At 73.0% G+C, this 56240-nt stretch carries 49 protein-coding genes and 2 tRNA genes (1 of these 51 running past the window's edge); 20 read left to right on the top strand and 31 right to left on the bottom strand.

All coding sequences use genetic code 11. The annotated features are described in order from the left end of the window. The 3 genes from EDF20_RS13205 to EDF20_RS13195 all read left to right on the top strand — a co-directional run. Positions 1 to 332 carry the 3' portion of a hypothetical protein gene (locus EDF20_RS13205; RefSeq protein ID WP_133738981.1) on the top strand. 85 nt of this gene lie to the left of the window's left edge, so the window shows 332 of its 417 coding nt (coding positions 86-417); its start codon lies beyond the left edge, outside the window; the stop codon is at positions 330 to 332. Between the two features lie 144 nt (positions 333 to 476). Continuing rightward, complete coding sequence (locus tag EDF20_RS13200) at positions 477 to 1376, top strand: metallophosphoesterase (RefSeq protein WP_133738980.1); 900 nt, start codon at positions 477 to 479, stop codon at positions 1374 to 1376. 261 nt (positions 1377 to 1637) lie between these two features. Beyond that, positions 1638 to 2654 carry an NAD-dependent epimerase/dehydratase family protein gene (locus tag EDF20_RS13195; RefSeq protein WP_123547072.1) on the top strand — a complete coding sequence of 339 codons (1017 nt, stop codon included), beginning with the start codon at positions 1638 to 1640 and terminating at the stop codon, positions 2652 to 2654. A gap of 41 nt (positions 2655 to 2695) precedes the next feature. Here the strand turns inward: EDF20_RS13195 and EDF20_RS13190 are convergent, their stop codons facing one another. Further along, positions 2696 to 3364 (bottom strand): HAD-IA family hydrolase, encoded by a 669-nt coding sequence (locus EDF20_RS13190; RefSeq protein WP_133738979.1) that lies wholly within the window; start codon positions 3362 to 3364, stop codon positions 2696 to 2698. 571 nt (positions 3365 to 3935) lie between these two features. On the opposite strand from EDF20_RS13190, the gene EDF20_RS13185 reads away from it, so the two are divergent. Next, the gene (locus EDF20_RS13185) at positions 3936 to 4838 is read left to right on the top strand and encodes an aminodeoxychorismate lyase (protein WP_133738978.1); all 903 of its coding nucleotides are present in this window, start codon (positions 3936 to 3938) and stop codon (positions 4836 to 4838) included. 245 nt (positions 4839 to 5083) lie between these two features. Further along, positions 5084 to 5359: a hypothetical protein gene (locus EDF20_RS13180; RefSeq protein ID WP_133738977.1), complete on the top strand. Its 276-nt coding sequence runs from the start codon at positions 5084 to 5086 to the stop codon at positions 5357 to 5359. Positions 5360 to 5506: 147 nt separating this feature from the next. Here EDF20_RS13180 and glgX read toward each other — a convergent pair whose 3' ends face one another. Further along, complete coding sequence (gene glgX, locus EDF20_RS13175) at positions 5507 to 7594, bottom strand: glycogen debranching protein GlgX (protein ID WP_133738976.1); 2088 nt, start codon at positions 7592 to 7594, stop codon at positions 5507 to 5509. A 294-nt stretch (positions 7595 to 7888) separates the two neighbouring features. Here glgX and EDF20_RS13170 point away from each other — a divergent pair, with 294 nt between their 5' ends. Beyond that, positions 7889 to 8929 carry a hypothetical protein gene (locus EDF20_RS13170; RefSeq protein ID WP_133738975.1) on the top strand — a complete coding sequence of 347 codons (1041 nt, stop codon included), beginning with the start codon at positions 7889 to 7891 and terminating at the stop codon, positions 8927 to 8929. A gap of 149 nt (positions 8930 to 9078) precedes the next feature. Here the strand turns inward: EDF20_RS13170 and EDF20_RS13165 are convergent, their stop codons facing one another. From EDF20_RS13165 to EDF20_RS13120, 11 genes are all read right to left on the bottom strand, one after another. After that, positions 9079 to 11028, bottom strand: a complete 1950-nt coding sequence (locus tag EDF20_RS13165; protein WP_133739049.1) for an amino acid transporter — start codon at positions 11026 to 11028, stop codon at positions 9079 to 9081. 242 nt (positions 11029 to 11270) lie between these two features. Further along, entirely contained in the window at positions 11271 to 11966 is a 696-nt protein-coding gene (locus tag EDF20_RS13160; RefSeq protein ID WP_123547077.1) for a response regulator transcription factor, read from the bottom strand. Continuing rightward, positions 11963 to 14551 (bottom strand): ATP-binding protein, encoded by a 2589-nt coding sequence (locus EDF20_RS13155; RefSeq protein WP_123547078.1) that lies wholly within the window; start codon positions 14549 to 14551, stop codon positions 11963 to 11965. The genes EDF20_RS13160 and EDF20_RS13155 overlap by 4 nt, the downstream gene beginning before the upstream one ends. A gap of 133 nt (positions 14552 to 14684) precedes the next feature. Next, a complete protein-coding gene (gene kdpC / locus EDF20_RS13150) occupies positions 14685 to 15290 on the bottom strand; it encodes a K(+)-transporting ATPase subunit C (protein WP_133738974.1) in 606 nt (201 codons plus the stop codon). A 62-nt stretch (positions 15291 to 15352) separates the two neighbouring features. Then, entirely contained in the window at positions 15353 to 17593 is a 2241-nt protein-coding gene (gene kdpB, locus EDF20_RS13145) for a potassium-transporting ATPase subunit KdpB (protein ID WP_133738973.1), read from the bottom strand. Positions 17594 to 17595: 2 nt separating this feature from the next. After that, positions 17596 to 19272 (bottom strand): potassium-transporting ATPase subunit KdpA, encoded by a 1677-nt coding sequence (kdpA, locus tag EDF20_RS13140; RefSeq protein ID WP_133738972.1) that lies wholly within the window; start codon positions 19270 to 19272, stop codon positions 17596 to 17598. Positions 19273 to 19281: 9 nt separating this feature from the next. Next, complete coding sequence (locus tag EDF20_RS13135; protein ID WP_133738971.1) at positions 19282 to 19371, bottom strand: potassium-transporting ATPase subunit F; 90 nt, start codon at positions 19369 to 19371, stop codon at positions 19282 to 19284. After that, positions 19368 to 19526, bottom strand: a complete 159-nt coding sequence (locus EDF20_RS15760) for a hypothetical protein (protein ID WP_158614647.1) — start codon at positions 19524 to 19526, stop codon at positions 19368 to 19370. The genes EDF20_RS13135 and EDF20_RS15760 overlap by 4 nt, the downstream gene beginning before the upstream one ends. A gap of 266 nt (positions 19527 to 19792) precedes the next feature. After that, a tRNA-Ser gene (locus tag EDF20_RS13130) sits at positions 19793 to 19882 on the bottom strand. A 540-nt stretch (positions 19883 to 20422) separates the two neighbouring features. Continuing rightward, on the bottom strand, positions 20423 to 21829 hold the full coding sequence (locus EDF20_RS13125) for an LCP family protein (RefSeq protein WP_243833491.1): 1407 nt from the start codon (positions 21827 to 21829) through the stop codon (positions 20423 to 20425). 193 nt (positions 21830 to 22022) lie between these two features. After that, positions 22023 to 23216 carry a mannosyltransferase family protein gene (locus EDF20_RS13120; RefSeq protein WP_133738969.1) on the bottom strand — a complete coding sequence of 398 codons (1194 nt, stop codon included), beginning with the start codon at positions 23214 to 23216 and terminating at the stop codon, positions 22023 to 22025. A gap of 166 nt (positions 23217 to 23382) precedes the next feature. Here EDF20_RS13120 and EDF20_RS13115 point away from each other — a divergent pair, with 166 nt between their 5' ends. Together EDF20_RS13115 and EDF20_RS13110 are read left to right on the top strand one after the other, a co-directional pair. After that, positions 23383 to 24186 (top strand): sugar phosphate isomerase/epimerase, encoded by an 804-nt coding sequence (locus EDF20_RS13115; protein ID WP_123547085.1) that lies wholly within the window; start codon positions 23383 to 23385, stop codon positions 24184 to 24186. After that, positions 24183 to 25346 carry a Gfo/Idh/MocA family oxidoreductase gene (locus tag EDF20_RS13110; protein WP_133738968.1) on the top strand — a complete coding sequence of 388 codons (1164 nt, stop codon included), beginning with the start codon at positions 24183 to 24185 and terminating at the stop codon, positions 25344 to 25346. Before EDF20_RS13115 ends, EDF20_RS13110 begins: the two co-directional genes overlap by 4 nt. A 308-nt stretch (positions 25347 to 25654) precedes the next feature. Here the strand turns inward: EDF20_RS13110 and EDF20_RS13105 are convergent, their stop codons facing one another. Then, the gene (locus EDF20_RS13105) at positions 25655 to 26695 is read right to left on the bottom strand and encodes a glycoside hydrolase family 6 protein (protein WP_158614648.1); all 1041 of its coding nucleotides are present in this window, start codon (positions 26693 to 26695) and stop codon (positions 25655 to 25657) included. Between the two features lie 617 nt (positions 26696 to 27312). Then, positions 27313 to 28038, bottom strand: a complete 726-nt coding sequence (locus tag EDF20_RS13100; protein ID WP_133738966.1) for an MBL fold metallo-hydrolase — start codon at positions 28036 to 28038, stop codon at positions 27313 to 27315. A gap of 53 nt (positions 28039 to 28091) precedes the next feature. On the opposite strand from EDF20_RS13100, the gene EDF20_RS13095 reads away from it, so the two are divergent. Further along, positions 28092 to 28631: a TetR/AcrR family transcriptional regulator gene (locus EDF20_RS13095; RefSeq protein WP_133738965.1), complete on the top strand. Its 540-nt coding sequence runs from the start codon at positions 28092 to 28094 to the stop codon at positions 28629 to 28631. 101 nt (positions 28632 to 28732) lie between these two features. On the opposite strand, the gene EDF20_RS13090 is transcribed toward EDF20_RS13095, so the two are convergent. Further along, positions 28733 to 29113, bottom strand: coding sequence for an HIT family protein (locus EDF20_RS13090; protein WP_199732356.1), 381 nt, complete (start codon positions 29111 to 29113; stop codon positions 28733 to 28735). Positions 29114 to 29273: 160 nt separating this feature from the next. Between EDF20_RS13090 and EDF20_RS13085 the strand changes: the two genes are divergently transcribed. Next, a complete protein-coding gene (locus EDF20_RS13085; protein WP_123547091.1) occupies positions 29274 to 29726 on the top strand; it encodes a hypothetical protein in 453 nt (150 codons plus the stop codon). Between the two features lie 67 nt (positions 29727 to 29793). Next, the gene (arfB, locus tag EDF20_RS13080; RefSeq protein ID WP_123547092.1) at positions 29794 to 30216 is read left to right on the top strand and encodes an alternative ribosome rescue aminoacyl-tRNA hydrolase ArfB; all 423 of its coding nucleotides are present in this window, start codon (positions 29794 to 29796) and stop codon (positions 30214 to 30216) included. A 79-nt stretch (positions 30217 to 30295) separates the two neighbouring features. Here the strand turns inward: arfB and EDF20_RS13075 are convergent. The 3 genes from EDF20_RS13075 to serS form a co-directional block, all read right to left on the bottom strand. Then, a tRNA-Ser gene (locus EDF20_RS13075) sits at positions 30296 to 30383 on the bottom strand. Positions 30384 to 30527: 144 nt separating this feature from the next. Continuing rightward, positions 30528 to 31418 carry an HAD family hydrolase gene (locus tag EDF20_RS13070; protein WP_243833490.1) on the bottom strand — a complete coding sequence of 297 codons (891 nt, stop codon included), beginning with the start codon at positions 31416 to 31418 and terminating at the stop codon, positions 30528 to 30530. After that, positions 31415 to 32680, bottom strand: a complete 1266-nt coding sequence (serS, locus tag EDF20_RS13065) for a serine--tRNA ligase (RefSeq protein WP_133738964.1) — start codon at positions 32678 to 32680, stop codon at positions 31415 to 31417. The genes EDF20_RS13070 and serS overlap by 4 nt, the downstream gene beginning before the upstream one ends. A 126-nt stretch (positions 32681 to 32806) precedes the next feature. Between serS and EDF20_RS13060 the strand changes: the two genes are divergently transcribed. Further along, a complete protein-coding gene (locus EDF20_RS13060; protein ID WP_123547094.1) occupies positions 32807 to 33826 on the top strand; it encodes a diacylglycerol kinase family protein in 1020 nt (339 codons plus the stop codon). 71 nt (positions 33827 to 33897) lie between these two features. Here the strand turns inward: EDF20_RS13060 and pheA are convergent, their stop codons facing one another. Continuing rightward, positions 33898 to 34848 carry a prephenate dehydratase gene (gene pheA / locus EDF20_RS13055; RefSeq protein WP_133738963.1) on the bottom strand — a complete coding sequence of 317 codons (951 nt, stop codon included), beginning with the start codon at positions 34846 to 34848 and terminating at the stop codon, positions 33898 to 33900. A 123-nt stretch (positions 34849 to 34971) separates the two neighbouring features. Here pheA and pgm point away from each other — a divergent pair, with 123 nt between their 5' ends. After that, positions 34972 to 36591, top strand: a complete 1620-nt coding sequence (gene pgm, locus EDF20_RS13050; RefSeq protein WP_123547096.1) for a phosphoglucomutase (alpha-D-glucose-1,6-bisphosphate-dependent) — start codon at positions 34972 to 34974, stop codon at positions 36589 to 36591. A 129-nt stretch (positions 36592 to 36720) separates the two neighbouring features. On the opposite strand, the gene EDF20_RS13045 is transcribed toward pgm, so the two are convergent. Beyond that, positions 36721 to 37374 (bottom strand): M15 family metallopeptidase, encoded by a 654-nt coding sequence (locus EDF20_RS13045; protein WP_233569025.1) that lies wholly within the window; start codon positions 37372 to 37374, stop codon positions 36721 to 36723. Between the two features lie 524 nt (positions 37375 to 37898). Here EDF20_RS13045 and EDF20_RS13040 point away from each other — a divergent pair. Then, positions 37899 to 39710, top strand: coding sequence for an MDR family MFS transporter (locus tag EDF20_RS13040; RefSeq protein ID WP_133739047.1), 1812 nt, complete (start codon positions 37899 to 37901; stop codon positions 39708 to 39710). A gap of 87 nt (positions 39711 to 39797) precedes the next feature. Next, positions 39798 to 40403: a MarR family transcriptional regulator gene (locus tag EDF20_RS13035; RefSeq protein ID WP_123547099.1), complete on the top strand. Its 606-nt coding sequence runs from the start codon at positions 39798 to 39800 to the stop codon at positions 40401 to 40403. On the opposite strand, the gene EDF20_RS13030 is transcribed toward EDF20_RS13035, so the two are convergent. Beyond that, the gene (locus tag EDF20_RS13030; RefSeq protein ID WP_228506236.1) at positions 40400 to 41287 is read right to left on the bottom strand and encodes a site-specific DNA-methyltransferase; all 888 of its coding nucleotides are present in this window, start codon (positions 41285 to 41287) and stop codon (positions 40400 to 40402) included. The genes EDF20_RS13035 and EDF20_RS13030 overlap by 4 nt on opposite strands. Positions 41288 to 41346: 59 nt before the next feature. Between EDF20_RS13030 and EDF20_RS13025 the strand changes: the two genes are divergently transcribed. After that, entirely contained in the window at positions 41347 to 41631 is a 285-nt protein-coding gene (locus EDF20_RS13025) for a GNAT family N-acetyltransferase (RefSeq protein ID WP_123547101.1), read from the top strand. A 229-nt stretch (positions 41632 to 41860) separates the two neighbouring features. Here EDF20_RS13025 and EDF20_RS13020 read toward each other — a convergent pair whose 3' ends face one another. The 6 genes from EDF20_RS13020 to EDF20_RS12985 all read right to left on the bottom strand — a co-directional run bounded on the left by EDF20_RS13020 (position 41861) and on the right by EDF20_RS12985 (position 48760). Further along, positions 41861 to 42910 carry a biotin/lipoate A/B protein ligase family protein gene (locus EDF20_RS13020; RefSeq protein WP_133738961.1) on the bottom strand — a complete coding sequence of 350 codons (1050 nt, stop codon included), beginning with the start codon at positions 42908 to 42910 and terminating at the stop codon, positions 41861 to 41863. 151 nt (positions 42911 to 43061) lie between these two features. Beyond that, complete coding sequence (locus EDF20_RS13015; protein WP_133738960.1) at positions 43062 to 43934, bottom strand: alpha/beta hydrolase; 873 nt, start codon at positions 43932 to 43934, stop codon at positions 43062 to 43064. A gap of 329 nt (positions 43935 to 44263) precedes the next feature. After that, on the bottom strand, positions 44264 to 44947 hold the full coding sequence (locus EDF20_RS13005) for a PepSY domain-containing protein (protein WP_123547104.1): 684 nt from the start codon (positions 44945 to 44947) through the stop codon (positions 44264 to 44266). 263 nt (positions 44948 to 45210) lie between these two features. After that, a complete protein-coding gene (locus tag EDF20_RS13000) occupies positions 45211 to 46938 on the bottom strand; it encodes a HAMP domain-containing sensor histidine kinase (RefSeq protein WP_243833489.1) in 1728 nt (575 codons plus the stop codon). Continuing rightward, positions 46931 to 47608 carry a response regulator transcription factor gene (locus EDF20_RS12990; RefSeq protein ID WP_133738958.1) on the bottom strand — a complete coding sequence of 226 codons (678 nt, stop codon included), beginning with the start codon at positions 47606 to 47608 and terminating at the stop codon, positions 46931 to 46933. The genes EDF20_RS13000 and EDF20_RS12990 overlap by 8 nt, the downstream gene beginning before the upstream one ends. 399 nt (positions 47609 to 48007) lie before the next feature. Next, positions 48008 to 48760 carry an SDR family oxidoreductase gene (locus EDF20_RS12985; RefSeq protein ID WP_133738957.1) on the bottom strand — a complete coding sequence of 251 codons (753 nt, stop codon included), beginning with the start codon at positions 48758 to 48760 and terminating at the stop codon, positions 48008 to 48010. Between the two features lie 143 nt (positions 48761 to 48903). On the opposite strand from EDF20_RS12985, the gene EDF20_RS12980 reads away from it, so the two are divergent. From EDF20_RS12980 to EDF20_RS12965, 4 genes are all read left to right on the top strand, one after another. Beyond that, positions 48904 to 49371 (top strand): MarR family transcriptional regulator, encoded by a 468-nt coding sequence (locus EDF20_RS12980; protein ID WP_123547107.1) that lies wholly within the window; start codon positions 48904 to 48906, stop codon positions 49369 to 49371. After that, positions 49368 to 50756: an MFS transporter gene (locus tag EDF20_RS12975; RefSeq protein WP_123547108.1), complete on the top strand. Its 1389-nt coding sequence runs from the start codon at positions 49368 to 49370 to the stop codon at positions 50754 to 50756. Before EDF20_RS12980 ends, EDF20_RS12975 begins: the two co-directional genes overlap by 4 nt. Before the next feature lie 119 nt (positions 50757 to 50875). Beyond that, the gene (locus EDF20_RS12970) at positions 50876 to 51595 is read left to right on the top strand and encodes a hypothetical protein (protein WP_133738956.1); all 720 of its coding nucleotides are present in this window, start codon (positions 50876 to 50878) and stop codon (positions 51593 to 51595) included. Positions 51596 to 51713: 118 nt separating this feature from the next. Continuing rightward, a complete protein-coding gene (locus tag EDF20_RS12965; RefSeq protein WP_133738955.1) occupies positions 51714 to 52652 on the top strand; it encodes an endo alpha-1,4 polygalactosaminidase in 939 nt (312 codons plus the stop codon). A 5-nt stretch (positions 52653 to 52657) separates the two neighbouring features. Here EDF20_RS12965 and EDF20_RS12960 read toward each other — a convergent pair whose 3' ends face one another. Genes EDF20_RS12960 through EDF20_RS12950 form a run of 3 tightly spaced genes read right to left on the bottom strand, consistent with a single transcriptional unit; the run spans position 52658 to position 56120 of the window. Further along, positions 52658 to 53503 carry a transglutaminase family protein gene (locus EDF20_RS12960; RefSeq protein ID WP_123547111.1) on the bottom strand — a complete coding sequence of 282 codons (846 nt, stop codon included), beginning with the start codon at positions 53501 to 53503 and terminating at the stop codon, positions 52658 to 52660. Further along, on the bottom strand, positions 53500 to 54429 hold the full coding sequence (locus EDF20_RS12955) for an alpha-E domain-containing protein (protein ID WP_133738954.1): 930 nt from the start codon (positions 54427 to 54429) through the stop codon (positions 53500 to 53502). Before EDF20_RS12955 ends, EDF20_RS12960 begins: the two co-directional genes overlap by 4 nt. Then, entirely contained in the window at positions 54423 to 56120 is a 1698-nt protein-coding gene (locus tag EDF20_RS12950) for a circularly permuted type 2 ATP-grasp protein (protein ID WP_133738953.1), read from the bottom strand. Before EDF20_RS12950 ends, EDF20_RS12955 begins: the two co-directional genes overlap by 7 nt. Between the last annotated feature and the right edge of the window lie 120 nt (positions 56121 to 56240).

The following is a 56240-nucleotide window of genomic DNA, read 5'->3' as shown; positions in this document are numbered from 1 at the left end:
GCACCATCCACGGCGACCCGCGCGGCGGCCGGGAACGACTGCCGCGGCTCTCCCGGGCGGCGACCGCGAAGGCGCTGACGGCGGGCGGCTTCCGCACCCTGACCGGCCTGAACGTGTCGCCGTCCGACCTGAACAAGGACGGCACGCAGTTCCTCGACGACACCGAGACGGTGCTGCTCGAGACCCTCGCGCTCGGTCGCCGGTTCTACGGCCTCTACGTCGAGCCGCAGAACCCCTCGCACGAGCAGTGGGACGCGGTCACCGCGATGTTCGCCGAGCTCGGCGCCAAGCTCGACGCGCGCCTCGGGCCCGTCGAGCAGTTCCTGGCCTAGCCGCGCCGACCGGTCGCGTGCCCGCACGCCCGCACGCCCGCACGCCCGCACGCCGAGGGCGGGCATCCGGCGCCGAGGGCGGGTCCCGCGCGACCCGCCCTCCAGCACGATCACCCGCCGTCGGCCAGTGAGTAGGGTCGGCGCATGTTCGCCCTTCCGCCCGGAGCCCTGCGCGTCGTCCACCTGAGCGACTCCCACCTGAGCGGCGACGGGAGCCTGCACCAGGGGTCCGTCGACACGCTCGCCGCCCTCGACCGCGTCCTCGCCGAGGCGGCCCGGGTCGACGGCGTCCGGCTGCTCGTCGGCTCGGGCGACCTGTCGGACGACGGGAGCACCGCCTCCTACGCCCTGCTGCGCGACCGGCTCGAGGCCTGGGCCGCGAGCCGGGACGGGCAGGTCGACGTCGTCCTCGTGCCCGGCAACCACGACCTGCGCGCCGGCTTCACGGAGGTGCTCGGCGACGGCCACCTCGCGCACGGCGCCCAGCCCTGCGCCACGGAGTCCGTCGACGGCGTCTCGCTCGTCGACGGCTGGCGCGTCGTCACACTCGACACCTCGGTGCCGCGGGCCGGCTACGGCCTGCTGCGACCGGAGCAGCTCGACCGCCTCCGCGACCTGCTCGCCGAGCCGGCCCCGCGCGGCAGCGTGGTCGTGCTGCACCACCCGCCGCTCCCCGCGCCCACCACGCTTCACGAGTCGCTGGCGCTGCAGGCTCCGGAGGCGCTGGCGGAGGCACTCGAGGGAACGGACGTCCGCGTCGTCCTCGCCGGCCACTACCACCGCCCCGTGGTCGGCTCCCTGGCGGGGGTGCCCGTGCTCGTGGCCCCGGCGGTCGCGAACGAGACCGACGTCTGCGCGCCGCACGGCACGGAGCGGGCCGTGCGCGGGTCGGGGTTCCTCATCGTCGACCTGCTCCCCGACGGCTCGGCGCGCTCGACGCCGGTGCGGGTGCACGACGAGCACGACGGCGCCGAGGTGTTCGTCCTCGACGAGGAGGCGGTGCGCGCGATCGCCGTGGCCGCCGGCGCCCCGGCCCCCGCCTGATCCCTCCCTCACCTCCGCCTCCCCCGCGCGCTCCCGCTCCCTCACCTCCCCCTGACTGCGCGAGTTGCCCCGAACGGTCGCCTCCGAGACTGCCGGGCAGCCGTTCGGGGCAACTCGACGCTCCAGGCAGCAGCCTGCAGCACGTCGCCCCTCCCGGGCGGCGGCCCAGGCGCGCCGCGTAGGCTCGACGGGACGTCAGGTCCGCGACAGCAGCCCCAGGCGTCCACACCTGTCCGAGAGCTATGCGAGGGAGACCGCAGCATGCGCGTGGTCGTCGTCGGAGCCACCGGCAACCTGGGCACGGCCCTGTTGACGCGGCTCCAGTCCGAAGCCGACGTCACCGAGCTGGTCGGCATCGCCCGTCGTGCGCCCCGCACGGCCTCGCCGCCGTACGGCGACGTCCAGTGGTTCACCCTCGACGTCGGCGACGACGCCTCGCCCGACCGGCTGGCCCGCGCCTTCGTCGGCGCCGACGCCGTCGTGCACCTCGGCTGGGCGCTGCAGCCGAGCCACGACCGCGACGCGATGTGGCGCACCAACGTCGTCGGGACGCGCCACGTGCTCGACGCCGTCGCCCTGGCCGGGGTGCCGCACGTGCTCGTCGCGTCGTCCGTCGGCGCCTACAGCCGCGGCCCCAAGTCGCGTCGCGTCTCGGAGTCCTACAAGACCAAGGGCGTGCGCCGGTCGAGCTACTCGAAGCACAAGGCGGTCAACGAACGACTGATGGACGCGTGGGCCGTGAAACACCCCGACGTCGTCCTGACCCGGATGCGTCCCGGGCTGGTGTTCCAGCCTGCCGCCGCGAGCGAGATCATCGGCCTGTTCCTCGGCCGCTGGGTCCCGACCCGGTGGATGCAGCACCACCGCCTCCCCTTCCTCCCCCTCGCGCCGCGCTTCGTGTCGCAGGTCGTGCACGCCGAGGACGTCGCCGACGCCTTCTGGCGAGCGATCGACCGCCGGGTCGGTGGGGCCTTCAACCTCGCGGCCGAGCCGATCGTCGATCCGCAGATGGTGGCGGAGGCGTTCGGCACGCGGCTGCTTCCGGTGCCCTACCGCGTGATGCGCGCCGCGGCGCTCGTGACGTGGCTGCTGCGCCTGCAGCCGACGGAGCCCGGCTGGCTCGACATCGCCGCCAAGGTCCCCGTCATGTCGACGGACGCCGCGCGCGAGCAGCTCGGCTGGACGCCCCGGCACTCCTCCGGCGACACGCTGCGCGCCTTCGCCCGCGCGATCGGCCGACGCGACTCGCACGCCGGCTCGCACCCGCTCAGCGGCTGACGGCCGCCCGGGCGCTGCCGCCCAGGCTCTGCCGCCCAGGCTCAGAGCGTGATCGTGAGCAGCCCGTCGTCGCCGAGCTCGACCACGGCGCCGCGGTAGTCCGTGATGCGCGTCAGCCCCTCGGCGGCCGGCCCGTCGTGGTCGCCGACGACCACGACCTGGGCCCCGGAGGCGCGCGCGGCCTGCAGCCCCGCCTCCGCGTCCTCGAAGACGACGACGTCGCCCGGGTCGACGCCCAGCAGCTCGGCCGCCCGCAGGTACCCGTCGGGAGCGGGCTTGCCGACGGGCACGTCCTCTGAGGCGAGCACGACCGCGGGCAGCCCGACCCCCGCGACGGCGGTGCGGGTCCGCGCGATGTTCCCCGGGGCGCTCGTCACGAGCGCGACGAGCTGCCCGGGCAGCGCGGCGACGAACGCGGCCGCGCCGGGGATCTCCACCACGCCGTCGGGGGCCTCGCCCTCGACCGACAGCAGGGCGTCGACGTGCCGGAGCACCGCCTCCTCGTCCAGCTCGGGCAGGAACCGCCTGACCGTGTCCGCGGTCTGCCTGCCGTGCGCGAAGGCCAGCACCTCGCCGGGGTGCAGGCCGAGCGGGCCGCACCACTCGGTCCAGATGCGCTCGACCAGGGCGGTCGAGTCGACGAGCGTCCCGTCCATGTCGAAGACGACCGCCCGGGCGGTCAGGGTCGTGCGGGGCTGCTCGGAGCTCATGGCGCCAGTCTGTCGCACGACGGTGGGCAGGACGGCCGTGGACGGCAGGGTGGTGGCCGGCACGGTCTCGGGCAGGACGGGGGACCTCGCCGGGGTACGGGTCCGGCCGAGCTGCTCCGTGCAGCCTGTGCATGCCGTGCGCGTCCGCTGGCCCCCTTCCGGGGAACTCGACGGAACGCGTAGCCTTGTCGGGTCGGGACCTCACCGGTCCCACAGGGTGTCGCGCACCGCGAGCGCTCCCTGCCCGTGAAGCTCACGCTCGCGGAGCGGCATTCGGGTCGCGCTCCTCGCTCGAGGGGCGCGGCCCCTCCTCGGAGGGAACGGCAGGCCGGCAGCGGCAGGCCTGCCCCTCGTGACCCTCCGCAGCGATCGTCCCTGCGTGAAGCTCCGACGGTGCGGAGAGCCACGTGCCTGCTCGAGGCGGGCTCCGCCAGCCTACGGCTGCAGACGACGTCCCGGCAGGGGTTGACTCTGAAGGAAAAGCCTGGTCATCATCTACTTTCGCTAGACGTTCTGACTAGTCCGCCTAGCGACCGTCCTGGAGCCCTGGGGCGCTGCTAGCGTCGCCCTCATGACCGACGCCCCGCCTCCCGTCCTCGTGCTGATCGACCGAGCGGCCGCGGGCGGGCCGCCGCGGGCTCCCGGCGAGACGGGCTGGCGGGTCGTCGATCCGTCCGAGCACACGATCCACGTCACCGACCTCGGCGTCACCCGCGGCGACGGGATCTTCGAGGGCCTCGGCGTCTCGCACGGCTCGATCCAAGCGCTGGAGCCGCATCTCGCCCGGCTCGCCCGCTCGGCGGCCCTGCTCGACCTGCCCGAGCTCGACCTCGACGTGATCCGGGCCGCCTGCCTCGAGTCGGCGAGGCTGCACGAGCCCGCGCCGCTCCTCCTGCAGAAGCTCGTCGTGACCCGGGGCATCGAGGGAGGCGACGGGACGCCGACGGCGTGGGTGCGCACCGAGCTGATGCCCGACCACGACGCCGAGCGCGTGCACGGCATCCGCGTCGTGTCGCTCGACCGCGGCTACCGGCACGACGTCGCGCAGACCTCGCCGTGGCTGCTGCAGGGCGCCAAGACGCTGTCGTACGCCGTCAACAAGAGCGTGCTGCGCGAGGCCGCCCGCCGGGGAGCCGACGACGTGCTCTTCGTGAGCAGCGACGGCTACGCGCTCGAGGGGCCGTCGGCGTCGCTGATCGCGCGTCTCGACGGCGTGTTCGTCACGCCGCGCACCGACCAGGGGATCCTCGAGGGCACGACCCAGGCCGCCGCCTTCGAGGTGCTGCGCTCGCTCGGGCACGAGGTCGCCGAGGTGCTGCTGCCGATGGACGAGGTACGCCGGGCCGACGCGCTCTGGCTCGTCTCGAGCGGCCGGCTGGTCGCGCCCCTCTCGTCGCTGGACGGCGAGCCGGTGACGGTCGACGCCGAGGTCACCCGGCAGCTTGCCGACGCGCTCGTCGACCGGTGCGTCTGACCCGGCGGGGCCGACCCGGCGCGCCCGACGCGGCACCCGCGACGCGGCGCGCCCGACGCGGCGCGTCTGACAGGTCGTGCGCGCGGCCCATGTGGTGACGCGGGTATCCGCGACGCGAACAATAGTTAGGTGAGCTAGACACTTCCAGGGTCGACTGCGACAGTGGGGACGTGCCGATTCACGGCGGCACAGCCATCATCCGCAGTTCGATCAGGCGTTCGCAGGGCGCCAGGAATGAGCCGAACATGAACACTGACGCACCCCGTCCCCCCGCCCCCTCCGTGTCGGCCCGCGAGCTCGCGGCCCTCGACCCGGAACAGCTCGTCCAGCACGTCCGCTTCCGGGTCGACGTCACCAGCGGCAGCTTCTACCGACGCGAGTCCAGCGTCGCCCCGGTCCGCATCGCCGCCTACCCGAAGCGCCGCCGCACCTCTCGGACGCCCCGCGTGCCCGTCGTCGCAACAGGCCCGTCCTACGCCGACTTCTTCGTCGAGCACGCACGTCAGCTCGCGACGGCCTGACGCCGCCGACCCGACCACACGCCGGAGGGCGGGCACCCCTGGGTGCCCGCCCTCCGGCGTTCTCGTGCGGTCCCGTTCCGAGGACCGGCCCGACCTGACCCGAGGAGGCGACGCGCGCCTCCTCGGGTCAGCTCTCGCCTGGTGCTCCTAGGAGGCGCGGCTGCGGAGCAGCGTGAAGCTCGCGTCGCGCACGAGCAGCGTCGTCACCGGACCCTCGACCTGCTGGTCGGGATCACTCGAGCTCGCGAGCTCCCACTCGCCGTGGGGCGCCTCGGGCACCTGGAACTCGACCACGCTCGTCGAGCCGTTGGTCAGGTACGCGAAGGCGTCGGCGTCCTTGTGCGTGAGCACGAAGGTGATCGCCTTGTTCTCGCCCTGCTGCCAGTCGCCGCTCGAGAAGGAGTGGTCGTCGGCGCGGCGCACCTGGACGTGGTCGTCGCTCTCGACCTCGGGCGCGTAGCGGAACCAGTCGGGGCGCAGCGCCGGGTTCTCGCGACGCAGCGTGATCAGCTCGGTCGTGAAGGCGAGCAGGTCGCGGTCGGCGCGCTCCCAGTCGAACCACGAGATCTCGCTGTCCTGGCAGTAGGCGTTGTTGTTGCCGCCCTGGCTGCGCGCGATCTCGTCGCCGCCGAGGATCATCGGCACGCCCGCACTGATGAGCAGCGTCCCGAGGAAGTTGCGGCGCTGGCGGTCGCGGTACTCGTTGACGGCGCCGTCGTCGGTCGGGCCCTCGACGCCGCCGTTGAACGACTTGTTGTCGCTCTCGCCGTCCTGGTTGTCCTCGCCGTTGGCGTCGTTGTGCTTCTCGGCGTACATCGTCAGGTCGGCCAGCGTGAAGCCGTCGTGCGCCGTGACGAAGTTGACGCTCGAGAGCGGCGAGCGCCGTGAGTCCTCGTAGACGTCGGGGCTGCCGAGCACGCGGTCGGAGAAGGTCGACAGGACGCCGGGCTCGCCGTTCCAGAACTCGCGGACGTCGTCGCGGAACTTGCCGTTCCACTCCGACCAGTCGGCCGGGAAGCCGCCGACCTGGTAGCCGGCGGTGTCCCACGGCTCGGCGATCATCTTGACGCTCTGCAGCACCGGGTCCTGGTGGATCAGCGTGAGGAACGCGCTGTGCTCGCTGGCCTCGCCGCCCTGACGGGTCAGCGTCGTCGCCAGGTCGAAGCGGAAGCCGTCGACGTGCATCTCGGTGACCCAGTAGCGCAGGCTGTCCATGATCAGGCCGAGCGCCGCCGGGTGGCTGACGTTGAGGCTGTTGCCGGTGCCGGTGGTGTCGAAGTACGCCGACTCCTCGCCCTCGACCAGGCGGTAGTACGACGCGTTGTCGATGCCCTTGAACGAGATCGTCGGACCCATGTGGTTGCCCTCGGCCGTGTGGTTGTAGACGACGTCCATCCACACCTCGAGGCCGGCCTCGTGGAAGGCCTTGACCATGGCCTTGAACTCGGCGACCTGGCCGCCTCGCGTGCCCGCCGCCTCCGAGGCGTACTCGTCGTGCGGCGCGAAGAAGCCGATGGAGTTGTAGCCCCAGTAGTTGCGGAGGCCCTTCTCCTCGAGGTGGCTGTCCTGCACGAACTGGTGCGTGGGCAGCAGCTCGACGGCGGTGACGCCGAGGTCGGTGAAGTACTTGATCGCGGCCGGGTGCGCGAGGCCCGCGTAGGTGCCGCGGATCTCCTCGGGCACGTCGGGGTGCTGCTGCGTGAAGCCCTTCACGTGGACCTCGTACACGACCGTGTCCTCGAGGGCGGTCAGCGGGCGCTCGTCGGAGCCCCAGTCGAAGTCGCGGTCGGCGATCACGTTGCGCGGCATCGCCGACGCGGAGTCGGTCGTGTCCATCGTCTCGGGCTCGTCCATGTCGTGGCCGAACACGGCCTGGCCCCAGTCGAAGCGGCCGTCGAGGGCCGTGGCGTAAGGGTCGAGCAGCAGCTTGTTCTCGTTGTGGCGGAGGCCGGCGGCCGGGTCCCAGGGGCCTGCGACACGCAGGCCGTAGCGGGATCCGACGCGCGCCTCCTCGACGACGGTGTGGAACACGTGGCCGGTGCGCTCGGTGAGCTCGAAGCGGGTCTCGGTGCCCGCGGCACCCGCGGTGCCGTCAGTGCCGTCGGTGCCGTCGGCGTCGTCGAACAGGCAGAACCAGATCTTGTCGGCGGTCTCGGAGTACACGGCGACGTGGGCGCCGCCGCCCTCGAGGGGCGTGACGCCGAGGGGGTAGGGCATGGAGCGGGAAGCGGTCATGCACCAGACATACAGGCTGCGCGGCTGCAGGGGCCAAGCTGAGCGCCCGGCCCGCTGTACCCCGCCGCCCTGCGCCCGCTCCGCGCGCCTAGCCCGTGCCTCCGCCCGCCCATGCCCCGCCACGCCGGGAACCGCGTTCCGAACCATGAACCGCGTTTTATCGCGGTTCATGGTTCGGAACCCGGTTCATGGGGCTTGGTGGCTCCTCCTCCACAGTTGCCGTCCTCGCCCCAACGTCCCCATCGGGGAGGTGCGGCGCAGGCTCGCGACGCCGGTCTCCGTCAGCCTCGAGCCGTGGACGACACGACCGACCCCTCCCGCTGCGAGCTGCTCTTCGCCGCCACGCACGGAGACGGTGCCAGAGAGACGGCGGCCCTGCGGAGGAGCGTCCGACGGGGCCAGCTCGTGAGGATCCACCAGGGGACGTACCTCCGGGCAGACGACTTCCGTCGTCTCGATGAGCGCGGTCTACACGTCGTGCTCGCGAGAGCAGTCGCCCTGGGCCTGGCGGACGTCTGCGTCGTGTCGCACACGTCGGCAGCGGTCCTGCACGATCTGCCGGCCGTCTCCCCGGCGATGCCGGACGTCGTCACCGTGGTCGATCCGCGGCGGACGACGACCGCCCGCTCGACTCACCTGCTCCGGCGTCCGGGGCGGGCCCCCGCCAGCGAGACGTCGCTCGTGCACGGACTCTGCGTCACAGATCTCTCCAGGACGGCCGTCGACGTGTCGCGCACGTCTCCCTTCGCCGACGCCGTCCTCTGCGTCGACGCGGTGCTGCGTCGTCTCGTCCTCCCTCGCGGCCACGAGACGAGCCCCGGTGTCGTCGAACGTCTCGCCACGGTCCGGACGCAGCTCCTCCAGCGCATCGGCGACGGTTCACGGCCGGGCGACCGCGCCGCGCGCCGCGTCGTGCAGTTCGCGTCGCCCTGGGCCGAGAACGGCGGCGAGTCCCTGCTCCGTCTCCTCCTCTTCGAACTAGGGCTCTCCGACGTCCATCTGCAGCGGTCGTTCGAGAGCCGAGGTCGATTCGCCGGGCGCTGCGACATCTTCCTCGCGAAGCACGGCGTCGCCCTGGAGTTCAACGGGCTGGTCAAGCTGACCGACCCCACGATGCTCGCGGGACGCACCCCTGCAGAGGTCGTGCGCGACCGTGGGCGGCGCGACAGACGCCTCCTCGAGTCGGACGACATCGAGCACGTGGTCCACTGCGAGTACCTCGACATCGTCCAGCCTCGCCGACTGGCCGAACTGCTGCAGGGCGTGGGGGTGGGGCTCGACCCGCGACGGGTCGACTCCGCTGCCCGCATCGCCCTGAGGCGCTTCGTCGGCTGACCGCGATGAACCGCGTTCCGAACCATGAACCGCGTTTTTTCGCGGTTCATGGTTCGGAACGCGGTTCGGAAGGGGGAGGGAGGCGGTGGGCAGGCGAGCTGGGGCGCGGCGGCGGCGGCGCCCTCGGGCGGCGGCCGGCAGCGCGGCGGCTAGCTGACGTGCACGTCGGGGCGGCGCGAGCGGTGCGGCTCCGCCTGTCGCAGCACCTCGCGCGTCACGGGCGCCACCTCGCCGGCCCCGGTGACCAGGAACCGCCCCATGTTCGACAGCGGGCTGCCCTCGGTCCACTCGAAGTAGACGTCGGGCACGACCCCGGTCTCGTCGCGCACCGCGAGCAGCACCGACGCGATCGTGTTGGGCACGGCCCCGCTCGTGACGCGCAGCACGCGGTAGCCGTGCACGACGCACCCGGTGACCTCGAGGTCCTCCTCGAAGTCGGACGAGTCGCCCGGGTGCACCTCGAGGAAGATCACGGGAGAGCGCTGCGGGATGCCGCTGTACTTGCGCTCGGCGCTCAGCTTCTTCTTGTAGATCTCGGCGACCTCGCGGCCCGGCTCGTGCGCGATGATCCGGATCGAGCCGTACTCGTCGGCGTCCTCGCGGACGTAGCCGAGCGACGTGTCGTCGAACGAGATCGACGTCGCGCGCAGCTGGAACGACCGCCGCACGCGCGAGATCAGCGACACCGCCATGATGCCCACGATAAAGATCGCGGCGATCCGGACGCCGTCGGGACGCTCGACCACGTTGACGACGGTCGTGTAGACGAACACGACCGCGATGACGCCGAAGGCGACGGTCCGCTTGCGCTGACGCGCCCGGCGCGCGGACAGGGTCACGGCCACGGAGGCGCTGGTGATCAGCACGAGCACTCCCGTCGCGTACGCCCCGCCCTGGGCGTCCACGTCGGCGTCGAACACGATCGTGATGACGAAGGCGATCGCCGTGAAGACGAGCACGAGCGGCCGCACGGCCCGCGCCCACTGCGGCGCCATGCCGTAGCGCGGTAGGTAGCGGGGCACGATGTTGAGCAGCCCCGCCATCGCCGAGGCACCGGCGAACCAGAGGATGCAGATGGTGGCGACGTCGTAGAGGGTGCCGAAGCCGTTGCCGAGGTAGGCGTGCGCGAGGTAGGCGAGGGCACGGCCGTTCGCCTCGCCTCCCGACTGGAACTCCTCCTGCGGGATCAGCAGCGTGGTCACGAAGCTCGATAGGATGAGGAACGAGCTCATGATGATCGCGGCCGACGTGAGCAGGCGGCGTGCACCGCGGATCCGGCCGAGCGGCTGCTGCGGCGTGTCGCTCGCGTCGCCGGTGATCTGCGGCATGACGGCGACGCCGGTCTCGAAGCCCGACAGGCCGAGCGCGAGCTTCGGGAACACGATCAGCGCGATGCCCACCATGACGAGCGGGTTGCCGTGCTGCACGGTCAGCGCCTGCCACCAGTTGCCGATGACGACCGGGTTCTCGGCGACGTGGGCGAGCGCCACGGCGATCACGACGAGGTTCAGCGCCAGGAAGACGCCGACCAGGACGACGGCGATGCCGATCGCCTCCTTGAACCCCCGGAGGAACACCGCGGCCAGCAGCGCGACCAGGAACAGCGTGATCGGCACCTCGGCCCCGTGGAACCACGACGGCGCGAAGGGGTTCTCGACGGCGTGCGCAGTGGCGTCGGCGGCCGAGAGGGTGATGGTGATCATGAAGTCGGTGGCGGCGAAGCCGAGCAGCACGAGCACGAAGACCTTGCCGCCCCACCAGGGCAGCAGGCGCTCGAGCATCGCGATCGAGCCCTCGCCGCGGGGGCTCTCGCGGGCCACGCGGCGGTAGACGGGCAGCGCGCCGAAGAGGGTCAGCAGCACGAGCACGATCGTCGCCAGCGGCGAGAGCAGGCCGGCCGCGACGGCGGCGATCGCCGGCTGGTAGCCGAGGGTCGAGAAGTAGTCGACCCCGGTGAGGCACATGACGCGCCACCACGAGTGCGTCTTCTCGACGGTGGTGGCGTGCGGCCCCTGGTGGGCGCCGCTGTTCTCGGAGAGGCCGCCCAGCAGCCAGCCACGGAGGCGCGACCCCGACGTGCGGGAGAGCGCCGGTTCCAGCGCGTCGGCGTCGCGCTGCTCGGACGTCGTGGACACGGTGACCTCTCGTCGCTCGTCGCACCCGGGACGGCTCGACGGAGCAACGCTACGCCCGGCGCGAGGCGGCACGGGGCGGTGAGGCGTAAGGATGTCGTGAGGACTTCGGACGTCCGCAACGGGCTCCCAGCGTGCCCACGGCGGACATGCAGATCGCGTGCGCTGCGCGGCCCGACGGCGACCGCGGCGGTCGGGCTCCTCGGAGGTCAGGGCTTCTCGGCGCCTCCGTCCGGCACGAAGCGGTAGCCCATGCCCAGCTCGGTGACGAGGTAGCGCGGCTCGGCCGGCACCGGCTCGAGCTTCTTGCGCAGCTGCGCGAAGTAGAGGCGGAGGTAGCCCGTGTCCTTCGCGTGGAACGCCCCCCACACCTGCGTCAGCAGGGTCTCGCGGGTGACGAGCTTGCCCGGGCTCTGCAGCAGCAGCTCGAGCACGCGCCACTCGGTCGGCGTCAGCCGCACGAGCTCGCCGGCGCGCGTCACCGTCGTGGCCGACAGGTCGACCCGCACGTCGCCGAACTCGACCACGGGCGTGTCGTCGTCGCCGGGAGCGAGGCGACGGGTGAGCGCGCGGATGCGCGCGAGCAGCTCCTCCATCGCGAACGGCTTCGTCACGTAGTCGTCGGCGCCGGCGTCGAGCGCCTCGACCTTGTCGGCGGCGTCGGTGCGCCCGGAGACGACGAGCACGGGCGCGGTCGACCAGCCGCGCAGGCCAGCGATCACCTCGACGCCGTCGAGCCGCGGCATGCCGAGGTCGAGCATGACCAGGTCGGGGTGCTGCGTCATGGCGACGTCGAGCGCCTCGCGACCGTCGGACGCGGTGTGGATCTCGTAGCCGTGGGCGCCGAGGGTCACCTTGAGCGCCCGCAGGATCTGCGGGTCGTCGTCGGCGATCAGGATCTTCACGGGCCCTCCTCGACGACGGTACCGCCCGCAGGAGGCGCCGATCGCGTTCCCGACGTAGGGATCCCGTGAGGATCCGCGCCGGCTGCGGGGGTCGGGGCCTCGGGCAGGGAGACGACGGCGGTGAGGCCGCCGCCCGGGGTGTCGTCCATCGTGAGGGTGCCGCCCATCGCCTCCGTGAACCCCTTGCTCAGGGCGAGGCCGAGCCCGAGCCCGGTGGAGTTGTCGGTGTCGCCGAGCCGCTGGAACGCGACGGTGATCTCGTCGCGGCGCTCAGGCGGGACGCCGGGCCCGCGGTCGACGACCCGCACCTCCACCCGGCCGGCGAAGCCGCTGGTCGAGATGCGCACGAGGGTGCCGTCGGGCGAGTGGCGCAGCGCGTTGTCGAGCAGGTTGACGAGGACCCGCTGCAGCAGCACGGCGTCGGCGACGACGGCCGGCACCGAGGCGCGCAGAGCCAGCTCGACGTCGGCGGGCCCGAGCCCGAGCTCGTCGAGCGCCCCGAGCACGACGTCGTCGACGTCGACGACCGCGGTGCGGACGGCGAGCGCCCCGGCCTGCACCCGGCTGACGTCGAGCAGGTTCGTGACGAGGGTCGACAGCGACTCCAGGCTCTCCCACGCGGTGGCGAGCAGCTCGTCGCGGTCGGCGTCGCTCCACTCGACTCCGGGCTGGCGCAGGCCGCTGACGGAGGCGGTCGCCGCGGCGAGCGGTCGGCGCAGGTCGTGCCCGACGGCGGCCAGCAGCGCGCTGCGCATCCGGTCGACCTCGGCGAGCGGCGCGACCTGGCCGGCCGTGCGGGTGAGCGCCGAGTGCTCGAGCGCCGCCTCGACCTGCGCGGCGACCACGGCGAGGAGGCGTCGGTCGCCCGCCTGCAGCGGCTGGCCGGTCAGCTCGAGCACGCCGTGCTCCCCCGCGGGCAGCGTCGAGACGTCGGCCGATGCACCAGCACCAGCAGGCCCGTCGCCCGCCACCCCGCTGTCGCCGAGCACCTCGTCGCCCGACAGCACCCGCACCCGCCTCAGACCGAACGCCTCGCGGGTCCGCGCGACGAGCGCCTGCAGCGCGTCCTGCCCCCGCAGCACGCTGCCCGACACGGTCGCGAGCAGCTCGGTCTCGGCGAGGGCCCGGGCCGCCGACCGGCTGCGCCGGGCCGCCTGGTCGACGACCCAGCTGACGATGGCGGCGTTGAGCACGTACAGCACGAGAGCGAGCAGGTGCAGCGGCTCGGCGATCGTGACGCTGTAGATGGGCGCGATGAAGAAGAGGTCGAGCGTGACGCCCGACAACAGGGCGGCGAAGAGCGCCGGCCAGACGCCGCCGGTCACCGCCACGACGACGACGAGCAGCTGGAACAGCAGCACGGTGCCCGCGATGCCGTCTTCTGTGCGGTGCCCCGCGAGCAGCCAGGTGAGCAGCGGCCCGACGACGGCCGCGAGCACGAAGCCGGTGACGACCCGCGAGCGCGACAGCGCCCCGCCGAGCTTGGGCAGCGACCAGCCCCGGCCGGCCGCCGAGTGCGTCACGATGTGCACGTCGAGCTGGCCCGACTCGCGGATCACGGTCGCACCGATGCCCGGCCCGGTGACGAGCGACCCGAGCCGCCCGCGCCGGCTGACGCCGATCACGAGCTGGGAGGCGTCGGCCCCCTTGGCGAAGTCGACCAGCGCCCTCGGCACGTCCGAGCCGACGACCTGGTGGTAGCTGCCGCCGAGCTTCTCGACGAGGGCGCGCTGGGCCGCGAGCGCGCCGGGCGCGCCCTGCCGGAGGCCGTCGGGGGTGCTGACGTGCACGGCGATCAGCTCGCCCCCGGCGCTGCGGGCCGCGATGCGCGCGGCGCGACGGATCAGCGTCTCGCCCTCCGCGCCTCCGGTGAGGGCCACGACCACGCGCTCGCGCGCCTCCCACGCGGCGTCGATGCCGTGCTCGACGCGGTACGCGCGGAGGGCGCTGTCGACCTCGTCGGCGAGCCAGAGCAGGGCGAGCTCGCGCAACGCGGTGAGGTTGCCGAGCCGGAAGTAGTTCGAGAGCGCCGCGTCGACCCGGGCGGCGGGGTAGACGTCACCCGCCGCGAGCCGGTCGCGGAGCGCCTGCGGCGCCAGGTCGACGACCTCGATCTGGTCGGCCGCGCGCAGCACCGCGTCGGGCACGGTCTCGTGCTGCGCCGCGCCGGTGATCTGCTCGACGACGTCGGCCAGCGACTCGACGTGCTGCACGTTGACGGTCGACACCACCGAGATGCCGGCGTCGAGCAGGGCCTGCACGTCGCGCCAGCGCTTGTCGTGCCGGGAGCCCGGGGCGTTGCTGTGCGCGAGCTCGTCGACGAGCGCGACCTGCGGCGCCCGGGCGAGCACCGCCTCCAGGTCCATCTCGTCGAGCTCGACCCCGCGGTGCACGTGCCGCTCGCGCGGCACCACCTCGAGGTCGCCCAGCCGGGCGGCGGTCGCTGCCCGGCCGTGGGTCTCGACCACGGCCACCACGACGTCCTTGCCCTCGTCGCGCAGCCTCGCGCCCTCCTCGAGCATCGTGAAGGTCTTGCCGACGCCGGGAGCGGCGCCGAGCAGCACCCGCAGCCGACCTCGTGTCATGCGCCCAGCTTCGCACGCGCCGCCGACACGTCCGGGGCCGCGCACACTGCGACGTCAGCACGCGTGGCACCTGCCGCACGCGAGGCACCGGCCGCACGCGAGGCACCGGCCGAACGCCCGGCAGCCGCCGCCCTCACGACCCGAGCTCCGTCAGCGCGGCGTTCAGCTCGAGCACGTCGACCGTGGGCTCCCCCAGGTAGCCGAGCTCGCGGCCGTGCACGTGCTGCTCGACGAGCTCGCGCACCTCGTCGACGGGCAGCGACCGCGCGGCGGCGACGCGCTCGACCTGCTGGCGCGCCCACTCGGGCGAGATGTCCGGGTCGAGGCCCGAGGCCGAGGCCGTCAGCGCATCGACGGGCACCGACGCGGGGTCCACCCCGTCGAGGGAGGCGACGGCGGCGCGGCGCTCCTCGATCGCGGCGATCAGGTCGGCGTTCTCCGGGCCGAGGTTGCTGCCGCTCGAGGCGCCGGCGTCCCAGCCGTCGCCCGCCGCCGATGGACGCGACTGGAACCACTCGGGCAGGGCGGCCCCGTCGGCGTCGACGAACGACTGGCCGAGCAGCGACGAGCCGACGACCTCGCCGTCCACAGTGAGCCGGGAGCCGTCCGCCTGGCGCGGCAGCACGAGCTGTCCGACGCCGGTGACGAGCAGGGTGTAGCCGAGGCCGAGCACGACGGTCGCGACGACCATCGCGCGGAGTGCCGTGCCGTACTGGCGCAGCGTCGAGCGGGTGTCCATGGGGTTCCTTCTTCTGGTGGTGCGGGTGCGGTGCAGGAGGCGGTGCGTCAGGCAGCGCTCGTTCAGTAGCCGGGGACCAGCGCGACCACGAGGTCGATCAGCTTGATCCCGACGAAGGGCGCGACGACGCCGCCGACCCCGTAGACGAGCAGGTTGCGGCTGAGCACCTGGGAGGCCGACGCCGCGCGGTACGCGACGCCCCGCAGCGCCAGCGGGATGAGCACGACGATGACGAGCGCGTTGAAGACGATCGCCGAGAGGATCGCCGAGGCCGGCGAGCTCAGCTGCATCACGTTGAGCACCCCGAGCCCCGGGAACACCCCGGCGAACATGGCCGGGATGATCGCGAAGTACTTCGCCACGTCGTTCGCGATCGAGAACGTCGTCAGGGCACCGCGGGTGATGAGCAGCTGCTTGCCGATCCGGACGATGTCGATCAGCTTCGTCGGGTCGCTGTCGAGGTCGACCATGTTGCCGGCCTCCTTCGCGGCCGACGTGCCCGTGTTCATCGCGACGCCGACGTCGGCCTGCGCGAGCGCCGGGGCGTCGTTGGTGCCGTCGCCGGTCATGGCGACGAGCGCGCCGCCCTCCTGCTCGCGGCGGATCAGCGCGAGCTTGTCCTCCGGCGTCGCCTCGGCGAGGTAGTCGTCGACGCCGGCCTCGGCCGCGATGGCCTTGGCGGTGAGCGGGTTGTCGCCCGTGATCATCACGGTGCGGATCCCCATCGTGCGCAGCTCGGCGAAGCGCTCGCGCAGGCCGTCCTTGACGACGTCCTTGAGGTGGACGACGCCCAGCACCCGGCGCTCGCCCGTGGCGTCCGCGACGGCGACGACCAGCGGCGTGCCGCCCGCCTCCGACACGGCGTCGACCAGGCCCCGCAGCTGCTCGCGCCGGTCTGCGGGCAGGGCGCGCGCCTCCTCGGCCCAGGCCGTGACGGAGGCGGCGGCCCCCTTCCGCACGACGCTCCCGTCGGGCAGGTCGAGGCCGCTCATGCGGGTCTGGGCGGTGAACGGCACGACGACGCTCCCGTCGCCCGCGGAGCCCGACGCGCCTCCCTCGTGCCAGCCCGTCGTCAGGGCGAGGTCGACGATCGAGCGCCCCTCGGGGGTCGGATCGCTGAGCGACGCGGTCGCTGCGGCGTCGACGAGCTCGCCCGGGGCGACGGCGTCCAGCGGCACGAACTCCGACGCGCGCCGGTTGCCGTAGGTGATGGTGCCGGTCTTGTCGAGCAGCAGGGTCGTCACGTCGCCCGCGGCCTCGACGGCCCGGCCCGACATCGCGAGCACGTTGCGCTGCACGAGGCGGTCCATGCCGGCGATGCCGATGGCGCTGAGCAGCGCACCGATCGTCGTGGGGATGAGGCAGACCAGCAGGGCGATCAGCACCGGGATGCTCACCGACGCGTCGCTGTAGGCCGCGATCGGGTTCAGCGTCAGCGTCACGACGACGAAGACGACCGAGAGGCTCGCGAGCAGGATGTTCAGCGCGATCTCGTTCGGCGTCTTCTGCCGCGAGGCCCCCTCGACGAGGCGGATCATCCGGTCGACGAAGGTCTCGCCGGGCTTGCTGGTGATGCGCACGACGACCCGGTCGGACAGCACCCGGGTGCCGCCGGTGACGGCGCTGCGGTCGCCGCCCGACTCGCGGATCACCGGGGCGGACTCGCCCGTGATCGCCGACTCGTCGACGCTCGCGATGCCCCAGACGACGTCGCCGTCGCCCGGCACGACCTCGCCGGCCACGACCACGACCACGTCGCCCAGCACGAGGTCGGCCGACGACACCTGCTCCGAGGAGGCGCGCTCGGCCGAGGGGTCGCCGGTCTCGTCCCACGAGGCCACGCGTCGCGCCGTCGTGCTGGTCCGCGTCGCCCGGAGCGTCTCGGCCTGCGCCTTGCCGCGGCCCTCGGCCACGGACTCGGCGAGGTTCGCGAAGACGACGGTCGCCCAGAGCCAGAGCGCGATCGCCCAGGTGAAGGAGCCGGGCACGGCCGAGCCGCCCGAGGTCTGCGGTCCCGTGAAGACGCCCGCGACGGCGAGCACCGTCGTGTAGGCGGCGCCGACCTCGACGATGAACATGACGGGGTTCCGCCACATCAGTCGGGGGTCGAGCTTGCGGAGCGCGCCGGGCAGCGCCGCGACGAGCTGGGCGACGCTGAAGGCGCCGCCGCCCCGGGACGAGCCCGAGCCGGCAGAGCCGTTCGTCGCGCCGTCGGTCGCGACGCCGGCGCCGTGGTCGGTGGTGGCGGAGTCGGCGGACGAGCCGGTCGGCGAATCGGTCGGTGTGTCGGTGGAGGTGGCCATGGTCAGTTCAGCCCTTCGGCGAGCGGCCCCAGTGCGAGCACGGGGAAGTAGGTCAGCGCCGTCACGATCACGGAGACGCCGGTGAGGAGGCCCACGAACTGCGGGCGGTGGGTGGGCAGGGTGCCCGCGGTCGCGGGTGCCTTCCCCTGGGCGGCGAACGAGCCGGCGAGGGCGAGCACGAGCACGATCGGCACGAACCGGCCGAGCAGCACGGCGACGCCGAGGGCCGTGTTGAACCAGGGCGTGTTCGCCGTGAGCCCGGCGAAGGCCGAGCCGTTGTTGTTGGCGGCCGAGGTGAAGGCGTAGAGCACCTCGCTGAAGCCGTGCAGGCCGGGGTTCCAGATCGACGTGCCCTCGACGTCGGCGCGCACGGCGGGGATCGCGAAGCTCAGCGCCGTGCCGGTGAGCACGAGGGTCGGGGTGACGAGGATGTACAAGCTGGCGAGCTTGATCTCGCGCGGCCCGATCGCCTTGCCGAGGTACTCGGGAGTCCGGCCGACGAGCAGCCCCGCGATGAACACCGTGATGACGGCGAGCACGAGGATCCCGTAGAGCCCCGAGCCGACCCCGCCGGGGGCGATCTCGCCGAGCATCATGTCGATCATCGCGACCATGCCGCCGAGCGCCGTGTACGAGTCGTGCATCGAGTCGACGGCACCCGTCGAGGTGAGGGTCGAGGTCGAGCCGAACAGGGTCGATCCCCAGACGCCGAACCGCACCTCCTTGCCCTCCAGGGCACCGCCGGCGAGCTGCGGAGCCGTGCCGGCGCCCCGGACCTCCGCCCAGGTCATCGCGGTGAGCGAGACGACGGCGATGGTCGTCATGACGGCGGCGATCGCCCTGCCCTCGCGGGCTGAGCCGACCATGCGGCCGAAGCTGCGGGGCAGCGAGAACGGGATGACGAGCATGAGCACGACCTGGAACAGGTTGGTCCAGGCGGTCGGGTTCTCGAACGGGTGCGCGCTGTTGACGTTGAAGAAGCCGCCGCCGTTCGTGCCGAGCAGCTTGATCGCCTCCTGCGAGGCCACCGGGCCGCCCGGGATCACGGCCGTGCCTCCGGTCAGCGTGCCGACCGCCTCGGGGGCGGCGAAGGTCTGCACGACGCCGCCGGCCAGCAGGACGAAGGCAGCGACGACGGCGAGCGGCAGCAGGATGCGCGTCACCGAGCGGGTGAGGTCGACCCAGAAGTTGCCGAGGGTGCCGCTGCGGGCGCGGGCGAGGCCGCGGATCAGCGCGACGGCGACGGCGATCCCGACGGCCGCGGAGACGAAGTTCTGCACGGCGAGGCCCGCGAGCTGGACGGCGTAGCCCATCGTCAGCTCGGGCGAGTACGACTGCCAGTTCGTGTTCGTGACGAAGCTCGCGGCGGTGTTGAACGCGAGGTCGGGCGGCACGGCAGGCAGGCCGAGGGAGGCGGGCAGCAGGGCCTGCGTGCGCTGCAGCACGTAGAGCAGGACGAGGCCGACGACCGAGAAGGCGAGCACACCGCGGAGGTACGCCCGCCACGTCTGCTCGGACGAGCGGTCGACGCCGACGACGCGGTAGAGCAGCCGCTCGGCCGCGAGGTCGCGGGTGCTCGTGAAGGTGCGCGCCATGTGGTCGCCGAGCGGCCGGTGCAGCACCACGAGCACCAGCACCACGGTGGCGATCTGGAGGAGGCCCGCGAGGGTGTCGTTCACGCCGGCCGCCTAGAACCTCTCGGGCGCGACGAGCGCGACCACGAAGTAGACGAGGGCGGCGACGGCGAGGACGACCGCGACGATGCCGAGGGCGGTCACAGGCGCTCCACCCCCTTCGCCACGAGGGCGACGACCGCCATGACGGCGACGATGGCGAGCAGGTAGACGAGGTCGAGCACGGTGGTGACTCCGAGTCCAGGAGGAGCGGGTGCGGCCGGCGGCGCCGGTCGCGTGCCCCACGGGGGCACGGTCACCCAGCAGACACCGACGCACGGGTCCGGACGGCCGTCCTCACGGGTTCCCTACGGCGGCGGGCGGCATCCTCGCGGTTCGCTGACGCGGTGCGGCACAGAGGGGCCTGCATCCTCGCGGTCCGCTGACGCGGTGCGGCTCGGGGGGCCTGCGTCCCCGCGGCGCCTGGTCCGACCGCGCCGAGGCGAAGAACTGGTCCGACCGCGCCGGGGCGAAGAAAAAGGCCCCGTGCATCGATCTGGCGAGATCACAACGCGACGGGGCCCCGCGGAGCCGGTGGGATTTGAACCCACGGTTCCCACAAAGGGAACTCCACCTTAGCAGGGTGGTGCACTAGGCCGAACTATGCGACGGCTCCATGCGCAGTCTCGTGCGGGACGTGACGGCGCACCCACGATCATAGCGGGCCGGACGCGATCTGCCGAACCGCGCCTCCTCGGCGGGCCGAGCCGCACCTCCTCGGCGCGACGAGCGGGCCTGCTCACCCGTGTTTCACCCGTTGATCCCCCTTTCGGGGGGCGTCGCGGCCTTGTCCACCTATATGCCGACTCATAGAGTACCCCTGGCGCCGGAGACGGCGGAGTCGTGCAGCACCCGGCAGCACGGGGCGTCCCCGGACGCGGCGGCTCTCCCCCGACGACGCCGCCCCGGACCTCCGACGCACTTCCCGACGCTGTGCCGCTCCCCGACGCGGCACCGACCGGAGGCATCTCTGTCGACGACGACGTCGACGTCACACCCCCTGCGGTGCCGAACCCCTGATCCCGGCACCGCAGGGCCCCCCACGGCGCGTTCGGGCGCCCGCGCGGGGATCCCCGGTCGTCCCGGCGAGCTGGTTACTCGCCGGGACGCCCTCTCCCCCGCCTCGCCGGGCACCGCGCCGGCACCGTCGGCAGGACTACTTCTGCAGGAAGCCGACCGAGCAGGTCTGCTCGGCCGCCGACTGGCCCGTGAGGCCGGAGATGACCTCCGGGCCGGCAGGAGCCACGGCAGGGTCGGTCGGAGTGCCGGTCGCCGGGGCCGCGGGGGCAGGCGTCCCGGAGGCGGAGGCAGCAGGAGCCTCGGGAGCCGCGGAGGCGCCTCCTGCGACGTCGCCCGCAGCAGCATCGTCCGCAGCCGCGTCGCCCGCAGCCGCGTCGCCCGTGGCGGCGGACGCCGCGCCGAGCCCCTCGCTTCCTGCCTCGAGCGTGAACGGCTGGTCGGCCCGGATCGCGTCGAAGAGCTTCGTCGCGACCGAGGTGATCGGCTGCACCTTGCCCGCGTAGACGCCGGTGCCCTCGGTCGTGCCGGGGTACTGGACGAAGTTGACCTGGTCGAGCGGGAGGTCGCGCAGCGCCGAGCCGATCTGCACCATGGTGCCGAGGTCGGTGAGCTGCTCGGAGAGGGTCATGTTGCTCGCGGCCGCTCGGGCGAGGGAGTACAGCTTGGTCGGGTTCGTGAGGGTGTCGGCGCTCTTGACCGTGCGCAGCAGCGACGACAGGTAGACCTGCTGGCTGCTGATGCGGCCGAGGTCGGATCCGTCGCCGACGCCGTGGCGCGTGCGGAGGAACTGCAGCGCCTGCTCGCCCTGGAGCACCGTCTCGCCGGCCTGGATGTCGAGGCCGGTGTAGCGGTCCTTGATCGGGGTCGCGGCGCAGACGGGGACGCCGCCGACGGCGTTCGACATCTCGATGACGCCGTTGAACGAGATCATGCCCGCGAAGGGGATGTCGAGGCCGGTCAGCTCGGACACCGTCGACACGACGCAGCTGAGGCCGCCGTACGAGTACGCCTCGTTCATCGGACGGGCGGACATGGCCGAGTAGTAGCCGCTGCCGTCCTCCTTCGCGCAGGCGGGGATCGGGACCACCATGTCGCGCGGGATGCTCACGGCCGTCGCGTTGGAGTGGTCGGCCGACACGTGCAGCAGGATGTTGACGTCGTTGAGGGTGGCGTCGCGCTTGCCGAACGCGCCCTCGTCCTGTTCCGCGTCGTTGTCGGTGCCGACGACGAGCACGTTGAAGCCGCCCGGGTAGGCGTCGACGGACGGCGGGGACGCGACGACCGGGGTCTTCCCCTTCGCGGCGGGCAGCGCGACGCCCGTGCCGAGGTCCGAGCGCACCTGGTAGGCCGCGATGGCCCCGACGGACGCCCCGCTCACGAGCACGACGGCGAGGGCTCCGGCGACGACCTTGCCGATCGTGCCGAGCGGACCCGTGGCCCGGAGGCGACCGTGACGGGCGACGCCGCGGCCCGAGGTCTCGGCCGCGCGGCGGCCCGTACGGCTCTCGGTGCGGCTGGCGGTGCGGTCGCGGTCGTCGGTCACGCGGAGTCCTCTCGGTCGACGCGGGCACGACGCGGACCCGGTGACGGTCGGCGGGGATCGTGCCTGCGCGATGGGCGGGCAGAACGGCATCGTAACGGGCGGAACCCGACGAAACGGTCCGTCGCCCAGAACGGGGGGCCTCCGGCTGCGGAGCACGACCCCGTCGGCAGGACCGACCGGCGGCACCCGTCCGTCAGGGGTAGCCGACGAACCAGAGCAGCACGACGGCCACGGGCTGCAGCACGACGCCGACCCCGAGCAGCACCCACCGGAGGCGCGGCACGGCCACGACCACGGGGTGGCCGAGCAACGGCGCGACGGGCAGCAGCAACCTCGGCAGGCTCTGCTGCGGCAGGAAGACCGCGACGAGGTAGAGCAGGTAGCTCGCGGCGTACGACACGACCTCGACGCCCATCGCCTGCGTCGAGCGACGGGTGAACGCCCAGGCCACGACGCCGAGCACCACCCCGACGAGCACGATCCCCGCCACGCCGAGGAACGTGCCCGCCATCACGAACCAGGGCGTCAGCGGGGCGAAGTGCTGGCGCCCGACGAACCCGACCCACCACGAGAGCTCGGTGTCGAGGTAGGCGCCCGAGCGGCCGGTCACGTGGTCCGCGATCACGGGCCACGCGAGGCCCGCCGCCGAGATCAGCAGCCCGGCCACGACGACCGAGACGCGCTCGCGCCTCCTGAACCCCCGCCCCTCGCGTCGCAGCCGCACGACCGCGGTCACGGCGAGCGCCAGGGCGAGCGCCAGCACGCCGGGCCGGGTGAAGGCGGCGACGACGCCGAACGGGACCATCAGCGGGTACTGCCGGCGCACCAGTGCCAGCAGCGCCGCGAAGGTGAGCAGCAGCATCAGGCTCTCGGCGTAGGCGACCTGCAGCACGAACGAGAGCGGCCCGAAGCAGAACAGGGCGACGGCCCAGAGGGCGCTCTGCGGGCCGACCGTCTCGAGGACGACCCTGTGCAGCAGCACCGCGGCGCCGCCTCCGGCGACCACGGCCACGACGAGGCCGATCGCGAAGAAGGCGTTCCCGGCGAGGTCGACGCCGAGCACGGACGCGACGCCGCGCACGAGCCCCGGGAACACCGGCAGGAACGCCCACGGGTTGGGCAGCACGTGGCCGTCGTCGTCGACGGGCAGCTCGGTCGGGTAGCCCTGCTGGGCGATGGTCCGGTAGTAGCTGGCGTCCCACGAGCCCGAGAAGGAGGCGAAGCTCGGGTCGGCGCGGTAGCTGGCGAACGCCCAGCCCTGCGAGGTCGCGAGCGAGAAGAGGCCGCCGAGCCAGGCGCTCGACACGAGCCGCGAGAGGGCGTACAGCACGAGCACGACGACCACGGGAGGGGCGCCCTGCAGTCGGGGGCTGAGTCGCAGGCGCACCCGGTCAGCCTAGGAGGCGCCTCCTCGATCCCGACTTCCGTCCTGTCGATCGTCGGGAACCTTTTGTCATGGGTCGACAGAAGTGACAGAGTTGACGTGCACGCCCTCGATCTTCCTCTCCGGCCCTCCGGCCACCACGAGATCCACCACGACAAAGGAGTTCGCCATGACCTCGTCACCCTCCGTCCAGCTCTACACGGTCAGGGACGCCATCTCGGCCGACCTGCAGGGCGCCGTCGCCCGCGTCGCCGAGATCGGCTTCACCAAGGTCGAGCCCTACGACTTCGTCGCCCGCGCTGACGAGCTCGAGAAGGCCTTCGCCGCCTCGGGCGTCACCGCCCCCTCCGCCCACGCGCCGGTCATCGACTCGACCGAGCCCGAGCGCGCCTTCGCCGCCGCCGCCCAGCTCGGCGTCGGCACGGTCATCGACCCCTTCATCCCCAGCGACCGCTGGCAGACCGCCGACGACGCCCGCGCGATCGCCGACCGCGTCAACGAGCTGCAGGTGCAGGCGGCCGCCACGGGACTGAAGTTCGGCTACCACAACCACCAGTGGGAGTTCGCGAACAAGGTCGACGGGCGCCCCGTCTACGAGTTCTTCCTCGAGCGCCTGAACGACGACGTCGTGCTCGAGATCGACACCTTCTGGTCGACCGTCGGCGGCATGGACACCCCCGCCCTGCTGCGGTCGCTGGGCGACCGCGTCCAGTTCCTGCACGTCAAGGACGGCCGCATCTCGGGCGACATCGCCACCGCGCTGCCGAGCAGCGAGAGCGCCCTGGAGGTGCCGGAGGCCCTCGCCGCCGCGTTCAAGAACCAGACGCCCGCCGGCCAGGGCGACGTCGACGTCGCCGCCGTGCTCGCCGCCGCGCCGCACGCGCTGCGCGTCGTCGAGTTCGACGACTACAGCGCAGACGTCTTCGACGGCATCGCCGAGTCGCTCGCGTGGCTCGCGGAGAACGACAAGTGACCGGCGTCGAGACGGGCGCCTCCGGCGGCACGGGCACCGGCACGGGCACCGGCACCGGCCGCACGGGCCGCGTCGGCGTCGGCGTCGTCGGCGCGGGCGTCATCAGCGGCACCTACCTCGAGAACATGACGAAGTTCCCCGACCTCGAGGTCCTCTTCGTCGCCGACCTGATCGCCGACCGTGCCCGGTCGCGCGCCGAGGAGTACGGCGTGCCCCGCCACGGCACCGTCGAGGAGCTGCTGGCGATCGACGAGATCGAGATCGTCGTCAACCTGACGATCCCCGCCGTGCACGCCGAGGTCGGCCGCCAGATCGTCGCCGCGGGCAAGAGCGTCTGGAGCGAGAAGCCGCTGGCCCTCGACCACGCCTCGGGCAGTGACCTGCTGGCCGCGGCCGACGCCGCCGGGGTCCGCGTCGCCTGCGCGCCCGACACCGTGCTGGGCGCCGGCATCCAGTCGGCGATGCGCGCGATCGCCCGCGGCGACATCGGCGAGCCGCTGACCGCGACGACGCTGTTCCACGTGCCCGGGCCCGACGCGTGGCACCCGGACCCCGAGTTCCTCTTCGCGAAGGGCGCGGGCCCCCTGTTCGACATGGGCCCGTACTACGTGACGACGCTCGTGCACGCGTTCGGCGCCGCGAGCTCGGTCAGCGCCGTCTCGTCGACGTCGCGCACCACGCGCTCGATCGGCAGCGGCCCCCGTGCCGGCACCGAGTTCCCCGTCGAGGTCCCGACGCACCACGCGGCGCTCATCTCGTTCGAGGGCGGGCAGTCGGCGCAGTCGACCTTCTCGTTCCAGAACGCGCTGCCCCGCATGGGCTTCGTCGAGATCAGCGGCCCCGAGGGCACCATCGTGCTGCCCGACCCCAACACCTTCGAGGGCGACTCGACGATCTGGCGCTTCGGCCAGGACGAGCCGAGCACCCTCACGGCCGCGGGATCGACCTACGGCCGAGGCTCGGGCGTGCTCGACCTCGCCCGGGCGCTGCGCGGCGGCGACGCCGAGCGCGCGAGCGGCGCCGTCGCGTCGCACGTGCTCGACGTGCTGCTCGCCGTCAGCGAGGCCGCGGAGTCGCGCTCGGTCGTCGAGGTCGCCTCGACGGTCGCGAAGCCGGAGCCGCTCGCCGAGGCCTGGGACCCGTCCGAGGCCACGCTCTAGGTCGGGCCCGCCGGGACGACCGGCCGCCTGCAGGAGGCGCGGTGCGAGCGAGGCTCGCGCCGCGCCTCCTGCGCGTCTGCGGTCGGTCAGCTGCGCCGCCCCCTGCTCGGACAGAACCGTCCTCCCCGGAGCGCGGCGGGTCTGCTTTCCGCAAATGCCGACCGCACCCTTTGCAACAGCGGGTTTTCCGGTCACGATCGGGGCTGCAGGGCGCTTGCGGTCGGCATGTGCGGCCCCCGAGCGCACACGGGCAGGAAGCCGATCAGCGTGCGACGGGCCCGAGGGCCTCACGCACGCCGGCCCGAGCCTCAGCGCCGGTTCGCGACCAGCGCCGTCGCGTACGACGGGAACCACACGCCCGCCGCGGGCCCGCCGTTGCACGTGCCGTCGCTCGCGCCCGGCGTCTTGACCCAGAGCAAGGCATCCAGCGCGCTCGTCCCCGAGGTCGCCACGCGGGGCGTCTGCCCGAGTCCGGCGCCGGGGGCGTTGCACCAGGTGCCCTTCCACCCGCGCCCGTTCCGCGACACGTCGATCACGTAGCGCGCCCCGCCCGTCGCGGCGGAGACCGCGTCGGCGTAGGCCCGCTCCTGGTCGACCGGGTAGTAGTTCGCCACGTTCGTGTAGAAGCCACGGGCCTGGTCGATCCCGGCCGCCTTCAGCCGCACGGCCATGTCGGCGGGCTTCACCCAGTTCGAGTTGCCCCCGTCGAGGTAGGCCGGCACCCCCGCGCGGGAGAAGGCGGCGACGGCGCTCGCGATCGTGGCGGTCCGGGTCGCGGTCAGGGCCGGGCACGAGCTGAGGTGCCCCAGCGAGTCGGGCTCGACCAGCACGACGGCTCGGTGCCCCGCGAGCGCGGTCGCGACCCTCTGGTTCCAGGCCAGGTAGGCGGCGTCGCTCGCCGCGCCTCCTGCGGAGTGCCCGCCGCAGTCGCGCCCGGGGATGTCGTACGTGACGAACACCGGCGTCGTCCCCTTCGCCTCGGCGGCGGCCAGGTTCCGCTGGATCACCTTCACCAGCATCGCGTCGTCGTACCAGGAGCCGAGCCAGATCGCGATCGGCTGAGCCGCGATCGTGCGGGCCGCGGCGGCGTCGGCAGTGCGCCCCTGGGCGGCGAGCTGGGTCGCGGCCGTGGCGGCGGGGCCTTGCTGCTCGACGTGCAGCCCGCCCTTGAAGACGGTCGCCGCCGACGCGGTGCGGATCGTCGAGGAGGTGGTGGTCGCGGTCGTGCGGGGAGCCGCGGCCTCCGCAGCCGAGCCGGGGGACGAGGAGGCGGGAGGCGCGACGACGAGACCGGCCGCGAGCGCGACGACGGCCCCGGCGACGACGCCCGCGCGGGCGAGGTCGATCACGGGCGGGTCCTTCGGGGTGATGAGGGGTGCGGGGTCCCGGAGCCGGGAACGAGGTTCCCGAGGCCGGGCGGGTGCTGCGCCGTCGACCAGGCGTCGGCGTCGCAGGTGCTGCGCCGTCGGCTGGACCTCGGCGCCGGCCGACGGGCCTCGATCGGCCCGCCTGGCGACGACGTCAGTGCACCACGACGCCGGATCCGCCCCCACCCCCCGTCCGGAGGCTCCCGTCGCCCGTCTTCGGGGGTGGGGGTACGTCGCTCGTCCCCGCTGCGCGGGACCGGCGCGAGCGATCCTGCACGGCGGGTGCGCGCCTCCTCGGTGCCCGCGGCGTGCGTGCTGTCCACCAGCGGTGTGCGTCCTGTCCGGCCGAGGCATGCGCGCTGTCCGTCCGTGATCGGCGAGCGGTCCGCGCGCGGAGCACCCTCGATCGGCCCCGCACCCCGGAGTGGACCAGACACCCCCGAACGACGAGGTGCATGGTCCACTTCGGGGTGCCGCCGCCGGCGGCGACTGGCCCGCGGCGGGTCAGCGCGCGCGGCGGACAGCGCGGGTCAGCGCGCAGCGCGGGTCAGCGCATGCAGCGGACAGCGCGGGTCAGCGCATGCAGCGGACAGCGCGGGTCAGCGGGCGCGGCGCGCGGCGGCGGCCTCGACGGCGGCGACCGCGGCGCCGACTCCCCCGCCCCAGGGGGCGCCGTGCCCGGGCAGCACCCACGTCGCGCCCGTGTCGACCAGGGCGCGCAGCGACGCGACGGCGCGCTCGGGCTCGTCGGTGAAGGGCGCCGGCTGCGGCCCCTCCGCGCCGGTGAGCACGTGCCTGGTCGTCAGCGCGTCGCCCACGAAGAGGGCGTCGGCGAGCGGCACGTGGACGGCGATGCTGCCCTCCGAGTGGCCGGGCACGCTGATCACGCGTGGCGAGCCGGGCAGGTCGAGCACGTCGCCGTCGTGCACCTCGACGACCTCGCTGAGCCAGGCCGAGCGTGCGCCGCCTTTGCGGACGAAGTACGTGAGGAACTGCAGCATCGCGCCGATCTTCATCTGCTGCTTCAGACCGGCGGGCTTGTCGCCGCCCTTCGCGCGGGAGGCGTCGGCCGCGTGGACGTAGACCGGCACCCCGTGCTCGCGGCGCAGCCACTCGGCGAAGCCGACGTGGTCGGAGTCGCCGTGCGTCAGGACCACGCCGGCGACGTCGGCCGGTCCGAGGCCGAGCGAGGTGAGCTCGGCGAGCAGCTCTCGGCGGTGGCCGGGCAGGCCGGCGTCGACGGCGGTGACGCCCTCGGGCGTGACGACGAGGTAGGAGGCGACGATGTCGTTGCCGAGGCGGTGGACGTGCTCGCTGATCTTCATGATGGCTACGATACATAGCCATCATGGCTACGGTCAATAGGTATGGTGGACGGATGCCGACTCCCGACCGCACCTCCTTGGAGGCCATCGTCAGCGCCGCCCGCGACCTGCTCGAGACGGAGGGGCTGGCCGGCCTGACCATGCAGGCGGTGGCCCAGCGGGTCGGCGTGCGCGCCCCCTCCTTGTACAAGCGGGTGCAGGGACGGGACCAGCTGGTGCAGCTGGTGGCGGAGGCGACCCTCGAGGAGGTGGGCGAGCGGCTCGAGGAGAGCGCCGACCTGGGCGACCTGGTCGACCGCTTCCGGGCGTTCGGGCACGAGCGGCCGGCGGCGTTCCAGCTGGTGATGACGCCGGGGCCGGGCGTCCCGACCGCGCGGCCGGAGTTCGGCGCGGCGACGAGTCGGCCGATCCTGCGTCACGCGGGCGCCCTCGCGGGCGAGGACCGGGCGTTGGAGGCGGCGCGCACGGTGACCGCCTGGGCCGCCGGCTTCGTGAGCATGGAGCTCGCCGGCGGCTTCGGCCTCGGCGGCGACGTCGACGCCGCCTGGCGGTTCGGGGCGGAGCGGATCGTGGCGGCGGTGTCGACCGCCTGACGGCAGGTCTGCCGTCCCCGCTCCGACAGCTCACCTGGCCCCCTGCCCGGCCGCCTGCCTGCCTGCCCGGCCGCCTTGGCCGCCTTGTCCGCCTTGTCCGCCTACGGCGTCGGCGGGTAGTCGCGCCGCTCGGGGATGACGCCGCGGACTCCCCCGCGGGGCTCAGGCACGTCGCCCGTCCACCGAGGGATGACGTGCACGTGGAGGTGCATGACCGTCTGGCCGGCCGCCTCCCCGACGTTGACGCCGAGGGTGTAGCCGTCGGGCGCGAGCTCGTCGTCCAGCTGCAGCCGCACCTCCTCGACCAGGGCTGTGAGGGCAGCGTGCTCGTCCGCCGTCGCGTCGAACCAGGTCGCCACCTCGCGTCGCGGCACGACCAGCGTGTGGCCCGGCGAGACGGGATTCGCGTCCCGCACCGCGAAGGCGAGCTCGTTCGCGGCGACGTGCTGGTCGGCGGGGATGCGCGTGAACGGCGACGACATGTGCACACCCTAGGGGCGCGCACTTGTGGCGCCGGGGGTGCGCGGCCAGGATGAGCGCGACCCGCTCGCGGCTGCCGTGCGCGGAGCTGCGGCTGCGGCTGCGGCTGCGGCTGCGGCTGCGCGAACAGCGGCGACAGGTCCACGACGAGAGGAACACATCATGGCGTCAGGCGAGCAGGGCTTCAGCAAGGAGGAGCGCGCGGCGATGAAGGAACGCGCGGCCGAGCTGCGCGCCGAGGCCAAGCGGCAGAAGTCCGCGGACAAGGCAGCGGCCGAGCTGCAGGCGGTCCTCGACGCGCACGCCGCGATGCCCGAGGAGGAGCGGGTCGTCGCCGAGGGACTGCACGCCCTGGTCCTCGAGCACGCCCCGATGCTCGCCCCCAAGACCTGGTACGGGTTCCCCTCGTACGCCGACGCGGACGGCAAGATCGTCGTGTTCTTCCAGCCCGGCTCGAAGTTCGGCGGCCGTTACTCGACGATGGGCTTCCAGGACGCGGCCCAGCTCGACGACGGCGACATGTGGCCGACGTCGTACGCGCTCGCGAGCGTCGACGAGACGACGAGCCCCGTCATCGCGGCGCTGCTGCGGAAGGCGACCGGGCAGGGCGCGTAGCCGCGCCGCCCCAGCCCCACCCGCGCCTCCCTCACCGCCCGCGCCTGCCTCGTGCGAAGCTGACCGCATGGACCTCGTCGTGTCGCGCGCGCTCACCGTGCCCGCGGCCGAGCTCGTCTGGCGGTTCTCGCGCTCGTCGGGCCCCGGAGGCCAGCACGTGAACACGTCGGACAGCCGGGTGCAGCTCTCGTGGGACGTCGCCTCCTCCGCCGCCGTCAACGACGACCAGCGTGCCTTGCTGCTCGCCCGTCTCGGCGGCCGACTGGTCGACGGCGTGCTGACGGTCACGTCGTCCGAGCAGCGGTCGCAGCTGCGCAACCGCGAGACCGCGCTGGCGAAGCTCGCCGACGTGGTCGCAGCGGGACTCGCTCCCGACGCGGCAGCTCGGCGTCCGACCCGGCGCACCCGCGGCTCGGACCGCCGCCGGCTCACCGCGAAGAACGAGCGCTCGGCCACGAAGCAGCAGCGCCGCCGCCCGACGGACGACTAGAGCGTCACGACGCCAGCGGTGCAGGCCGGCGCGTTGGTCGGGCTGACGCGGCTGGTCTCGCTGCTTGCTCGGGCTGTGGTGGCGGAGGGCGTGGGATTCGAACCCACGAGACATCTCTGCCCACTTGTTTTCAAGACAAGCTCCATCGGCCGCTCGGACAGCCCTCCTGGCACACCCGCCGGAGCCGGTGCGACCGCGCCGAGTCTAGCCGAGGCACTCCCTCCGCCCACGAAACGGCGAGAACTGCTCGCGGGCAGCTACTGGAGAGCACTTCTCGTCGGCTCACACCCTTCCGAGCGGCCAGCGCCAGCTCAGAGCTGCGCGAGCGCCTCCGCGAGGCCGTCGTCGAGGTCGGTGCGGGTGCGCTCGTTGGCGACCTCGTGCACGTCGTCGGGAGCCTGCCCCATCGAGACGCCGCGGCCCTCGGCGGCGGCCCACTGCAGCATGGCGATGTCGTTGCGGCCGTCGCCCACGGCGAGGACGCGCTCGCGCGGGATGCCGAGGTCGGCACGCACGCGCTCGAGGGCCGTGGCCTTCGTCACGCCGTCGGGCGCGATGTCGAGCCACGCCGTCCAGCCGACGTTGTAGTTCACCTTCTGCAGGCCCATCCGCTCGACCACCTCGAGGAAGTCGTCGGTGTCGTGCGACGGCGACACCACGACGACGCGGGTCGCCGCGATGTCGAAGAGCTGCTCGAACTCGACCTTCTCGGCGCCGCCCGTGTGCTCCACCTGGGGGAACGAGCCGCAGTAGCGCATGACGCCGTCGCGGTCCTCGACGGCGTAGGCCGCCTCGTGCAGGCCCTCGCGGATGGTGGTCAGCACGTCGGTCGGGTCGAACTCCTCGACGTGGAACTGCGAGTAGCCGGTCGGCGCCGACTCGTCGCGACCCAGCGTGATGGCTCCGTTCGCGCAGACGACGTACTCGGACACGAGGCCGAGGCGGTCCATCACGGGCAGGGTCATCGACACCGATCGTCCGGTCGCGATCATCACCGCGTGCCCCTGGGAGGCGAGGCGCGTGATCTCGCCGGCCACCGCCTCCGAGATGGTGCCGCCTTCTTGCATGATCGTGCCGTCGACGTCGAGCGCGACGAGCCAGCGCTCGTCGGCCGACACGGTCGCCGCCACGGGGGCCGACCGACGGCGGGTGTCGTCGTCCCAGCTCGAGCTCTCGCCCGTCGTCATGTCGTCGGCGCTCACGCGACCGGCTCGATGACCTCGAGGCCGCCGAGCCACGGACGCAGCGCCTCGGGCACGACGACCGAGCCGTCTGCCTGCTGGTGCGTCTCGAGGATCGCCACCAGCCAGCGCGTGGTCGCGAGCGTGCCGTTCAGCGTCGCGACGGGCGCCGTCTTGCCGCTCTCGGTGCGGTAGCGGGTGTCGAGGCGACGAGCCTGGAACGTGGTGCAGTTCGAGGTGCTGCTGAGCTCGCGGTAGGTGCCCTGCGTCGGCACCCAGGCCTCGATGTCGAACTTGCGCGCCGCGCTCGAGCCGAGGTCGCCCGCGGCCACGTCGATCACGCGGTAGTTGAGGCCGAGCGCCTGCATCATCGACTCCTGCAGGGCGACGAGCGCGTCGTGCTCCTGCTCGGCCTGGTCGGGGTGCACGTAGCTGAACATCTCGAGCTTGTTGAACTGGTGCACGCGGAGGATGCCGCGGTTGTCCTTGCCGGCGGCGCCCGCCTCACGTCGGTAGCAGGTCGACCAGCCGGCGTAGCGGATGGGCCCGGCCGTCACGTCGAGGATCTCGTCCGAGTGGTACCCGGCGAGGGCCACCTCGCTCGTGCCCGTCAGGTAGAGGTCGTCGGCGGGCAGGTGGTAGACCTCGTCGGAGTGCGAGCCGAGGAACCCGGTGCCCGCCATGATCTCGGGCCGCACCAGCGTCGGCGTGATCAGCGGCGTGAAGTCGTTCTCGATCGCCCTGTCGAGCGCCATGTTCATCAGCGCGAGCTCGAGGCGGGCGCCGATGCCGCGCAGGAAGTAGAAGCGCGAGCCCGACACCTTCGTGCCGCGCTTGATGTCGATCGCGCCGAGCTTCTCGCCGAGGTCGGCGTGGTCGAGGGGCTCGAAGTCGAAGGAGGGGCGGGTGCCGACCTCGCGGAGCGTCGCGAAGTTCTCCTCCCCGCCGGCGGGCACGCCGTCGACGACGACGTTGCCGAGCGACCGGACGGCCTTGTCGAAGGCGGTGTCGGCCTCGGTCGACGCGGCCTGCGCCTCCTTCACCTTGGCGGCCAGCTGCTGGGCCTGCGCGACGAGACCGGCCTTCTCCTCTTTCGGCGCCTTGGCGACGGTCTTGCCGAACGCGTTCTGCTCGGCCCGCAGCTCCTCGAACGAGGCGATGGCCGAGCGACGGGCGGCGTCGGCGGCGACCGCGTCGTCGACCAGCGACTCCGACTCACCTCGGGCCCGCTGGCTCGTCTTGATCACGTCGGGGGCATCGCGCAGCAGCTGGGGATCGATCACGGGTCCATCTTATGGACGCCCCCTGACGCTCGGCGCTCTCCCCAGGCGCAGGTGCGGACCGCGCATCCTTCCCCAGGCGGCGCAGGAGGCAGGCCTCGCGTCGTGCCCGCCCGTTACGGTGGGCGGATGACGACCTCCCCCGCCGCCTCGCCCGCCGAGTCCTCCTCGGCGCCCGCCGCCGCGACGGTCCAGAAGACGGCTGCCGTCGTCTACAACCCCATCAAGGTCGACATCGCGAGGGTCCGCGCGGCCGTGCTGCGCCACGAGGCCGAGGCCGGCTGGGGGCCGACCCGCTTCTACGAGACCAGCGTCGAGGATCCCGGCGGCGGCATCACCGCGACGGCCGTGGCCGAGGGCGCCGACGTCGTCATCGCGGCCGGCGGCGACGGCACGGTCCGCGCCGTGGCCGAGGCGCTCCGGGGCTCGCACGCCGCCATCGCCCTGCTGCCGAGCGGCACGGGCAACCTGCTGGCCCGCAACCTGAACCTCGACCTCGACCACCTCGACGGCTCCGTCGCCACCGCGTTCTCCGGCCGCGACCGCGCCATCGACCTCGGGCTCGTCGACGTCGAGCGCGAGAACGGCGAGCGGGAGCGCTTCGCGTTCGTCGTCATGGCCGGCATCGGCCTCGACGCCAAGATGCTCGCCAACACCAACCCGAAGCTCAAGGCCCGCGTCGGCTGGCTCGCCTACGTCGACGCCATCGCGCGCTCGCTCCGCGACGACAACAGCATGGTCATCCGGTACGACCTCGACGGCCAGGGCCGCAAGACGATGCGTGCCCACACGGTGCTCGTCGGCAACTGCGGGCTGCTGCCCGGCAACATTATGCTGTTGCCCGACGCCGCGGTCGACGACGGCGTCTTCGACATCGTCGCCCTGCGCCCCGACGGCTTCTTCGGCTGGGTGCAGATCTGGGTCAAGATCGTGTGGGAGAACGGAGTGCTGCGTCGCAGCTCCGTCGGACGCAAGATCATGGCGCACAGCCGCGAGGTGCGCACGGTCCGCTACTCGAAGGGGCGCGAGATCGTCGTGCGCCTCGACGAGCCGCAGGACTTCGAGATGGACGGCGACTCGGTCGGCAAGGCCGTCGCCATCAAGACGTGGGTCGACCCCGGGGCCCTGACCGTGCGCGTCCCGGCCTGACGACCCGCGCCTCCTCCGCTCCCAACCGTCAGGCACGACGGAGAGGCGCGCTCGTGCCGAGGAGGTGCGGCTCAGACTCCCGAGACCAGCCCGCGGAGCCAGTCGCGCGCGTCGACGAACGCGTCGTCGTCGTAGCGCGGCACGACGACGACCGGGCGGGCGTCGGCCCGGGGGTACGACCCGAGGAACATCACGTTGGGGCTGAACCGCTTGAGCCCGAGCAGCGCGTCGGCCACGCGCTCGTCGAGCACGTGCCCCTCGAGGTCGATCACGAAGCGGTACCGGCCGAGGGCGTCGCCGATCGGCCGCGACTGGATCAGGCTGAGGTTGATGCCCCGGGTCGCGAACTGCTCGAGCATGTCGACGAGCGCGCCCGCGCCGTCCTCGGGCAGCTCGACGATGATGCTCGTCTTGTCGGCGCCCGTCGCGGGAGGCACCGGGACGGTGCGGCTGACGAGCACGAAGCGAGTCACGGCGTTGCGGTTGTCGCCGATCTCGCGGGCCAGCACCTCGACGTCGTGGTGCTCGGTGATCGTGGGCGGGGCCACCGCGGCGTCCGCGCGGCCTGCGCCGGCCGGCGTCGACAGCAGGTCGGCCGCCGCGGCGACGTTCGAGGTCGCCGGCAGGTGCCCGTGCCCCGGCAGGTTCGCCTCGAGCCAGAGGTGGGTCTGCGCGTAGGCGACCGGGTGCGCGTTGACGACCCGCACCTCCTCGAGGCGGGTGCCCGGACGCGCGACGAGCACGAAGTCGACCGCGACCAGGTACTCGCCGACGATGCGGAGGCCGGGCACGGTGGCCAGGGCGTCCTGGGTGGCCGAGACGCCGCCCTCGACGCTGTTCTCGATCGCGATCATGGCGGCGACGCTGCGGCCCGACACGACGTCGGCGAGCGCCTCGCCCACGTTGTTCACGCTGCGCCACTCGGCGCCCGCGGCCTCGGGCACCTGCTTGAGGGCCGCCTCCGTGAAGGTGCCGGCCGGGCCGAGGTAGCTGTAGGTCGACGAGGAGGCGGGGGTCGGCATGACGGAGAGCCTACTGACGACCTAGGGCCTGCTGACGTCCGAGGGCCTGCTGATGTCCGAGAGCCTGCTGAGCGCCGTGGCCGGGCAGCGACGGAGGTCGGCGGCTGGTGCCAGGATGAGCGCATGACCGATCGCGCAGGCACCCCCGCACTCGACAGCGACCTCATCGACACCGGTGAGCTCGTCGACGCCTACTACTCGCTGGTCCCCGACGTGTCGGTGCCCGAGCAGAAGGTCGTCTTCGGCACCTCGGGCCACCGCGGCTCGTCGCTCGACACCGCCTTCAACGAGACGCACATCGCCGCGATCACGCAGGCGATCGTCGAGTACCGCGCCGGCCAGGGCATCACCGGCCCCCTCTTCATCGGGCGCGACACCCACATGCTCAGCGCCCCCGCCGAGCGCACGGCGATCGAGGTGCTCGTCGGCAACGGCGTGCACGTGCTCGCCGACGCCGACGGCGGCTACGTGCCGACGCCCGCGCTGAGCCACGCGATCCTCGTGCACAACGCCGACCCGGCCAACACCGAGAAGGCCGACGGCATCGTCGTCACCCCCAGCCACAACCCGCCCCGCGACGGCGGCTTCAAGTACAACCCTCCGCACGGCGGGCCTGCCGACAGCGACGCCACGTCGTGGATCGCGAACCGCGCGAACGAGATCATCGCCGCGGGCAACGTCGACGTCGTCAAGGCCGACGGCAGCGCCGGGCGGCACGACTTCCTGCGCGGCTACGTGGGCGACCTGATCAACGTCATCGACATCGACGCCATCAAGGCGGCCGGCGTGAAGATCGGCGCCGACCCCCTGGGCGGCGCGAGCGTCGAGTACTGGGGCGCCATCCGCGACGTCTACGGCCTCGACCTGACGGTCACGAACCCCGGCGTCGACCCGACCTGGCGCTTCATGACGCTCGACTGGGACGGCAAGATCCGGATGGACCCGTCGAGCGCCTCCGCGATGGCCAGCGTCGTGCACCGCAAGGACGAGTTCGACGTGCTCACGGGCAACGACGCCGACGCCGACCGCCACGGCATCGTCACGCCCGACGGCGGCCTGATGAACCCCAACCACTACCTCGCGGTCGCCATCGACTACCTCTACACGCACCGCCCGCAGTGGCGCGACGACGCCGCCATCGGCAAGACGCTCGTGTCGTCGAGCATCATCGACCGGGTCGCCGAGAAGCACGGCCGTCGCCTGTGGGAGGTGCCGGTCGGCTTCAAGTGGTTCGTGCCCGGCCTGGTCGACGGCTCGGTCGCCTTCGGCGGCGAGGAGAGCGCGGGGGCGTCGTTCCTGCGCAAGGACGGCACGGTCTGGACGACCGACAAGGACGGCATCCTGCTCGCGCTGCTCGCCAGCGAGATCATCGCCGTCACCGGCAAGACCCCCTCGCAGCTCTACGCAGAGCTGACCGAGGAGTTCGGCGACCCCGTCTACGAGCGCGTCGACGCCGCCGCCAGCAAGGAGCAGAAGGCACGCCTCGGCAAGCTGAGCGGCGACGACATCACGGCGACCGAGCTCGCCGGCGACCCCATCACGGCCAAGCTGGCGGAGGCGCCGGGCAACGGGGCTGCGGTCGGCGGCCTCAAGGTGGTCACCGACAAGGCGTGGTTCGCGGCCCGCCCGAGCGGCACCGAGGACGTCTACAAGATCTACGCCGAGTCGTTCGAGGGCCCCGAGCACCTCAAGCGAGTGCAGGCCGAGGCCAAGCAGATCGTCGACGCGGCGCTCGGCGCCTAGCCAGCCCCGCCGCCCGCGGCAGGCCGACCGGCCTGCCGCGGGCGTTGCGACGCGAAAGGGACGACTTGACGCGGGGCCCCGCGGCGAGTCGTCCGTTTTGCGGAGGTTCTGCGCGGCGGCGGCGGCGGCTCAGCCGGCGTAGGTCGGCGCGGCCGGCAGCCCGAAGAACTCCTCGAGCGTCGTCACGCCGGTCGTGTGCAGCTCGGTCGCGAGCGGCACCCCCACGTAGCGGAAGTGCCACGGCTCGTAGGTGAACCCCGTGACGGCCGTCTTGTCGGCCGGGTAGCGCAGCAGCCAGCCGTAGCGCCACGCGTTGGCGGCGAGCCACTGCCCCTGGGCGGTGTCGCCGAAGCAGGCCTGCAGGGCGCAGCTCAGCGGGATCGGGCTGATGTCGGCGACGAGGCCCGTCTGGTGCTCGCTGTGCCCGGGGCGAGCGCTCTGGATGTCCGCCTGCGCCTGGCCGAGCCGGTCGACCCAGCCCTGGTAGACGCTCACCTGCGTGGCGTACGACCGGTACGCGCTCTGCACCTGGAACTGTCCGGCCCCCTCCGCCTCCCCCGCAGCGAACAGCGCGAGCAGGGCGTCGCCGGCCTCGCGACGGAACACGGGAGGGTTCTGCGACGCCACGTCGATCGTGACGAGGTCGCTCGGCACGTAGTCGATCGGGCTCAGCGGCCTCAGCTTGTCGCTCACGACCCAGAGGCTCGCGGGGTCGTCGATCGACATCGCCGACTTGTCGAAGGCGGGCGCGGCGGGCGTCGGGGGCTCGGCGGGGCTGGTCACGGGGGCAGGCTCCTCGGAGGGCTCGGCGGTCGCGGCGGGAACAGACGACGAAGGAGGCGCGCTCGGCCTCGCACTCGTGCTCGCGTCCGGCGCGGCACCCGAGGTGCATCCCGCGAGCGCAGCCGTCACCAGGGCCAGCGCGAGCCCGGCCAGCGGGGCCGACGCCGACGAGCGGTGATGCGACGGTCGGCGACGGCGGGAGGACGGCATCGCACCAGGCTACGGCTCCTCCCCCGGCAGCCGCTCGGCCCGCTGCGTCCCCAGGCTCGCCGCCACGTCTGGTGGAAGCCGTGCCGGTGCAGTACTTTTGCGGTCTGCGCACGTTCGGTGCGCCTCCCTCGGCTGCAGCGTCGCCGCCTCGCTCCTCCCGTTCCGCAGCCCACGCCCGGTCCAGCAGCCCCCGCCCTGCTCCGCAGCCCCACCACCTCGTTCCCTCCGAAGGACGCCGCGCCATGTCGAGAACCACCGCCTCCTCCTCCCCTGCGACCACCGCCTCCTCGGCACCCGCGGAGCGACAGGGGCTGATGACCCACCGCCAGATCCTCTTCGTGATCTTCGGCCTGATGGCGGGCATGTTCCTGTCGGCGCTCGACCAGACGATCGTCGGCACGTCGATGCGGACCATCGCCGACGACCTCGACGGGCTGAGCCTGCAGGCGTGGGTGACCACCGCATACCTGATCGTCTCGACGATCTCGACGCCGATCTACGGCAAGCTGTCCGACATCTTCGGGCGTCGGCCGCTGTTCCTCATCGCGATCTCGATCTTCCTGCTGGGCTCGCTGCTGGCCGGCTTCTCGACGAGCATGTACCAGCTCGCGCTGTTCCGTGCCGTGCAGGGCATGGGCGCCGGCGGCCTGATGGCGCTGCCGCTGACGATCATGGGCGACATCCTCGCTCCGCGCGAACGCGCCAAGTACCAGGGCTACTTCCTCGCCGTGTTCGGCATCTCGAGCGTGATCGGCCCGCTGGTGGGCGGGCTCTTCGCGGGCGCCGACCAGATCCTGTTCGTCACCGGCTGGCGCTGGGTGTTCCTCGTCAACCTGCCGATCGGCGTCGTCGCGTTGGCGATCGTCGTGCGGTTCCTGCACATCCCCGGCCAGGTGCGTCGCGAGAACGTCCGCATCGACTGGTGGGGCGCGGCCTCGGTCATCGTCGCCGCCGTGCCCCTGCTGCTCGTCGCCGAGCAGGGCCGCGAGTGGGGCTGGTCGTCGCCCGGCGCCTTCGCCTGCTACGTGATCGGCGCGATCGGCATCGTCTCGTTCGTCATGGTCGAGCGGGCGATGGGCGACGACGCGCTCATCCCGCTGAAGCTGTTCCGCAACGCCACCTTCTCGATGGCGACCGTGCTCGGCGTGCTGGTCGGCTTCGGCATGTTCGGCGCGCTGCTGACCGTGCCGCTCTACCTGCAGCTGGTGCTCGGCTCGACGCCGACCGAGAGCGGCTTCCAGATGCTGCCGATGATCGCCGGGCTGATGATCTCGTCGATCGTCTCGGGCCAGCTCATCTCGCGGACCGGCCGCTACCGCATCTTCCCGATCACGGGCACCGCGTTCATGTCGCTCGGCTTCTTCTGGTTCACGAACCTCTCGTACGACAAGCCCTACTGGTTCATGATGATCGGCATGCTGCTGATCGGCCTCGGCCTCGGGCAGCTGATGCAGACGCTCACCATCGCGTCGCAGAACTCGGTCGGCCCGCGCGACATCGGCGTGGCCACCTCGGCGTCGACGTTCTTCCGCCAGATCGGCGGCACGCTCGGCACCGCCGTGCTGTTCTCGGTGCTCTTCTCGCGGATCCCGCAGACGATCGCCGCGGCGTTCGCCGACCCTGCCCTGCAGCGCGACGCCCAGGCGGCACTGGCCGACCCGAACGTCACCGCCGACAGCGCGAACGCGAGCATCCTCGGCCTCTACCAGGCGGCACAGAACGGCGACTCGTCGCAGGTCGGCGGGGCGCTGAACGGCAACACGTCGTTCCTCACCACGGCCGACAGCCGACTGGCGGCGCCGTTCCTCGACGGGTTCGCGCAGGCGACCGTCACCGTGTTCTGGGTCGCGCTCGGCATCGTGCTGGTCGCCTTCGTGCTCAGCTTCTTCCTCAAGGCGACGCCGCTGCGGCAGAAGTCGGCCATCGACGAGGCGAACGACGACCGGCTCGCGGCCGAGCTGGCAGCGCAGGAGGCGGCGGCCGCGTCGGGCGCGCTGGTCGCGCCGACGACGGGCAGCGTCCCGGTCGTCGAGAGCGACGGGCCGTCGGCGGAGCGACCCGCGTCGGGCGGGCCGTCCTCGGACCGCCCCGGGTCAGGCGGGCCGTTCTCGGACCGATCCGCCTGACCCGGGTCCGTCGCACCCGCCATGAAGTGACTGGGAACCCCTCCCGCAGCATGGGAATCCCTGATCGGCTTAGCTACACTCTCTAGCATGCCTCCCGAGCCGACCCGGCGTAACTACGACGCGACGGGGTACTGGTACGGCTCCAGCGCCAGCGAGCGCGGAGTCGCCGTGCTGAACGCCCTGCGCCGCTACCGAGCCGCCGAGTCGGACATGCGTCGTCGCACCCGCGACAGCATGAAGATGAACGAGACCGACCTCGCCGCGCTGCGGTTCCTCGTCCGGGCCGGCCGCAAGCACGAGCCCGTCAGCGCCAAGGTGCTGGCCGAGCACCTCGCCATCACCTCCGCGTCCACGTCGGTGCTCATCAACCGGCTCGTCGCGAGCGGCCACGTCGAGCGCCTGCCCCACCCCACCGACAAGCGCGGCGTCCTGCTGCGGGCCACCGAGGGCACGCACGCCGAGGTCACCGACACTCTCTCCGGCATGCACGGCCGCATGATCACCGCGGCCCAGGGCCTCTCGCCCGACGAGACCGCAGCGGTCGTGTCGTTCCTCGAGGCCATGACGGCCGCCGTCGACGTCGACGACCACGCCCTCGCCGAGATCGCCCTCGCCGAGGCGCGCGCCGAGGCAGAGGCTGAGGCACTCGCCGAGCTCGAGGGCCGCCTCCCTGCCCCCGCAGCAACCGCCTAGCTGGCCGAGGAGGCCCGGGGCGGCTCGGCGACGACGAACGTCGCGTCCGGGAGGCGTCTGCGCATCACGGCCACCGCCTCCTCGTTGCTGTCGACCAGCACGTAGCGACGCCCCAGCGCCTCGGCCACCGCGCCGAGCGTGCCGCTGCCGGCGAAGAAGTCGAGCACCCAGTCGCCCTCGCGCGACGACGCCTGCACCATGCGCCGCAGCACCCCCTCGGGCTTCTGCGTCGGGTAGCCGGTCTTCTCGCGTCCCGTCGGCGACACGATCGTGTGCCACCAGACATCGGTCGGCAGCTTGCCGCGCGCGACCTTCTCGGGCGTCACCAAGCCGGGAGCCATGTAGGGCTCGCGATCGACGGTCTCCGAGTCGAAGAAGTACCCCTTCGGGCTCTTCACGTAGACGAGGATCGTGTCGTGCTTCGTCGGCCAGCGGTTGCGGCTCTTGGCGCCGTAGTCGTAGGCCCAGATGATCTCGTTGAGGAACGAGTCGCGGCCGAACAGGGCGTCGAGCAGCACCTTGGCGTAGTGCGCCTCGCGGTAGTCGAGGTGCAGGTAGAGCGTGCCGTCGTCGGCGAGCAGCCGCCACGCCTCGGCGAGCCGCGGCTCGAGGAACGACCAGTAGTCGTCGAAGCGGTCGTCGTAGCGCATCAGGTCGCCGCGGATCCGCTCGTAGCCGAGCCCCTTGAAGCCCGTCACGGCGGTCACCGAGTCGGGCACGCTGCGCACCGACGTCGTCGAGCGGCGCGTCTGGGGTCGGCCCGTGTTGAAGGGCGGATCGAGGTAGACGACCGTGAACGCGCCGTCGGGCAGCGTCGCGGTCGCGTCGAGGTTGTCGCCGTGGACCACGAGACTCGAGGAGGCGCGGGTCCAGTCGACGGGCATGGTCGCCATCCTCTCGCACCGGGGGACAGCCCCCGAGCCACCCGGCGTACCGTGTCGGGATGAGCACAGCAGTCGAGAACCGCCCCGAGCAGGCCCAGTACGTCCTCGTCGAGGACGGCAGCACGATCGGCCTCGCCGCCTACGACGTCGTCGGCGACGAGATCCGCTTCACGCACACCGAGATCGAGCCCGCCCGCCGCGGTGCGGGCCTCGGGGCACAGCTGGTGCAGGGCGCGCTCGACGACGTCCGCTCCGAGACCTCGCTGCGCGTCGTGCCGATGTGCCCGTTCGTCGTCGACTGGGTCGACGAGCACGTCGACTACCAGGAGCTCCTGACCCGCTAGGTCCTGGCCTCGGGCACGGACCCGGACCCGACCTCGGGATCGAGCCCGACCTCGGGCTCGGGCTCGGGCTGCACCGACCCATGACGCCCGCGCGTCACATCGAGTGGTCAGCACCTGTCCTTCCCGTGCGCGGGAAGGACAGGTGCTGACCACTCGGGCATCTGCTGGCTCGGGCCGAGCCCGGCAGTCCGGCGACCGAACTCGGCGACCGGGCCCGCGCCTCCTCGGGTCAGGGGACGCGGCGGAGCCACTCCGGCGTCGCGAACTTCGTGGTGACGAGCTGCTCGGCCGCCCGGAGCTCGTCGTCGGTGACGTGGCCTACCTCGGCGCCGTAGAGGCCGGTGAAGGTCTGCTTCATGCGCTCGATGATCTCGGCGCGCGGCAGCCCGGTCTGGCTGCGCAGCGGGTCGACGCGCTTGGCCGCGCTGGTGGTGCCCTTGTCGCTCATCTTCTCGCGGCCGATGCGCAGCACCTTCACCATCTTCTCGCCGTCCATGTCGTACGACATCGTGGCGTGGTGCAGCAGGGCTCCGTTGCCGAGACGCTTCTGGGCGGCCCCGCCGATCTTGCCCTTCGCGCTCGTGATGTCGTTCAGCGGCTGGTAGAACGCGTCGATGCCGAGCGACTTCAGGGCCGTGATGACCCACTCGTCGAGGTAGGCGTAGCTGTCGGCGAAGCTCATGCCCTGCACGAGCTCGCCGGGGGCGTAGAGCGAGTAGGTGACGATCGACTGGGCGTCCATGAACATGGCGCCGCCTCCGCTGATGCGCCGCACGACCTCGAAGCCGTGCTCGGCGGCCGCGTCGAGGTCGACCTCGTTGCGGAGCGACTGGAAGCTGCCGATGACGACGGCGGGCTGGTCCCACTCCCAGAAGCGGAGGGTGGGCTGGCGGCGGCCGGCCCCCACCTCCTCGGTCAGGACCTGGTCGAGGGCGAGGTGCATGTTCGGCGAGACGGGCGCGTCGTGGATGATCTGCCAGTCGTGGTCGCGCCAGTCGGTCGCCTTCGAGAGGCTGCGGCGGATGGCCGTCGCGACCGCGTCGGGCGAGAAGCCGAGCAGGACCGCGTCGTCGGGGAGGCCCGCCTTGATCGCGGCGGCGATCGACGCCGCATCGGACTCGACCGGCAGGCCGTTCACGGCACGGTCGATGGCGTCGAGCGCCGTGTCGGGCTCGAGGAAGAAGTCGCCCGCGAGCCGGAACTCGGCGATGCGGCCCTCGCGCACCTCCAGGTCGACCACCACGAGCTTGCCGCCAGGGACCTTGTACTCACCGTGCATGGCTGCAGCCTATGCCTGCACGGTCTGCGGTCGATGGTGACCGTCGGCGGTCGCGTCGCAACGCGAGAGAGATCCGTGCTTGCACGCCGCGCCTCCAGGGCTCACGGGCCGTTGAGGGACGGATGACTCTCAAATTTGAGAGAGGTCAGGGTCAGGGGCGCGGGAGGCGCGCGTCGAGCCACGCGACGAGGTCGGCGAAGACCTGGGCCCGGTTCGTCTCCTTGAAGACCTCGTGCCGGGCGCCGTCGTACACGACGAGCTCGACGTCCGTGAGGCCGCTCCTCGACACGTAGGCCTCGGCGAGCTTGCGGGCGCTCTCCTCGCCGCCGAGCGGGTCGTCGCCCCCGACGAGGATCAGCAGCGGCACGTCGCGGTCGAGCTGCTTGGCCGGGCGCCCGAGCAGCCGCAGCGCGTCACGCCAGCCGAACAGGGTCGCGACCTTCGCGTCGACGGCGAGCGGGTCGGCCGCCATCTCGGCCGCGACCGCCGGGTCGCGGCTCAGCCACTCGAAGCCGGTCGTGCCGAGGTGCGCGTGCCGGGCGTTGAGATCGCCGCCGTTCATGCTGCCGGGCACCCGGTACGCGGTCCCGCTGAGCACGACGGCGTCGTAGAGCGAGGCCCGCTCGTCGACGATCTTCTGGAGCATCAGCGACCCCCAGGAGTGGCCGAGCGCCACGAGGGGGAGGCCGGGTGCGTCGTCGCGGATGATCCCCGTGAACTGGACGACCGCCTCCACCGCTCCCCGCAGCCCCGACGGGCCGAGGCGGCCGAGCTTCGTGTGGTCGCCGCCGTGCTGGCCGAGGCCGGTCGCGCCGTGGCCGAGGTGGTCGTCGGCGTAGACGGTCCAGCCCGCGCGGACGAGGTGCTGCGCCAGCTCCTCGTAGCGGAGCGCGTGCTCGCCGACGCCGTGCATCAGCTGGACCGAGCCGCGCGGGTCGGCCGCCCGCCAGACGTACCAGTGGACGGTGACGCCGTGGGCGTCGACGAACGTGTGGTCGCCTCGCGCGGCGGAGAAGGTGGGCACGGTGTCATCCTCGCATCGTCGGGCGGCTCCTGCCGGCGGGCCCGGCGCCAGGGGCGACTCGGGCTGCAGAACCCGACCGGAAGGGCTGCGAGCACCGGATATCGCGGTGTTGCAGCCCAAGCAGGGCCCGAACAGTCGGCATTTTCGGAACCGGAACCGGAACCGGAACCGGAGCCGGAACCGGAACTGGAGCCAGGAACGGAGTCCGGAGCCCGGAGCCCGGAGCCCGGAGCCCGGAGCCCGGAGCCGACGCCGCGCACCCTCCGGCGCGCACGGGGGCGTGCGCGGGTCCGGAGGGTGCGGAGGAGGCGCGGAGCGCGCCGGGCAGGTCAGCGGCGGTCGTCGACGTCGGTGCGGAGCACCCCGAAGGAGGCGTCGAGGTCGACGTCGACCTCGGTCCCGTCGTCGAGGCGCACGTCGACCTCGTAGGCGGTGTCGCCGTCGTCGCTGCGGTCGGCGTCGGTCACGGTGCCCCCGCCGGCAGCGGCGATCGCGGCCGCGGCGGCCTGGTCGAAGTCGGTTCCGACGAGGTCGTCGTCGCCGCCCGAGGTGCTGCCGGAGCCGGGTGTGCTCGAGGAGCCGGGCGTGGCCGTCGAGTCGTCGGAGAGGTCGTCGTCGCCGCGGCCGTCGCGGCCGGAGTCGTCGTCGCCGTCGCGGTCGTCACGGCCGGAGCTGTCGTCACGGCCGGCGCTGTCGTCGTCGATGCGCGACGAGGAGACGCTGAAGTCGTCGCCCAGCAGCACGGTGCTCTCGCGGCCGTCGGGCAGCACGACGTCGACCTCGTAGCCGGGCAGGCCGTCGTCGAGACGGTCGACGTCGGTGACGGTTCCTCCGCCGGTCTCGGCGAGCGCCGCCTCCTGCGCCCGGTCGTTCGCCGCGCCGCCGACGCGGTCGTCGAGGGTCGAGGCGACGGCCACGCCGCCGCCGCCCAGCACGAGGATCCCGACGATCCCGCCGGCGACGAGGAGGGACTTCTTGCTCTTCAGGACGTTCTTCACGGTGACTCCGATCATGGGGCCGCGGTGCGGCGGGTGGTGCTCTGTCGAGCGATGACCCCACTGTCTCGGGCAGGCGCTGAAGCGCCCCTGAAGCGACCTGAAGGAACGTTCAGCGAGCGTCGCCGCCCGCCCGTCACCGGTCACTTGTCACCCGTCGCTGCGCGCCACACCCTGTTGTGGACGATGCACCCCGTCGTTCCGAGGTGCATCGTCCACTCCGGGGTGTCCCTGCAGCGGCGAGACGAGGAGGCGCGGCCGGGCAGGCAGGTCGGCGCAGGTCAGGCCGGGTCGGCGGGCAGGTCGACCACGAAGCGGGCGCCGCCGAGGGGCGACGTCTCGACCCGCACCTCGCCTCCGTGCACGCGCACGATCTCGGCGACGATGGCGAGGCCGAGGCCGCTGCCCCCGGCGTCGCGGTCGCGGGCCTCGTCGAGGCGGACGAAGCGCTCGAAGATCCGCCCGCGGTCGTCCGTGGCGACCCCCGCACCGTCGTCGTCGACGGTGAGCACCGCGCGACCGTCGGCCGTCTCGACGAGACCCACGGCCACCGCCGAGCGCGCGTGCCGGGAGGCGTTCGCGACGAGGTTGCGGACGACCTGGCCGAGCAGCCCCTCGTCGCCGCGCACCCGTGCCGGTCCCACGGCCGTGGCGTCGACGGAGACACCGCGATCGACGCGCTCGTCCGAGCCCGAGGTCGACCCCGAACCCGAGGCCGCACCCCCGCCCGCACCCGTCGCCGCACCCGACCGCAGGCGAGCCGCCTCCGTCAGCACGAGGTCGTCGAGGTCGACCGGGCGGCGGGCGACGCCGAGCGCGCCCTCGTCGGCGCGGGCGAGGACCAGCAGGCCCTGCACCAGGGAGGTGAGGCGCGCCTCCTCGCCGAGGACGGTGCCGGCCAGCGCCCGCCCGTCGATGCGCTCGGGGTGCAGCAGCGCGACCTCGGCGTGCTGGCGGATCGTCGCGAGCGGCGTCTTGAGCTCGTGCGAGGCGTCGCCGACGAAGCGCCGCTGCGCGGTCGCGGAGGCGTCAAGCCGGTCGAGCATCCCGTTCAGGGTCGAGGCGAGCCGCGACACCTCGTCTCCCCCGCCCGGGTCGGCGAGGCGGTGCGACAGGTTCGCGGCGGTCACCTCGGCGACCTCGCGACGCATCGACTCGACCGGGCGCAGCGCCCGCCCGACCACGAACCAGGTCGTCACGCCGAGCACGAGCAGCGCCACGGGGACGGCCACGCCGAGCGTCAGCAGGCTGGCCGAGGAGGCGGCCTGCGCCTCGTCGAGGGAGCGCGCGGCCACGACGTCCCATCGTGTCGTGACGGTCTCGACGTCGAGGTCGTCGTCGCCCTCGGCGGCGGCAGCCGCGGCGGCTGCGCTCGCGTCCTCGGCGGCGTCGCTCGCGTCGTCGGCCGCGTCGCGCGCGGCCTCGGCGGCGTCGTCCTCGTCGAGGGCGTCGTCGTCGTCGGACGAGGACTCCGCCGGCTCGGGCTCGGGGGACGGACTCGCGCTCGGGCCTGCGCTCGCGCTCAGGCTCGACGACGGCGAGGGAGTCGACGTGGTCGTGCTCACCGACTCGGCACCGTCGGTCTCGACGACGAAGTCGTCCCCGTCGAGCGAGACCCGGCTCCCCGAGGCGGCCCCCGCGAGCTGTCGCGCGGAGGCGGCGAGGTCGTCGTCGCCGCCCGTCGCGACGAGCTGCCCCGCGGAGTCGAAGACGGCCACGAGCGCTCCGTCGGCGTCGCCGGAGACGGCGACGGCCGGGCTCGACCCGCCCGCGAGCGCGGCCACGGCACGGTCGACGTCGGCGGACGCGGCCGAGCGCGGGGCGTCCGCGAGCACGGCCTGCTGCACCAGCGCGAAGACGAGCGCGAACGCGCCGAGCGTGAGCGCCACGGCGAGCACGGCGGCCGCGGTGATGCGGAGGCGCAGCGAGCCACGGCGACCGGTGCGAGCCGGGTGACCAGGGCGGGTCGGGCGACCACCGCGGCCGACGCGACCGGCGTCGTCAGCCACCCCGCGCCTCCAGCCGGTAGCCGGCGCCGCGCAGGGTGACGATCGACTCGCGGCCGAAGGGCCGGTCGACCTTGTTGCGGAGGTGCCGGACGTACACCTCGACGATGTTCGGGTCGCCCTCGAAGTCGTCGTTCCAGACGCCGTCGAGCACCTCGCGCTTCGTGACGACGCTGCCGGCACGGCGCATCAGGAACTCCAGCACGGCGAACTCGCGGCTCGTCAGCTCGATCTGCTCGTCTCCCCGGCGGACGTCGCGCGACGCCGGGTCGAGCCGCAGGTCGCCGGCCTCGAGCACGACCGGACGCTCCCGGGCCCCGCGACGGACGAGCGCACGGAGGCGGGCGAGCAGCACCGCGAACGAGAACGGCTTGGTGAGGTAGTCGTCGGCACCGGTGTCGAGGGCCTCGACCTGGTCCCACTCGCCGTCCTTGGCCGTGAGCATGATGACCGGCGTCCAGTCGCCTCCTTCGCGCATCGCCCGGCAGACGGCGTAGCCGCTCATGCCGGGCAGCATGATGTCGAGGACGACCACGTCGTAGCTGCCCTCGCGCGTGCGCCAGAGCGCGTCGGTGCCGGTGCCCGCCACGTCGACGGCCATGCCCTCGGCCTCGAGCCCGACGCGGAGCCCCTCGGCCAGCGTCGGCTGGTCCTCGACGACGAGCACGCGCACGACCGCCCCTTCCTCGCGCGCACCCTGCCCGCGTGCCCATCCTGGCGCGGGCGCGCTGAAGCGGGGCTGAAGCGGCGGTGCGCAGTGCTGCCGCGCCGGAGCGGCCGCACGCAATGCCGCGCGCAGTGCTGCGTACGTCGAGGGCGGGTCTTCCGGGTCGAGGGCGGGTCGTTCGGAACCCGCCCTCGACCCGGATGACGCGCCCTCGAGCTGATCGGGGGTCGTGCGCGTGCGAAGGAGGTGCGGGGCGGCCTCAAGGGGCCGGCCCGCGCCTCCTGCACGCCCGGGAGGAAGTGCGGCGGGTTCCCGTCGCCGCCGGCGGGTCAGCGCGGACCCGCCGCGGACGACGGGAACCCGCCGCACCCCGCTCACGCAGCCGGGAGAGCGGGAACGCGAGTGCTAGTGCGCCGAGTAGCCGCCGTCGACGAGGTGGTAGCTGCCCGAGATGAACGACGCCTCGGGGCTGAGGAGGAACAGCACGAGCGCCGCGACCTCGGAGTCGGTGCCGAGGCGGCCCGACGCGTGCTGGCCCTCGAGGGCGTGCAGCTCGTCGGCCGACATCGACGAGCGGACGAGCGGCGTGTCGATGAACCCTGGGCCCACGGCGTTGGTGCGGACGCCCTGTGCCGTGTACTCGAGCGCCGCGACCTTGGTCAGGCCGATCAGGGCGTGCTTGCTCGTGACGTAGGCCGCGTTCTTCGCGATGCCGACCGAGCCGAGCACGGAGGCCATGTTGACGACGGCTCCGCCGCCGGCCTCCACCATCGCGGGCAGCTGGAACTTGAGGCCGTAGAAGACGCCGTCGAGGTCGACCGAGCGGACCCTGTCCCAGGCAGCGATGTCGTAGTCGCCGATGGTCTGCGGCGCGGCGCCGATGCCGGCGTTGTTGACCGCGAGGTGCAGGGCCCCGTAGGTCTCCTTCGCGAACGCGACGGCCGCCTCCGACTGCTCCCACTTCGCGGTGTTCTGCTCGAAGGGGGCAGCGGTGCCGCCGGCCGAGGTGATCTCGTCGACGATGCGCTGTGCCGCCTCGACGTTGATGTCGGTCACGACGACCGACGCGCCCTCCGCCGCGAGCTGGCGCGAGACCTCGGCGCCGATGCCGCTCCCGCCGCCGGTCACGATCGCCGTCTTGCCGCTGAACTTGCCCATGCTGTCGCTTCTTCCTCGTGTCGTGTGGGACTCCTCGATGAGCCGTCCTCGACGATACGCCTGCATTGACCTGACGGCAACAGGTGTCGCACATCGACGCAGATCGTTTACTTAGGCGAGCTAAATGATTAGGCTGGCGGGAGATGACCGAGACCACCGCACCCGCAGCTGCAGCACCTGCACGTCGCACCGTCCCGCACGCCCAGCTCGCCTCCGACGTGCGCGGCTCCGTGCTCCGCCTCGCCCGCCGGATGCGCCAGCAGAAGGCCGACGTCGACGTCTCCGACGCGCAGATGACGGCCCTCGGCTACGTCTTCCAGGAGCAGCCGCTCACCATCGGCGCCCTGACCGAGCACGAGGGCGTCACTCCCCCGTCGATGAACCGCACGGTCGGCAAGCTCGTCGACGCCGGCCTGGTCAGCCGTCGGGTCGACGACGACGACCGTCGCCGGGTGGTGCTCGAGACGACGGAGGCGGGTGCCGCGTTCGTGCTCGAGACCCGACGCCGCCGCGACGAGTGGCTGGTGCCGCGGCTGGCCGCGCTGACCGCCGACGAGCGCCGCACCCTGGCCGACGCCACCGAGATCCTCCGGAAGCTGACCCGGTCGTGAGCGCGATGTTCCGCTCGCTCGGCCTCTACAACTACCGGCTCTGGTTCGGCGGCGCGCTCGTCTCGAACACGGGCACGTGGATGCAGGCCACCGCGCAGGACTGGCTCGTGCTCACCCACCTCACCGACCACGACGCGACCGCGGTCGGCATCACCATGGCGCTGCAGTTCGCGCCGCCCATCCTGCTCGTGCCCGTCACCGGCCTCATCGCCGACCGGTTCGACCGGCGCCGCATGCTCATGCTCACCCAGGGCACGATGGCCCTGCTCGGCCTGGCCCTCGGCCTGCTCGTGCTCACCGACGTCGCGCAGCTCTGGATGGTGTGGGTCTTCGCGCTCCTGCTCGGCACGGTGAACGCGATCGACGCCCCGATCCGACAGAGCTTCGTCTCGGAGCTCGTCCCCCCGGGTCACCTCTCGAACGCCGTCTCGCTGAACTCGGCCTCGTTCAACGGCGCGCGCCTCCTCGGCCCGGCCGTCGCCGGCGTGCTGATCGCGAGCGTGGGCACCGGCTGGGTCTTCCTGATCAACGCGGCCTCGTTCGCCGCGGTGCTGCTGTCGCTGCGGTTCATCCGGGTGTCGCAGCTCGAGCACAAGCCGCCTGTGTCGCGGGCGAAGGGACAGATCAGGGAGGGGTTCCGCTACGTGAAGGGGCGGCCCGACCTGCTCGTCGTCTTCACGATGATCTTCGTGATCGGCACCTTCGGCCTCAACTTCCCGATCTTCACGTCGACGATGGCGAGCGTCGAGTTCGGCGTCGACGCCAGCGGGTTCGGCCTGCTCTCGTCGTGCATCGCGGTGGGGTCGCTGACCGGCGCCCTGCTCTCGGCGCGACGGGAGCGCCCGCGGATGCGCGTGCTGGTGCTGGCCGCCGCCTCCTTCGGGGTGACCTGCACCGTCGCCGCGCTGATGCCCAGCTACTGGACGTTCGCCGCCGTGCTGGTCGCCGTCGGGCTGTCGTCGATCACCCTGATGACCACGGCCAACAGCACGGTGCAGCTGTCGACCGCCCCCGAGATGCGCGGTCGTGTGATGGCGCTCTACATGGCGATCTTCACGGGCGGCACGCCGCTCGGCGCCCCGATCGTGGGCTGGGTCGCCGACACGGCCGGGCCCCGCTGGGCGATCGGCGTCGGCGCCGCGGCCGGCTTCGTCGCCGCAGGGATCGCCGTCGTCTGGCTCGTGCGCCGACAGCACCTGCGGGTGCGGCGCGTGGCACCGGTCGCCGCGGCCTCGGACGCCGGGGTCGTGCGTCGGATCGCCCCGCGGCTCGTGCCGCACTTCACCGTCGAGCACGACGGCGACGGCGGCAGGCCCGCGCGCGAGCGGCGCGACGAGGCCGCCGCCGTGCTGGCCGCCGACGAGGTCACGTCGCGCACGTCGTGAACGCGTGGCCGCTGAGCGCAAGGGGCTACCACGGTCGGGCCGCCCGGCGTACAGTCCGCCCATGACGAGTCCTCGGGTCTGATCCGGCCCCGCGGCGTCCCGTCGTGGAAGGTCCGGACATGGGCAGGACAGCGCGGTGCGCGGCAGCGGCTCTCGCCGCCGTCGTCGCCGGAGGCGCGCTCGGCCTGGCAGCGGACGCCCGCGCCGTCGACGGCGCCTACGACTACGTCGCGGTCTCGTTCCTTCTGCTGGCGTCCGCGCTCGTCGTCGGCGGCGTGGTCGTGCTGCTCGTCGCTCTGGCCGACCGCCTGCTCGGACGGCTGCCCGCGGAGGGCTCGTCGGCCCCGTCGACGGCCGCACCCGCTGACCGCCTCGCCCCCGCGCTCTCCCCCACCTCGTCGCCGCCTCCCCCGACCGTCGTGACCCCCGCGCAGGAGGCGGTGCCCGGGTCGGCGTCGCCGGTCACGACGTCCGTCGTGCCTGCTCGCACGGCCGCCGCCTCCGTCGGCGGCCCCGCCTCGCTGTCCGCGGCCCGGACCGCCGCACACCGCCACGCGGCGACGGCCCGACGAGCCGCCGGTGCCGCGACGCGTCGTGCGGGGCAGCACGCCTCGACGGCGCAGCGCGCGGCGACCACGTCGGTCGCGGCCGCCGTGGCGCGGTCGGTCGCGGCGGTCCGCTCGACGACCGGCGGGCGGGGCACCACTGCTCGGTCGACCGCCGCTGGCTCAGGCGTCCCCGACGTGGTGAGCGCCCCCGCCGCAGCTCGCGACGAAGCCGTGCCCGTCGGTACGGCGGTGACCCCCGGCGACATCGAGCCCGTCGCCCCTCGGCTCTGAGATGACGGGAACGGGACGACATGGCGGCGGGCCCCGTGGCATCTCGTCCCGAATGGGGCATCCATCGCCGACGCGCCGAGGCGTCCGGCGTCCGACCGGGCTGACCTAGGCTCGCGGCATGGACGAACGTCGACGGACTTCCCCGCGCGAGCGGTCGGGCCGTGCCGCCGGAGCCGCGGCCGTGGTCGCGACAGTCGCCGCCGCGACGGCGCTCGTGGTCGGGCTCGCCGGCTGCTCGGCCACGACGCCGGCGACGACGAGCGGAGCAGGCGCCGCAGCCGGTGCAGGCGCCGCGACCGCGGGGGCGACCGGTGCTGCCGGCCCGGCACGCGCCTCCGACGCCGACCTCTGGCCCGCCGGAGCCGGCTTCGACTACCAGCTCGGCGGTGCCTCCCCCGTGCCCGACGGCGTGACGGTCGTCGCCCGCGACAGCACCGACGAGCCCGCCGGCGCAGGGTTCGACATCTGCTACGTGAACGGGTTCCAGACGCAGCCCGGCGCGGTCTGGCCAGAGTCCCTGCTGCTGCACGACGCCTCCGGCGGGCTGCTCGTCGACCCCGGCTGGCCGGACGAGCACCTCTTCGACACCTCCACAGCCGAGGCCAGGGAGGCGCTGGCCGAGCTGCAGGCGCCGGTCATCGACGGCTGCGCGGCGGCCGGCTTCGACGCGGTCGAGTTCGACAACCTCGACTCGTACAGCCGCTCCGACGGCGCACTCGACCTCGACGACGCGGTCGCCTTCGCGACGCTGCTCGTCGCGCGCACCCACCAGGCAGGCCTCGCCGCCGGCCAGAAGAACACCGCAGAGCTGGAGGCGCGCGGCCGTGACGAGATCGGCTTCGACTTCGCCGTCGTCGAGGAGTGCGACCTGTACTCCGAGTGCGGGGCCTTCACGGACGTGTACGGCGACGGCGTGCTCGCGATCGAGTACATGGACGACCTCCGCGACACGGTCGAGGGGCTCTGCTCGCGGGAGTCGACCCCGCGCAGCACGGTCGTGCGCGACCGCGACCTGGTGCCGGCCGACGACCCCGGGTACTCGTTCGCTCGCTGCTGAGCCGGCTACGCCTCGCGCGTGATCTCCACGGTCACGAACAGCGACGACGCGCCCGACCCCGCGTAGACCCCGCGCAGCGGCGGCACGTCGCGGTAGTCCCGGCCGTGGCCGACGACCACGTGCCGGTCGCCGATGTCGATCAGGTTCGTGGGGTCGTAGCCGTGCCAGGCGCCGCAGAACCACTCGATCCAGGCATGCGACTCGCCCGTGACCGTCTCGCGCAGCTCGGCCGACGGCCGCGGGTGCAGGTAGCCGCTGACGTACCGCGCCGGGATCCCCGCCGCGCGGAGCGCCCCCACGGTCACGTGCGCGATGTCCTGGCAGACCCCGGCCCGGGCGGCCCAGCTCTCGGCGGCCGTCGTCTTCACGTTGGTGACGCCCGGCAGGTACCGGACCGCGCCTCCTACCCTCTGGCAGATCTCCATCGCGGTCGAGCAGGGCGAGGTCGACGCCCCCTTCGCCTCGAGTGCCAGGTCGACCAGGTCGGCCGGCGGCGCCGTCAGCGGCGTCTGCTCGAGGTGCTCGACGAACTGGGCGGTGGCGCCGGCGACGCGGGCGAGGTCGTCCCAGCCCGTCGTCGTCTCGGGGTGCAGCACCGGCCGCAGCTCGACGGTCGACGTCGCCGTCAGCGACAGCTGCCGGTGCGGCAGCAGCACCTCGAACGCCGACACCCGGGTGCCCCAGTAGTCGACGTACTCGTGGGTGCCCGCGGCGGGGTCGATGCGGAGGTGCGACGAGAGGACGAACTGCCCTTCGGCGTGCGCCGGCAGCATGCGCGCCTCGTTGTAGCTCGCGACGGCCTCGCCGGCGTACGAGAAGCCGGTGTGGTGGCGGATCCGCAGCCGGCTCACGATCGCTCACCGACCCAGGTCGGGGCCGCGCTGGTCGGGAAGTACCGCTGCCTGATCGCCTCGGAGGCGGCGCTCGTCGCCGCCTGGACGGCGTCCATCTGGGCCGGGAGGTCGTCGAGGATGTCGCCGATCGGCCGGAACTCGAGCTCGCTGCGCATCTGCCCGAGGATCCGCACTCCCCCGTCGGTCGCGATCACCCGCCCGTTCGACGGCTCGACCTCGCGGAGGCACGCCTCGGCGCGGCTGACCGCGAACATCACGCTGCGCGGGAACAACCGGTCGAGCAGCAGGAACTCCGCCGCGTTGCGGGCGCTCGGCACGCCCCGGTAGGTGCGCAGGTAGGCCTCGTAGGCGCCGCACGAGCGGAGGATCGTCGTCCACGACGGCCCCGACGCCTCGGTCAGCGTGCGCGTGGCGAGCAGCCGCGCCGTCATGTCGGCTCGCTCGATCGAGCGGCCCAGGGTGAAGAACTGCCACACCTCGTCGCGGCTCGTGGCGCTCTCGATGATGCCGACGGCGAGCGCGCTGCGCTCCCGCACCCAGGCGAAGAACTCGTGAACCTTGTCGCCCGCGACCTTGCGCGGCATGCGGGCGCGGGTCGTGTTGAGGCACTCCCACAGCTCGGTCGAGACGATCTCGCGGGCCCGCCGCGCGTTCTCGCGGGCGGCGCCGAGCGAGTACGCGATCGAGGCCGGGTCGTGCCGGTCGACGGCCAGCCGCGCGAGCACGTCGCCGCGGGTGAGAGCCACGTCGGAGGCCGCCTCGCTGCCCATCACCGAGAGGAGGCTGCGGCAGGCGGTGTCCTCGTCGATCCACGGGTCCTCGAGCAGCAGCTGCAGGTGCACGTCGAGGATGCGCGCCGTCCCGTCGGACCGCTCGATGTACCGGCCGATCCAGAAGAGGCTCTCGGCGATGCGGCTCAGCATGGTCGTCCTTCGGTCGTGGTGGCGGGTCCGTCGTCGACCCGTTGTTGCTGCTGCTGGGCCTGCTGGTCGTTGCGGGGGTCGTCCTGCGGGGCGTGGTCGGGCGTGTGGTCCGCCGCGGCGGCTGCCGCAGCCGCCGCTTCCGGCGTGATCACCGGGATCGACTGCGTCGGCGTCGTCTGCTCCGCGATGAGGGCGCTCACGTCGTGGCCTGCCCAGGCCGCCACGTCGCCGCCGACGATCCAGGTGTCCTTCGACCCGCCTCCCTGGCTGCTGTTCACGACGAGCTGGCCCGCGGGCAGGGCCACGCGCGTCAGCCCGCCCGGCAGCACCCAGACGTCGTCGCCGTCGTGCACGGCGAAGGGCCGGAGGTCGGCGTGGCGGGGCTGCAGGCCGTCGTCGACGAGGGTGGGGATGGTGCTCAGCTGCACGACGGGCTGAGCGATCCAGCCGCGCGGGTCCTGCTGCAGGCGGGTGCGGAGCTCGTCGAGCTCGCGTCGGCTCGCGGCCGGCCCCACGACGAGGCCCTTGCCGCCGGAGCCGTCGACCGGCTTGACCACGAGCTCGTCGAGGCGGTCGAGCACCTCCTCGAGGGCGCCGGGATCCTCGAGGCGCCAGGTCCGCACGTTCGGCAGCAGCGCCTCCTCGCCCAGGTAGTACCGGATCAGCTCGGGCAGGTACGTGTAGACGAGCTTGTCGTCGGCGACGCCGTTGCCCACCGCGTTCGCGATGGTGACGGTGCCGAGGCGCGCGGCCATCAGCAGGCCGGGCGATCCGAGCACCGAGTCGGCACGGAACTGCAGCGGGTCGAGGAACTCGTCGTCGACCCGTCGGTAGATCACGTCGACCCGCTCGGGGCCGCCCGTCGTGCGCATGAAGACGCGGCCGCCCGAGCAGTAGAGGTCGCGGCCCTCGACGAGCTCGACGCCCATCAGCCGGGCCAGCAGGGTGTGCTCGTAGTACGCCGAGTTGAAGACCCCGGGGGTCAGCACGACCACCGTCGGCTCGTCGACCCCCGACGGCGCGCTCTTCTTGAGGGCCGCGAGGAGGCGGGCGGGATAGTCGCCCACGGGGCGCACCTTCATCGAGACGAAGAGCTCGGGCAGCGTCTGTGCCATCACCCGGCGGTTCGAGATCACGTAGCTGACCCCGCTGGGCACGCGGACGTTGTCCTCGAGGACGCACCAGGCGCCGGCCTCGTCACGGATCAGGTCGATGCCGCTGACCTGGATGCGCACGCCGTTCGCCGGGTCGATGCCCGCGGCCTGGCGGTGGAAGTGGCTCGAGCTCGTGATGAGCCCCGCGGGGATCACCCCGTCGGCGACGGCCCGCTGCGGCCCGTAGACGTCGGCGAGGAAAGCCTCCAGCGCCTTGACCCGCTGCTTCACGCCCTTCTCGACGTCCAGCCACTCGTCGTGCTCGATCACGCGGGGCACCGCGTCGAGGGGGAACGGTCGCTCCTCGCCGGCGAAGTCGAAGGTGACGCCCTGCGCGAGGTACGAGTCGGCGAGGGCCGCGGTGCGGCCGCGGAGGTCGTCCTGCGTCATGCCCTCGAGGGTCGCGTGGATCTCCTGGTAAGCCCGACGGACCTCGCGGTCCGAGGCGAACATCTCGTCCCAGGCGAGCGCCGGCTGCCTCGCGGAGGAGCCCCTGGCCGGGGTCGCCGCGGCGTAGCGGTCGAAGAGGTCTGCCATGGCTCGACGCTACTGACGGGGTGTTGCGAGGGTGTTTCCGGGCGGTTGCGGGCGGGGACGGGACTCCCGGCCGGGCCCCGTCGGGGCTTGATCGGGGCCTGGTCGGGCCTGGTCTGGGCT

Source organism: Frigoribacterium sp. PhB116, assembly GCF_004364285.1.
In the GTDB taxonomy this organism is placed as follows: domain Bacteria; phylum Actinomycetota; class Actinomycetes; order Actinomycetales; family Microbacteriaceae; genus Frigoribacterium.
The sequence above is the reverse complement of the archived record's forward strand: the minus strand, read 5'-3'. Positions and strand labels throughout refer to the sequence as shown.

Bases quoted from the DNA above. Each gene is read 5' to 3' on its own strand.
- EDF20_RS13025 (WP_123547101.1), top strand. From the start codon at position 41,347: ATGAGCACAGCAGTCGAGAACCGCCCCGAGCAGGCCCAGTACGTCCTC.
- EDF20_RS13040 (WP_133739047.1), top strand. From the start codon at position 37,899: ATGACCCACCGCCAGATCCTCTTCGTGATCTTCGGCCTGATGGCGGGC.
- EDF20_RS12970 (WP_133738956.1), top strand. From the start codon at position 50,876: ATGGGCAGGACAGCGCGGTGCGCGGCAGCGGCTCTCGCCGCCGTCGTC.
- arfB (WP_123547092.1), top strand. From the start codon at position 29,794: ATGGACCTCGTCGTGTCGCGCGCGCTCACCGTGCCCGCGGCCGAGCTC.
- pgm (WP_123547096.1), top strand. From the start codon at position 34,972: ATGACCGATCGCGCAGGCACCCCCGCACTCGACAGCGACCTCATCGAC.
- EDF20_RS13100 (WP_133738966.1), bottom strand. From the start codon at position 28,038: ATGAAGATCAGCGAGCACGTCCACCGCCTCGGCAACGACATCGTCGCC.
- EDF20_RS13155 (WP_123547078.1), bottom strand. From the start codon at position 14,551: ATGACACGAGGTCGGCTGCGGGTGCTGCTCGGCGCCGCTCCCGGCGTC.
- glgX (WP_133738976.1), bottom strand. From the start codon at position 7,594: ATGACCGCTTCCCGCTCCATGCCCTACCCCCTCGGCGTCACGCCCCTC.
- EDF20_RS12965 (WP_133738955.1), top strand. From the start codon at position 51,714: ATGGACGAACGTCGACGGACTTCCCCGCGCGAGCGGTCGGGCCGTGCC.
- EDF20_RS13095 (WP_133738965.1), top strand. From the start codon at position 28,092: ATGCCGACTCCCGACCGCACCTCCTTGGAGGCCATCGTCAGCGCCGCC.
- EDF20_RS13090 (WP_199732356.1), bottom strand. From the start codon at position 29,113: ATGTCGTCGCCGTTCACGCGCATCCCCGCCGACCAGCACGTCGCCGCG.
- EDF20_RS13085 (WP_123547091.1), top strand. From the start codon at position 29,274: ATGGCGTCAGGCGAGCAGGGCTTCAGCAAGGAGGAGCGCGCGGCGATG.
- EDF20_RS12980 (WP_123547107.1), top strand. From the start codon at position 48,904: ATGACCGAGACCACCGCACCCGCAGCTGCAGCACCTGCACGTCGCACC.
- EDF20_RS13035 (WP_123547099.1), top strand. From the start codon at position 39,798: ATGCCTCCCGAGCCGACCCGGCGTAACTACGACGCGACGGGGTACTGG.
- EDF20_RS13115 (WP_123547085.1), top strand. From the start codon at position 23,383: ATGACCTCGTCACCCTCCGTCCAGCTCTACACGGTCAGGGACGCCATC.
- pheA (WP_133738963.1), bottom strand. From the start codon at position 34,848: ATGCCGACCCCCGCCTCCTCGTCGACCTACAGCTACCTCGGCCCGGCC.
- kdpB (WP_133738973.1), bottom strand. From the start codon at position 17,593: ATGGCCACCTCCACCGACACACCGACCGATTCGCCGACCGGCTCGTCC.
- EDF20_RS12955 (WP_133738954.1), bottom strand. From the start codon at position 54,429: ATGCTGAGCCGCATCGCCGAGAGCCTCTTCTGGATCGGCCGGTACATC.
- EDF20_RS13020 (WP_133738961.1), bottom strand. From the start codon at position 42,910: ATGCACGGTGAGTACAAGGTCCCTGGCGGCAAGCTCGTGGTGGTCGAC.
- EDF20_RS13190 (WP_133738979.1), bottom strand. From the start codon at position 3,364: ATGAGCTCCGAGCAGCCCCGCACGACCCTGACCGCCCGGGCGGTCGTC.
- EDF20_RS12950 (WP_133738953.1), bottom strand. From the start codon at position 56,120: ATGGCAGACCTCTTCGACCGCTACGCCGCGGCGACCCCGGCCAGGGGC.
- EDF20_RS13030 (WP_228506236.1), bottom strand. From the start codon at position 41,287: ATGCCCGTCGACTGGACCCGCGCCTCCTCGAGTCTCGTGGTCCACGGC.
- EDF20_RS13060 (WP_123547094.1), top strand. From the start codon at position 32,807: ATGACGACCTCCCCCGCCGCCTCGCCCGCCGAGTCCTCCTCGGCGCCC.
- kdpC (WP_133738974.1), bottom strand. From the start codon at position 15,290: ATGGACACCCGCTCGACGCTGCGCCAGTACGGCACGGCACTCCGCGCG.
- EDF20_RS13200 (WP_133738980.1), top strand. From the start codon at position 477: ATGTTCGCCCTTCCGCCCGGAGCCCTGCGCGTCGTCCACCTGAGCGAC.
- EDF20_RS12985 (WP_133738957.1), bottom strand. From the start codon at position 48,760: ATGGGCAAGTTCAGCGGCAAGACGGCGATCGTGACCGGCGGCGGGAGC.
- EDF20_RS13185 (WP_133738978.1), top strand. From the start codon at position 3,936: ATGACCGACGCCCCGCCTCCCGTCCTCGTGCTGATCGACCGAGCGGCC.
- EDF20_RS13195 (WP_123547072.1), top strand. From the start codon at position 1,638: ATGCGCGTGGTCGTCGTCGGAGCCACCGGCAACCTGGGCACGGCCCTG.
- EDF20_RS13005 (WP_123547104.1), bottom strand. From the start codon at position 44,947: ATGATCGGAGTCACCGTGAAGAACGTCCTGAAGAGCAAGAAGTCCCTC.
- EDF20_RS13180 (WP_133738977.1), top strand. From the start codon at position 5,084: ATGAACACTGACGCACCCCGTCCCCCCGCCCCCTCCGTGTCGGCCCGC.